The following is a 55267-nucleotide window of genomic DNA, read 5'->3' as shown; positions in this document are numbered from 1 at the left end:
GACGACGATCTCGATGCCGTGGTCGGCGGCGGCCGCGAGCGGGCTGCCGGGGTTGCAGGCCAGGCCGACGGTCAGCGCGCCCAGCCGGCGGGCGTGCCGCACGGCGGCGACGGCGTACGGGGTGCGGCCGGAGGCGGAGACGCCGACGACGGTGTCGGCGGGGGTGAGCGCGAGGCCGTCCAGGTCGTCCCGGGCGAGCCGCGCGGAGTCCTCCGCGCCCTCGACGGAGGTGACCATGGCCTCCGGGCCGCCCGCGATCAGGCCGACGACCTGTCCCGGGGCGGTGTCGAAGGTCGGCGGGCACTCGGAGGCGTCCAGCACGCCCAGCCGCCCGGCGGTCCCGGCACCGGCGTAGACCAGGCGGCCGCCGCGTCCCATGCGCTCGGCGACGGCGTCGATGGCGGCGGCGATCTGCGGCAGCCGCTCGGCCACGGCGGCCGGGACGGTGGCGTCCTCGGCGTTCATGAGCCGCGCGATGTCGAGGGTGGGGAGCCGGTCGATCTCGGCGAGGTCGGGGCGGAACGCCTCGGTGGTCAGGGTCTCCAGCTCGGCGCGGAGGGCACGGGGATCGGACGTGGAGGTCATGGCGGGCGGCTCTTTCGTGGGGGGTACGGCTGCTCGGCTGCTCGACTGGTCGGCTGCTTGGGTGCTCGGGTGCCTGGGTGCTCGGGTGCTCGGTGAGGAGAACGCGCGGGAGCTATCGCCGGTGCCGGTGGGCCAGCGCCTCGTACGACGCCGACAGCGCCGGCGCCGCCGTCTCGTACGTCCGCTGCGCCACCCCCACGAACAGGCAGTCCACCACCAGCAGCTGACTGGTCCGGGACGACATGGCGGCCGGGCGCAGTTCGCTCTCCCGGGCGGTGGACGTGGTCAGCACGTGGTCGGCGTACTGGGTGACGGGGCCGTCGGGGCGTCCGGTGATCGCCACGGTCGTCGCCCCGCGTTCGAAGGCGACCCGCAGCGGCTCGATGACGTCGCCGGTCGACCCGGAGTGCGTGATGGCGATGGCGACGTCACCGCCGCGCAGCTGCACGGCGTTGGTGACGGCGAGGTGCGGGTCGCTGTGCGCGTGGGCGATCAGCCCTATCCGCAGCAGCTTCTGCACCAGGTCCTGGGCGACCAGCCCGGACGCGCCGACGCCGTACACGTCGATGCGCCGCGCGGCCGCCGCCGCGGTGACCGCGGCCCCCAGCTGCACCGTGTCCAGACCGGCCGCGGTGTCGGCGAGGGTCTGCTGCTCGTCGTAGGCCAGCTTGGCCACGACGTCGGCGATCGGGTCGTCGACCGCTATGTCGGTGGTGATGGCGGGGGCGCGGCCGGACTGCTGCTGGGCGGCCAGCCCGGCGAGCGCGAGGCGCAGGTCCCGGTAGCCGGGGTAGCCGAGCAGCCGGGCCGTGCGGACGACCGTCGCCTCGCTGGTGCCGGTGAGCTCCGCGAGACCGGTGACCGTGAGGGCCGCGCAGCCGGCCGGGTCGCCGGCGACGGCCTCGGCGACGCGCTGCATGGAGCGGGTCATGGACGGCGCGAGCGTGCGCACCTTGGCCGCGAGGGCGGCGGGCGCGGGAGGTGCGGGGTGCGCGGGCGGCGCGGAGTGCGCCGGATGCGCGGCGGTCGCGGGTTGCGCCGAGGGTGCGGGGCGTGCCGGTCGGGCCGGGCGCGCGGGGTGCGTCGGGGGTGCCGGCGCCCCGCCCGGTGCGGCTGTCGCGAAAATTTCCTTCGCGTCCTGGGTCACACCATGAAAGATATTTTCGGCTCGGTGTCGTGGTCAAGACCGCGCACAATGGGAGACATGGACCCCACGATCAGCCCCCTGGAACAGGCGTTGCACGCGGCACGCGCCCTGGTGCTCGCCGACCTGGTCGCGGGCGGGGTCGCCGAGGCCGACGTGGTGTCCCTCGTCGAGGACTCCGTCGTCCAGCGGCGCTGGTGGGTCGAGCAGTGGCCGGACGGCGCGGAGTTCGTCGCCGGGCTGGTCGCCCAGGACGTCCAGGACGCCCTGCTCGAACGCCACGGCCGCTGGCCGCTGTGCCCGGTCTGCGGCTCCGGCGACCCGCACGCCCTCGACGTCGAGCCGGAACTCGGGGCCGACCCGCACTGGGTGTGCCACCAGGCGGGCGTACGGGTGGCGGCGGTGGGCTCCCTCGGACCGGTCGCGGGCGGGACGCCGCCCCGGTGACCGTCTACATCGATCCGCCCGCCTGGCCCGGCCACGGACGCATGTGGTCCCACCTGATCAGCGACGTCTCCTACGAGGAACTGCGCGCCTTCGCCGACGGCCTCGCCCTGCCCCGCCGCGCCTTCGAACGCGACCACTACGACGTCCCCTCGCACCGGTACGCGGACGCGGTGGCCGCCGGGGCGGTGCAGGTCAGCAGCCGCGAGGTGGTACGGCTCCTCACGGCGGCGGGCCTGCGGCGGCGCAAGCGGCGGGCGGCTCAGCGCTCCGGCACGGAGGCCAGCTCGTAGGCGAGAGGGCCCGTGTCCCCGCCGGCCCCGCCGGCCCCGCTGTTCTCGCCGCTCCCGCTGTTCTCGCCGTCGTCGCTCACCTTGCGGAAGCCCGCGCGGGTGACCACCGCCTGGGAGCGCAGGTTGTCCCGGTCGACGACCGCGAGCAGCGCGCGCACGTCGTCGCGGGCCAGCGCCCAGGAGGCCAGCGCGCGCAGGGCCTCGGTGGCGTAGCCGTGGCCGCGGGCGGCCTCGACCAGGTCGTAGCCGATCTCCACGCGGCCCTCCTCGTCCGGGACGCCGTGGAAGCCCATGCCGCCGATCGCGCGGCCGTCCTCGCGGCGCACCAGGACGAACACGCCGAACTCCGGCCGGTGCACACCCGTTTGATACGCCTTGAGCATCATCCCGGCCGCGTTCCGGGTGCCCTCGTACGGGCCGTCCGTGAGCCACCGGAAGCCGCCGTCGCCGCCCGCGGCCAGGTCGGCGGCGGCTGCCGGGGTGACGCCCTGGAGGACGACCCGGCCGGCGGGCAGGACCAGGTCGTTCTGCCAGCGCCACTCGGTGACCGGGGCGCGGCCGGGCAGTTCGCCGCGGCCGGTGGCCCACAGCAGGGTGCGCCAGTGGTCGGGGCCGGGACGCACCTGCGGGAAGATCCGGGTGAGCACGAACTCCGCCAGTCCGGGGGCGGGTTCGTACGGCAGGCTCAGGCCGAGCGCGATGTCGTGCGTGTGCAGCAGCACCTCGGCGACGCCCATCGCCGCGAAGCCCTCGCGGCCGGCGCTGCGGAACGGGTACGGGTGGAAGGCGCGCACCTCGCGCGGGGTGGTGCGGATCGTGGCGGCGAACAGGGCGCCGGTCGTCTCGATCACGTCCAGGGCGCCCGCGTTGTCGGTGCCCTCGTCGAGCACGATCTCGAAGGGGACGTAGGTCTCCTGCGCGCGCCCCGCCAACTGCCCCGCGTAGGCGAGGAGATCATCGGCGATGTGCTCCGCGGTGCGGCGGCAGCTCCACTCCAGCGTGCCCGCCCGCACCCCGTCCCAGTCGCGGTCCGCGGCCGTCCGCAGCAGCGCCACCGCGCCGGCCACGGCCTGCTTCACCCGTTCCCCGCCCATGTCGTCCATGGGGGCACGGTATTGCGGACGCGTCCGGCGCGCACGCGCATTTGTCCCTGGCCCTCCCGTCGGTACAACGGAGCGGTAACACCGGCAACCGGCAAGGGAGTTGCCGGTATCTAGACCGCCATGAAGATTTCTTTCCTCATTCACAACGCCTACGGGATCGGAGGCACGATCGCCACCACCTTCAACCTGGCCCGGGCGCTGGCCGAGCGGCACGAGGTGGAGATCGTCTCGGTGCTGCGGCACCGGGAGCAGCCGCAGCTCGTCCTGGACCCGAAGGTGTCCCTGCGGGCGCTGGTGGATCTGCGGCACGAGAAGGAACATCCGCTGCATCTGAGACCGGCGCGGGTGTTCCCCGCCGCCGAGTACCGTTACCGGCAGTACAGCGAGCTGACCGACGAGCGGATCGGCCGGTACCTCGAGTCCGTCGACGCCGACGCCGTCGTCGGGACCCGGCCGGGGCTCAACGTCCATCTCGCGCTGCAGGCCCCGCGACGGGTCGTCCGGGTCGGGCAGGAACACCTCGCCCTCGACAACCACTCGCCCCGGCTGCGCATCGCGCTGCGCCGGGCCTACCGCGGGCTCGACGTGCTCACCACGGTCACGGAGGCGGACGCGGCCGCCTACCGGCGCAAGGTGTGGCTGCCCGGGGTCCGGGTGCAGGCCGTGCCCAACAGCGTCCCCGATCCGGTGCTGCCGGTCTCCGACGGCACCGCGAAGGTGGTGGTCGCGGCCGGCCGCCTGGTCCCGGGGAAGCGCTACGACCTGCTCATCGAGGCGTTCGCCCTGGTCGCCGCCGAGCGCCCCGACTGGCGGCTGCGCATCTACGGCATCGGCGTGGAACACGGCCGGCTGCGGCGGCTCATCGAGAGCCTCGGCCTGTACGACAACGTTTTTCTGATGGGCGCGGCGGCCCCCCTGGAGGCGGAGTGGGTCAAGGGCTCGATCGGCGCGGCCGCGTCCGACTTCGAGTCGTTCGGCATGACCATCGTCGAGGCGATGCGCTGCGGGCTGCCGGTGGTGAGCACCGACTGCCCGCACGGCCCCGGCGAGATCATCACGGACGGGGCCGACGGCCGGCTGGTGCCGGTCGGGGACCGCGACGCGCTCGGAGCCGCGCTGCTGGAACTCGTCCGCGACGACGATCTACGCCGCCGAATGGGGCGTACCGCCATGGAGAACGCGCGGCGGTTCGCGCCGACCGCCGTCGTGCGGCAGGCCGAGGACCTGATCGAGGAGGCGCTGTCGGCGAAGGACAGCGGACGGAGGCCGGCCGCACGGGACCGGGCCCGCATCCGCCGCGCCCTGACCGGCCGCGGCTTCGCCGCCCAGGACGCCGCCCGCGTACTGGGCAGCAGCGCGCTGAGCACACTGAGGAGGTCCCGCCGATGACGGAGCACCCCGGAACCGCACCCGGTCCGCAGCCTCGCGCGGACTGCACGGCCGACGCGGACGGCCGCATCACCTTCCGGCTCCAGCCGGGTACAACCGCCGGCTCCCCGACGCCGCATCTGCTGCTGCGCCTGCGCCCCAAGAAGGCACAGCCGGGGAAGGGACGGCCCGAGAAGACGCAGCCCGAGGTGATCCTGCGGCTCCTCGATCCGGAACCGGGGGACGGCGGCCGCCGGTGCGCCGTCCTGGAGCCGCGGCCCGCCCTCGCCGAGGGACGGTGGGACGTGTATCTCGTTCCCGGGCCGGGGGCGTCGCCGCAGCGGGTGCGCCCCGGCCTGCGTGACCTGCGGGCCCTGGTCGGCGGACCCCTCCGCGAGGTGCCGGCGCCGGTGGCCGCGCGGATTCCGTACGCCACCACGGGCGGCTGTCTCGCCGTACGGACCTGGCTGCGCGCCGCTCATGCGGAGGTGGAGGGCATCGAGGTCACGGACCGGCAGATGACGGTCAGGGCCCGGCTGCACGGCGCGGGCCCGCTGCCCGGGACAGCCACCGTACGACTGCGCCGGCGGGGCGGGGACGGCGTCGTACGGACCGTGGAACCCCGGGCCGAGAGCGACGGCCGGGGCTTCTCCTTCACCGTGGACTACGGGGAGTTGGCGGTCGGCGGCACCGGCAGCCAGGTCTGGGACCTCTCCGTCGAGGTCCGCTCCGCCGACGGGATCCCGCCCGTCCGGATCGGCCGGTTGCTGGACGACCTGGCCGACCGGAAGGAGATCTTCGTCTATCCCGCGGCAACCGTCGGGGACGTGGTGGTGCGCCCCTACTACACGGTCGACAACGACCTCTCCGTCGAGGTGAAACCAGCCGGTTGAGCCGGGGAGTCAGAGCGACAGCATCTCCAGCTCGGCGGTGAGGTTGTAGCGCGCCGTCGCCTCCCACGCGCGCTCCCCGTGCGGGGTGTGGAACAGGCGTGGCAGAGCCAGCAGTTGGCGCAGGATCGCCGAACGGCCTTCCCTGAAGGCGTCGTTCGGCACGAAGTGGTACTCCTCGCGGACGGCGGCGGTGTACGCGGCGTACGCGGAGGGAGGGGCGGCGAGGACCGCCAGGTCGGCGTCGCACAGGACCGCTCCGTTCGCGTCGCCGGGCTCGGGGGCGTGCGTGACGGTGAGCCGGACCAGCCGGGCCACCTCGGCGGTCCTGTCCTGCGCCACCCCGGCCTCGGGCAGGGCGCGTTCGGCGAGACGGGCGGAGCGCTCCTCGTTCTCGGAGCGGTCGGGCAGGTAGACGGCGTCATGGAACCACGCGGCGAGGCGGACGACATCCGCGTCGGCGGCGTACTCCGCCAGCGTGTCGACGTGGTCCAGGACCGCGGTGAGGTGGGTCAGCGTGTGGTAGTGGCGCTGTGGTTCCTGCCAGCGGGCGAGGAGGTTGGCGGCGTACGGCGACGGGTCGGGGCCGCCGGCCCCCGCCCGGGCGCCCTCCAGGGCGCGGGCGAAACGGGCACGCAGGACGTCGAGATCGGCCATGCGGCCATTCTGCCTCCGGCACGTGCCTCCTCCCGGCCCCGCCGCCGCGGCGCACCGGCCGGCCGGTGCACTCGCACCCCCGCGGCCGGACGAGCCGTCGCTCCGCCCGGGGGACCCCGCTCCACCTCGCTCCGCCCTGGGGATCCACCGGCAACGCGGGGAACGTGACCGGCTGCGAGCTGTCCTCCCAGTGCAGCTTCCAGCAGCTGAAGACCAAGCTCAACGACGGCGGCGAGCAGCCGACGATCGACACCGCCGGAGTGAGCAAGGGCCGTCATGTGGATCGGCGCCGTCGACGGCCTGCGGATCAACCATTCGGTCTACGACTTCGAACCCACCGGAGTCAGGACGCTCATCGCCCTCTGACTCGACGCGATCGGGGCCGAACTCCGTCCGGAGGCTTGGAAACACGCACGGGACAGCCCCTAGCGTGACCCCATGACGACTCCTGCGGATGTTTTCGACGTACGAGACCCCGAACTGCCCGGACGGCTGCTGGCCGCCGAGCGTGACGCACTGATCCCGCTGCTGCGGGCCCGGCCGGACGCGGACTTCACGCGTCCGGCCGTCGCGTGTCCCGGCTGGAGCGTGCGGGACGTGCTGGCGCACTGTTCCTCCGCGCTGATGCGGGTGGTGGAGAGCCGGTACGAGAAGGGCGTGTTCTCGCCCGCGGCCAACGACCGTGACATCGCCGAGCGGGCCGACTGGACGCACCAGCAGGTCGTCGACGAGCTGGAGCGCGGGATGACCGAGGCCGGCGCGGTGATCGCCGCGTCCGGCGGGGTGCTCGACAAGATCGCGCTGGGCGAGTGGGTGCACGGCGGCGACGTGCGTGAGGCGCTGGGGGAGCCGGGGGCATACGGCGGGCGGCCGCTGCCGGACGCGCTGGCGCTGCTGGCCTACGTCACCCGGAAGGAGGGGCGGCCGCCGCTGCACGCCGACCTCGACGACCTGGACGAGCCGCTGCGGCTGGGCGACGTGACCGGGGAGCGTCCGCCCGCCCGCTTCATCGGCGCCGCCCCCACCCTCGTACGGCTGTACGCGGGGCGCTCGGCGGCCGGGGCGTCGTACGAGCTGGCCGGGGCCGCGGAGGGGGAGCTGAACATCTTCGGGTGAGCGGCGGGGCGGGGCCGGGCGGTGCGACGGGACGGGAACGGGGCGTAGTCTTCACTCGGCAATTGGACTAGACCTATAGCCGATCGATGAACGCCGACGAATGGGGTCCCATGGGCATGCGTGCAGTCCTGGAGGTGATCGCCCTCGACGCCGAGGACGCCGTCGCCGCCCAGGCCGGAGGCGCGGACCGTCTGGAACTGGTCACCGACATGGCGGCGGACGGGCTCACCCCGTCGACCACGACCGTCGCCGCCGTCCGCGCCGCCGTCGACATCCCGGTGCGCGTGATGCTGCGGCTCTGCGACGGCTTCGCCGCCGGGGACGTCGAACGGCTCGTCGAGACGGCCGGGCGGCTGCGGGACGCCGGGGCCGACGAGTTCGTCCTCGGCTTCCTCGACGCCGCCGGGGAGGCCGACCTGGCGGCCCTGGAACGGGTCGTCGCCGGGCTGGACGGCTGCGCGTGGACCTTCCACCGGGCGATCGACCGCGCCGCCGACCGGGACGCCCTGCGCCGGCGGCTGGACGGCCTGCCCGGGCTGGACGCCTACCTGACGGCCGGGTCGGCGGCGGGCGTCGACGACGGGCTCCCCACCCTGCTCGCCGAGGCGGAACGGGGCGGGGAACCCGGGTACGAGCAGCGGATCCTCGTCGGCGGCGGGCTCCGCCTGGACCACGTGCCCCGCCTGCGCTCCGCCGGGATCGACGCCTTCCACATCGGCAGCGCCGCCCGCCCCGGCGGCTGGACCGCACCGGTGTCGGCGACGGCCGTGGCCGACTGGCGCACGGCCCTGGACGCCACCTGAGCGGGCGGACGCCGGCCCCCGGTGTCAGCGCCGGTCTGTGGCTCGCGGGTGCCCCGTACCCGCGAAGGGGGGCCTGCTGGGCGAGACACTCCCAGCCCTTGGCCGAGGCGGCATCGGCGAAGCGGACTTCCCAGTGGCCGTCCGGTGCCGGGGGCGCGGCGCGGTCACCGCGGCCCGCGCTCATGCGACGTCCCGCGGGTCCGGTACCAAGTCGTAGTCCTCACCGTGGTCCCTGGTCAGCGCGGCCAGCAGTTCGGGGTCGGAGTAGACCTCGGCGGTGTGCTGCCAGGCGATGAGCATCTGGGCGACGGAGGCGCTGTTGCCGATCGAGTCCGCGGCGCGCATGGTGTCGACCAGTTCGACGGCGAATGCGTGCAGATCGGGCTCGGGCAGGAAACGGACCCACGGGAAGGCGTCCGGCAGTATGTCGAGTACCAACTCCATGCTGCCGGGCTCCCGGCGAGCCATCGCCGCCAGCATCCGGGTGGCCGCCGACACCACCGTCTGCACCTGCTCGGCCCGCGCCGCGGTGGTGAGGACCAGGTCCTCGCCGTCTCTGCGGTGCAGGAGCAATCGCGGGGATTCCCGCAGCCGGGCAAGCGTCTGCTTGTTCTTGTTCACCAGCTCGGAGAAGTTCACGGCTGCGTTCTCGGCACTCATGACTTTGAAAGTACTTCGAAACTTTTGCCCGCGCCATCACTCGAAAGAGGGGCACATCACCCGTCGCGCGCCCGCGGGCCGACGCGCCCGTCCGTGGTCACGTCAGCTGGGGCGGGAGCGGGGCCGTGTGGGTCACGGTCAGGCCGGAGACGGCTCGGGTCAGGGCCACGTACAGGCGGCGCAGGCCGGTGCGTTCGTCCGGTTCGCCGTCGACCACGGCCTGCGGCTCGTCGAGGACGACGTAGTCGTACTCCAGGCCCTTGGCGAGCGAGGCCGGGACCAGGGTCAGGCGGGTCTCGGCGGTCGTCTCCTCGCCGGGGGCCAGGTGGGCGATGCCCGCCTCCGCCAGCGCCTGGGCCAGCGCCGGGACGCGGGCGTCGGCGGCGATCAGGCCGGTCGAACCCTCGTTGCGCAGCGACTCCTCGCACGCCGCGACCACTTCGGCGGTGTCCGTGACCCGGCGCACCTCGAAGAAGCCCGGGTTCTCACGGACCGACGCCACCGGCGTCAGGCCGGGCGCGATGTGCGGCAGGAGCCGGGAGGCGTACGTGATGACGTCCGTCGGGACGCGGAAACCGGCCGTCAGCTCCTCGATCACGCCGTCCGTCTTGCCGAGGTGGGCCAGCGCCTCGTCCCAGCTCCGCGTCGCCCACGGCGTGGTGCCCTGGGCGAGGTCGCCGAGGACGGTCGCCGAACCGGTGCTGCAGCGCCGCCCGACCGCCCGGTACTGCATGGGGGACAGGTCCTGCGCCTCGTCCAGGACGACATGGCCGAGGGAGGGCGTGCGCTCCACGATGTCCCGCGCCTCGTCGATCAGCACCGCGTCGGCCGGTGACCACCTGGCCGACTTCACCGACCGTACCGGCTTCGCCCACAGGATCGTCTTCCGCTCGTCCTCGCTCAGCAGGCCCTCGGCGTGCTCCGCGAGGAAGTCCGCGTCCGTGAGCAGCCGCAGCACGAGTTTCGCCGGGTCCACCGGCGGCCAGACCGCCTTCACGGCCGCCTTCACCGCACTGTTGCGGGCCACCGCGTCCTGCACCCGGTCGTCCGGGGCCTCCCCGGAGCGCTCCATCTGCACCAGCACGGCGTGCGCGACGCGCTGCGGCAGGGCCTCGCGGGCGGCGCCGTACCGGATGTCGCGCGCGAGCAACTCGCGGACGATGTTCTCCAGTTCGTAGGCCGGCACCCGCCAGCGGCGCGAGCCGCGCACCACGACGACCGGCTCCGTCGGCATGGTCACGTGCGCGTACACGGCCCGCCGCAGCACCTGGGCCATCCGCGCGTCGCCCTTGACGACCGCGGCCGCCGCGTCGTCCGTGCCGCGCACCTCCACCTCCCGCGCGACCAGGTCGTCGACCGTGGCCTGCCGGACGGTCAGCTCGCCCAGCGCCGGCAGCACCTGCTCGATGTAGTGCAGGAAGGACCGGTTCGGCCCGATGACCAGGGTGCCGGTGCGGGCCAGCCGCTCGCGGTGGGCGTAGAGCAGGTAGGCGACCCGGTGCAGGCCGACGGCCGTCTTCCCGGTGCCCGGGCCGCCCTGCACGCACACGGTCCCGCCCAGCCCGCTGCGGACGATCTCGTCCTGCTCGGGCTGGATCGTCGCCACGATGTCGCGCATCGGGCCGACGCGCGGGCGCTCGATCTCCCGCTGGAGCAGCTTGCTGGTGCGGGCCGCCTCGGCCGGGTCGGACAGGTGCTCGTCCTCGTACGCGGTGAGGTCGCCGCCGGTGTAGCCGAAGCGGCGGCGCAGTGCGACGTCCATCGGGTCCTTCTTCGACGCCCGGTAGAACGGCTGCGAGACCGGGGCGCGCCAGTCGATCACCATCGGGTCCCCGTCGGCGTCGTGCACGTGCCGCCGCCCGATGTAGAAGCGCTCCCCTTCGGCGCCCTCGGCCCGATCGGCGCCGGGGGCGTGCAGGTAGTCGAGGCGGCCGAAGAACAGCGGGGTGTCGCTGAGGTCGGCCAGCGCCTTGATGCGTTCGTCGATCTGACGGGCCAGCACCTCGGCGTTGACCCAGTTCGCGGTGACGTCGCTGATGTCGAGCGACTCGACGTCCTCGCGCATGGCCCGCAGGGCGGCCCGGGAGGCGGCGAGGTGGGAGCGCTCACGGGAGAGGGGATCGTCGACGGGCGTGGACAAGGGGGTGCCTCCGAAGGCCTGCGGCGTGACCGGTGTGACTGGCTGCGTGATGCCGGCCGGTTTCCGTCCGGACGGCGGCGCTCCGTGTTCGGGAGGCGGGCAAGAGCGGAGATTCTAGGTCAGGCCCGCGGGCGGCCGCCAACCGATTTACCGGCCTCCGGTCCCCAGGTGCCCGGCCCCGGGTCCCCAGGTCCCCGGCCCCGGTCCCTTAGGGGACGCGGCGGTCCCGGGGAGGGGGGCGGGTCCGACCGCGGTACTACGCGGGATCGTAGGCGGTTCGCCCCTTGGACCGATGCGGTCCTTATGTCCGGAAAGCCACCATGGAGACATGAGTGCAGCGACCTTCCACCCAGCTCCCTCGCACAGCCACCACCCACGCCTCCACCGCATCGCCGAAATCCTGCACGCGATAAAGGTCTTCGTCGGCGCCGCCTTCAGCGTCGCCGTGCTCGGCGAGTACGGCGAGGACCCGGGCGTCCTCCGCAAGTGATCCCCGCGAAGTGATCCTCGCGCACAACCGGGTACGGCACCACCCGCGGGACGAGCAGGGGTACCGGCGACCCTTGCGAACAGGCCTGCTTTACTGCGCGCATGACAACACAGCACAACCCGGCACAACCCATGCCCAGACCGGACGCGGACGCGGATGCGCGGGACCGCCGGGCTTGGGTGGCGCCGCTCATCGCCACGGTCCTGTTCGTGTTCCTCGGCCCGGCCGCGCTGCTCATCGGCGGCATGTCCGCCATGGCGACCGACGGCTGCGGCAACGACGACTGCTCGGCACTCGTGTCCCAACTCGACGTGGTCTACGGCATCCTCACCTACGGAGGACCGCTGGCCGTCCTCGCCTGCATCGCCGCGTGGGTGATGCCCTGGAAGCGCCGCTGGTCGACCGCCCGCGTGATCGCGGCCGTCGTCACCGTGCTCCCGCCGCTGTTCGTCCTGGTGCTGGTGTTCACGCTCCCGGCGCCGTGAAAGGCCCGGACCGCTCCGTAGGTTCCGGGCGGCCGGACCGCGCCGACGCTCCGGGCGGCCGGACCGCCCAGACGTTCCGGGCGGCCACCGCTCGGACCGCTCAGCTCTCCGCGAGGATCTCGTCCGCGTCCACGATCCGGTAGGCGTACCCCTGCTCGGCCAGGAAGCGCTGCCGGTGGGCGGCGAAGTCCTGGTCGATCGTGTCGCGGGCGACCACGGAGTAGAAGTGGGCCTGGTGGCCGTCGGCCTTGGGCCGCAGCACCCGTCCCAGCCGCTGTGCCTCCTCCTGCCGCGACCCGAAGGTCCCCGACACCTGGATCGCGACCGTCGCCTCCGGCAGGTCGATGGAGAAGTTCGCGACCTTGGACACCACCAGCACGCTGATCTCGCCCTCCCGGAAGGCGTCGAACAGCTTCTCCCGCTGCGCGTTGGACGTCTCGCCCTTGATGACGGGCGCGTCCAGGTGCTCGCCCAGCTCGTCGAGCTGGTCGATGTACTGCCCGATGACCAGGATCTGCTGCCCGGCGAACCGCCGCACCAGAGCCTCCGTCACCTTCCGCTTGGTCGCGGTGGTCGCGCAGAAGCGGTACTTCTCCTCCGTCTCGGCCGTGGCGTACGCGAGCCGCTCGGAGTCCGTGAGGTTGACCCGGACCTCCACGCAGTCGGCGGGCGCGATGTAGCCCTGCGCCTCGATCTCCTTCCACGGGGCGTCGAACCGCTTCGGGCCGATCAGCGAGAACACGTCCGACTCGCGGCCGTCCTCCCGCACCAGGGTCGCGGTCAGCCCCAGCCGCCGCCGCGCCTGGAGGTCGGCGGTGAACTTGAACACGGGCGCGGGCAGCAGGTGCACCTCGTCGTAGACGATCAGGCCCCAGTCGCGGGAGTCGAACAGCTCCAGGTGCGGGTAGACGCCCTTCCGCCGCGTCGTCAGCACCTGGTAGGTGGCGATGGTGACGGGCCGGATCTCCTTCCGCGTCCCGCTGTACTCGCCGATCTCGTCCTCGGTCAGCGAGGTGCGCTTCACCAGCTCGTGCTTCCACTGCCGGGCGGAGACGGTGTTCGTGACCAGGATCAGGGTGGTCGACTTGGCCTGCGCCATCGACCCCGCGCCGACCAGCGTCTTGCCCGCACCGCAGGGCAGCACGACGACGCCGGAGCCGCCGTGCCAGAAGTTCTCCACGGCCTGCTTCTGGTACGCCCTGAGTGCCCAGCCGTCCTCGTTCAGCTCGATCGGGTGCGCCTCGCCGTCCACGTAACCGGCGAGGTCCTCGGCCGGCCAGCCCAGCTTGAGCAGCGTCTGCTTGATCTGCCCGCGCTCGGAGGGGTGCACGGCGACGGTGTCCGGGTCGATGCGCGTCCCGACCAGCGGCGCGATCCGCTTCGAGCGCAGCACCTCCTCCAGCACCGGCCGGTCGGTGGTGGTCAGCACCAGTCCGTGCGCCGGGTGCTTGCTGAGGGTCAGCCGGCCGTAACGGTCCATCGTCTCGGCGACGTCCACCAGCAGCGCGTGCGGCACCGGGTAACGGCTGTACTGCACGAGCGCGTTCACGACCTGCTCGGCGTCGTGCCCGGCCGCGCGCGCGTTCCACAGGCCGAGCGGCGTCACCCGGTAGGTGTGGATGTGCTCCGGCGCGCGCTCCAGTTCCGCGAACGGCGCGATGGCCCGACGGCACGCGTCGGCCTGCTCGTGGTCGACCTCGAGCAGCAGCGTCTTGTCGGACTGGACGATGAGTGGACCGTTCACCTGCGAGACCCCTTCCGAGCGGCCAAACGTCCAGTGTGCCTCATCGGCCGGTGATCACCGCTGGTCGTCCGTCACCGTCAGTCGATCCGCGTCAGTCGTCCGCGAGTTCGGCGACCCCCGTGATCCGGTGCAGCGGGTAGGTGCGGACCTCGTCCGCCGTGTGGTCGTACGCCGTCACGAAACCGCCCTCGACGCGGATCGGGGCGATGACGCGCTGACTCGCGGCGCCCTCGGCGTTCACGTACCCGATCCACAGCGCCTCGCCGGTCAGGACGGCCGCCTGCACGGTGGCCAGGGTCTCCGCCGAACCGGTGCGGGGCAGTTCGCCGTCGGCCGCGGGGGCCTGCTTGCGCGGGGCGGTGGACGCCAGGTCGCCGGCCCGGACGGCGCGGACCGCGGCCGCCAGCAGCGTGGCGTCCGGCGTCGGCGGGCCCTCCGGGACCGGTTCCGGCGCGGTGCGCGGCGGAGTGCGGTGGGCGTCGGCGCGGGTGATCACCACGTCGCCCTCGGCCGACTCGGCGGCCGGCGCGAAGCCCATCGCCCGCAGCCCCTCCAGCAGGGTCGCCGGGTCGGCCTGGGCGGCCAGCACGGTCGGCGCGAGGCGGCGCAGGCGCAGGGCGGCCGCGCGCCGGTCGGCGAGGATCTCGTTCAGCAGCGCGTCGTCGTCGCAGCGCACGTACGCCGAGGCCGCGCCGACGCGCAGGTGGCCGTGCCTGCGGGCCACGTCGTCGATCAGGTACGTCAGCGGCTGCGGCACCGGCGTGCGGGAGCGCGCGGCGAGGAAGGCGTGCAGGTCGGAGGCGGTCTGGCCGGCGTCCAGGGCGCGCCGTACCGAGGCCGGGGTGAAGCGGTAGACCGTCGCCCCGCCCTTGGACTCGATGTCCGCGAGCACGCCGAGCAGGTCGGCGAGCGGCCGCTGGAGCGGGCCGGGCGCCACCGCCGTCAGGTCGGCCTGCAACAGCACGTGGTCCAGCGGCTCCGGCAGCAGCGGGGCGAGCAGCCGGGCGGCGGCCGCCGATGCGGTGGCCTGCTCGGCGGGGGAGAGGGGCTCGACGGGGGCCGGCGGGTGGGGGACGTGGTGCACGGGCAGCTTGTCGCCGGGGCCCGCCGGCTCCGGCTCGGGCCCGGGTTTTCTCGGCGCGGGCGCGCCCAGCAGTGCCCGCCCGTGCGCGGAGAGGGCGCCCCGACCGGTGACGCCCAGCGTCTCCGCCTCCGACAGCGCCCAGCGGGCCAGCCGGGCGCGCAGGTCGTCGTCCCGGCGCTGGGGGCGCTCCCAGCGCAGGCGGGCCAGCACCGAATCGGCCGACGGCGAGGTGCCCTCCGGCAGCCCGGCCAGCAGGGTCAGCACCCGGTGCCGCACCTCGGGCGCCGCGGACCGGTCCAGCCCCGGCCCGAGCGCCGACAGCGTGCGGTCCTTCGCGTCCCGCCCGCCGACCAGCCCCGGCGTCCGGGTAGCCGTCAGCCACGCCTGGGCGAGGTGCGCCCAGCGCTCGGCGGGCGGGCGCCGCAGCCACTCGTCGTAGGCGGGGGTCGCCGCGTACCGCTCGTCGGCCTCCCCGTCGGAGGCGACCAGGCCCGCCGCATAGGCGAGTTCGAGCCAGAAGGCGGCGACCGGCTCGGGCACGTCCAGGGCGACCGCGGTGCGCTTGAGGTCGCGCACGCTCAGCCCGCCCGCCCGCAGCACCGCGGGCCCGCCCTCGTCCCACTCCTTCAGCAGCTCCTCCACCGTCGCCAGCGCCGTGTACGCCTGCCCGGCCGCCGTCGCGTCCACCACCTGCGGAGGGTGCGCGGCGGTGGGCTCCAGCGCGGGCGGCAGCGGCTCGACGGCGCGGTGCGCCCGGCCGCCGCGCAGGCGCAGGGCCACCTCGCGGGGCAGTACGACCGTGCCGGGCGCCGTCGGCAGCAGCAGGCCCCGGTCGAGCAGCCAGCGCAGGTGGGCCGCCGGGTCCGCGGTGACCTGGCCGTACGGCGGCCCCCAGACCAGGCGGTCCAGCACCTCCAGCGCCGGGGGCGGGGCCGCGTCGAGCAGCGCCGCCATCCGGGTGCGGTCGGTGAACAGCCCGGTCAGCGAGGCCACGGCGGAGACGGAGTCGTGCGTCGAGGCCAGCCCGGCCGCCGTCACGATCTCCTGGACGCGCCCCGGCGACATCCCGGACGTCGCCTCCCGCACGGTGGGGCCGAGCCCCGTCGGGGACGGGTGCTGCGGCGACGGCGAGAGCAGCTCGCGGGCCGTGCGCACCAGCCGCAGCCGGTCGTCGCCGCCCCACACCAGCGCCTGTTCGCGCAGCGTGCCGAGGGCGCGGGGCAGCGCGGCGGTGACCGCCGGGTCGCCCGCGTCGCCGGCCATCAGCCCGAGCAGCTCCTGGTACGTCGCCGGGTCGGCGGCCACCGCCAGCGCCTGCGCCGTCTGCTGGGCGAAGCGGTCCAGCCGCTCCAGGGCCCGGACCACGGAGGCCCGGGTGCCGGCCCGGGTGGCGAGCTGGGTGAGGTCGGTGGGGACGGGGGTGACGAGGTCGGGGCGGGCGCGCAGGAGCGCGGCCAGGGAGGCGTCGTCCCTGACACGGAGGGCCTCTGCGAGTGAACGCGGGGCGGCCGGGGTGCTCATCCGACCCACGGTAGCGGGTGCCGGGCGCGCTGACCCGGGCCCCCGGGCCCACGCCGACCGGCCCGGACGTGCCCGCGCCGGCCGCGGCGCGGAGCCGCGCGGGGCCCGTCGCGGGGCCGGTCTGTGCCGATCTGCGCTAACTTCGTGCCCACGTGGTATCCAACACGCCTGCCCCGGAGGGGACTTCGTTGGGGATCGAGAGCGACCAGGTCGTCTACGAGTATCTGAGCCGCGTCGGCGACGTGGCTCAGCAGCAGCAGTTGCCGTCCGCCACGCGCATGCGGCTGGTGTCCGAACTGCGCAACGAGATCGACCGGCGCCGGGCCAAGGCCACCGCCGACTCCCCGGCCGCCGTCCGCCGCATCATCGACCGGATCGGCAGCCCCGACGAGGTGGTCGCCGCCGCGGGCGGCGCCGCCGGGCCGGAGCGGGCCCCGGCCGCGACGCCGGCGCAGGTGCCCGTGCAGCGGGACGGCGAGACCGCCGGGGAGGCGGGGGACTCGGGGAACGGCGGCCGGCGCAAGGGGCTGCGGCGCGTCGTGCCCCGCCCGCGGCCCGAGCCGCCCGCCGCCCCCGACGCGCAGCCCCGGGCGAGCGCGCGGGCACCCGGCGACGGGGCGGCGCCGCCCGACTGGTGGCGGGTGGAGGGCAGGCCGTTCGTGGAGAGCGAGGTGCCGGGGTTCACCGGAGGCATCGAGATCCCGGAGCTGCTCAGGCCCCTGAGGCCGAGGGAACCGGAGGGCGAGCCGGGCCCGGCCGCCGAGAAGGACGCCTCCGCTAAGACCGATCCCGCGAAGACCGATCCCCCGAAGGCCGGCCCCGCCGGGGAAGCCGCCACCGATGCCACCGACGCCCCGGCCGCCCGCCGCCGCCTCGCCCTGCCGCTGGCCGGCCGGCGCAACCCGCTGCTGCTGGTCGCCGCCGGGCTGCTCGTCGTCGGCGCGGTCCTCGGCAACTGGGTCGCCCTGCTGCTCGGCTGGGCCATCGCCTACGCCTCCCGCCGCCTGACCCAGAACGAGTCCAAGATGGCCGTCATGGGCATGCCGGGCCTGGCCCTGGCGGCCGGCGCCGGGTGGCTGTGGGGCCGGGCGAACGGCCGCTGGGGCGCCCCGATCACCGAAGGCCACCTCAATGACGCGATAGCCCAGACCTGGCCCTGGGTGGTACGGGCCGCGGCACTCCTGTCGGCCCTGTACCTGACCTGGCGCTCCCAACGCGAGTCGTAGGCCGCGGCCCGCACGAAAGGCGCGGCCCGCGGCCAGGGGCGGGCACGCCTGTCCGGACGGGTGGGTGGGCACAATGGGCGGTATGGCCTTCGCGACCTCTTCCGCCTCTTCCGCGCTCACCGTCGGCTTCGACCTGGACATGACCCTGATCGACTCACGCCCCGGCATCCGTGCCTGCTACCAGGCGCTGTCGGAGCGGACGGGCACGTACATCGACGCCGATCTCGCGGTCACGCGGCTCGGGCCGCCGCTCGCCGACGAACTCGTCCACTGGTTCCCCGAGGACGAGATAGCGGCCATGGGCGAGCTGTACCGGTCGATGTACCCGACGATCGCGGTGGCCGCCACGCACGCGCTGCCCGGCGCGCGGGAGGCGATCGACGCGGTGCGGGCCGCCGGCGGGCGGGCGATCGTCGTCACCGCCAAGTACGAGCCGAACGCCAAGCTGCACCTGGAGCACCTCGGCATGGAGCCCGACGCGGTCATCGGCGACCTGTGGGCCGAGCAGAAGGCGCTGGCGCTGCGCGAGCACGGCGCCGCCGTCTACGTCGGCGACCACACGGGCGACGTGCGGGGCGCGCGCACGGCCGCCGCCGTGTCCGTCGCCGTGGCGACCGGGCCGTGCAGCGCCGAGGAGCTGACGACGGCCGGTGCGGACGTCGTGCTCGGGGACCTCACGGAGTTCCCCGGGTGGCTGGCGGACTACCGCCCCGCCCGCGCCTGACGGCGCGCCACGGCGATCGACCGGAGCACCCCGGCGGCGGCGATGAGGAAGCCGACGCCCATGAGCATGCTCAGGCCGAACATGAACGGCGGAAAAGGCTTCGCGTGGAGGAACAGCGGAGCAACTGTGACGAGTGTGGCCACGGCACCGGCGAAGAACACGATGGCACCGGCACGGATCAGTCGGTCACCGGGCGCGGCGGAATTCGTTTGGGTTTTGTCACGCACCCCACCAGGGTAGTTCCCAGCGCCAAGGAACAACCAGGAGGCGTCTTCACCAGATGATGTGCCTATCGGCAAAGTCAAGCCGGTCATCTGGGCACACAGGGAGCGCTACGCTCCCCTCATGACTCCTGGTCTGCGCTACCTGTCCTGTCTCCGTCTGTCTGCCGACTCGGACGGCTCCACGTCCATCGAGTGGCAGCGTGGCGTGATCCGACACCACGTCAGTTCCCCTCACCTGTCCGGCATCCTGGTGGGCGAGGCTGAGGACACCGACGTCTCAGGCTCCATGTCCCCCTTCAAACGGCCCAAGCTGGGGAAGTGGCTCACGAACCGAGCCGATGAGTTCGATGTGATCATTGCAGCGAAGATGGACAGGCTCACCCGTCGCTCGATGCACTTCAACGAACTACTTGAGTGGGCACAGGAACACGGCAAGTTCATCGTCTGCGTGGAAGAGGGGTTCGACCTCTCGACTCCTCAAGGCAAGATGATGGCTCGCATGACTGCCGTCTTTGCTGAGGCTGAGTGGGACACCATCCAGGCACGCATCTTGAACGGCGTACAGAGCCGCCTGGAGAACCGTTCATGGCTCACGGGCGCTCCGCCTACCGGTTACAGCATCAAAGCCGTTGAGGGAGGCAGGAGGAAGGTTCTGGAGATTGACCAGGAATTCCACCCCATCGTGGAAGAGATCTTCCGTCGTATCAGTGAGGGGCAGTCCACACACCGGATTGCACGGGACTTCAACGGCCGTGGCGTACTCACGTGGGGAGACCATCTCCGGAAGCTCAAGGGGCAGGAAACGAAGGGGACTCAGTGGCAGTCCACCATCATCAACAAATTCATTCGCTCCTCTTGGGTTCCCGGCATCTACACGTACAAGGGTGAGGCTGTCTTGGATGACCAGGGAGAGCCGGTAATTCTCCCTGAAAAGCCACTGGCATCAATGGAGCAGTGGGAATACCTGGTGGACCGGATCAAACCCGCTCCAAAGGCTGAGGGAACGGAAAGCCGTACGGGGGCTAAGAGTCTGCTTTCCGGTATTGCTCGCTGCGGTCACTGTGGCGCTCCCTTCTCTTCTCTCCTGAACTCAGGGCACACGAGGAAAGACGGTACGAGGATTCCAGGACACAGGTATTACCGCTGCTCCAATAAGTTCAAGGGTGGCTCATGCGAGAGCGGTCCTTACGTCCGTGCTGACGTGCTGGACACGTGGGTTGACCAGGCAATCCAGAGCACCATCGGGCAGTGGGACATGTATGAGCGTGCCGGTACGGGACCGAGCCAGGCAAGGGAACTCCAGTCGGCAAAGGCACGTCTGGAAAAGCTGGAAGCTGACTTCCTGGCAGGTGAGTACGACGGAGAGGGGCAGGAGGAGTCGTACAAGCGGATGCACAAGAGTCTGTCCGTAAAGGTGGCTTTCCTGGAAAAGCAAGAGACGGAACGGATGAGATCCGCCCTCTGGGCTACGGGTAAGAAGTACGGGGAAGTCTGGGTGGCCAAGGACCAGGAAGACCGTAGGGAATTCCTTCGCGCTTATCAGGTCAAAGTCTGGGCCTGGAATGACGCGATTCCGAATGCGGGATTGGGTATCGTCATGAGCCTTGGGGACATTCAGGCGATGGTGCAAGAACTGAAGCTGAATAAAGAAGAGGGGTCAGAGCGACTTTTGACCGGCCATAACGTTCCGGCGCACTGGACTAACCCTGCATCTAGGGAATTCGGTGCGGACGATGTGCCCGCATTCCTGAAGGGGCTTGAAAAGTTGGTAAAAATTCAGGGCCAGCCCGGCCTTTCGAGTGCGTAGGGATTTCCGGGGGTTAGGCGGTAGCCGTCCGCCAAAAGCCCCGTACGGCTCTCTACGGCTTGGAGGCGAATGACCCCTGCCCGAGCACCGTACAGAGCCGCCCCTGCTCCCTGGGAGCCGCTACGGTTTTCTGAAGGGTGGAGGGAGACACGTCCAGTTCAGTAGCAAGCTCCACCACGGCGGGGAACCTCTCGCCGGGCGGGTACCGGTCGGCGTCCAGCCGTCGGCTGCAGTGGCCTATCTGGCTGTTCAATGAAGGAATTCATGCACCCCGACCGGCTGGGGTCTATTGAATTCAGGGAATTTTTATACACCGCTTTGAGGTGCGGCGGGGCTCAACATCTGCTCACCGGCCCGGGCTCGTAAGGCCAAGGGTGAGAGTATCACTGCCATTGCCAAGGCACTTGGAGTCTCCCGAGCCGCCCTGTACCGGCACATCGGGTAGCCGCTCACGCTTCCCCCATCACTTTGAGCCTCTGTCGACACGGGCAGGGGCTCAGCCTCGTTTCCGGCGTGGTTAAGGGCGTGTTTGGTTGGGGTAGGCCCCGGTAGGCTGGACCAACGGCAGATCAACAAGGTGAAACCGGCGTCTGGAAGCGTCCGGGACCGATCGAGGGAGCGTGTGCTTTGCCGACTGGCAAGGTCAAGTGGTTCAACAGCGAGAAAGGCTTCGGCTTTCTCTCCCGCGACGACGGCGGTGACGTCTTCGTGCATTCCTCGGTCCTCCCCGCCGGAGTCGAGACGCTCAAGCCGGGCCAGCGCGTGGAGTTCGGCGTCGTCGCCGGGCAGCGTGGCGACCAGGCCCTTTCGGTGGTCGTCCTCGATCCCACCCCGTCGGTCGCGGCCGCCACGCGCAAGAAGCCGGACGAACTGGCCTCCATCGTCCAGGACCTGACGACCCTCCTCGAGAACATCACCCCGATGCTCGAGAAGGGCCGCTACCCCGACAAGGCGTCCGGGAAGAAGATCGCCGGCCTGCTCCGCGCGGTCGCCGACCAGCTCGACGTCTGACCCGCCCACCACGGCGGCCCGTCCGCCGCGGGGAGCCCGTCCGGGTCCCCGCCGCGGGCGGTCCGTCCGCTACGGGAACGCCAGCGCGTCAGCGCCGAGGGGCGGCACCAGCCCCTCGGCCGCCGCGCGGGTGAGCAGGCCGCGGACGGCCGCGTAGCCGTCGTCGCCCAGGTCGGCCGTGAAGTCGTTGACGTACAGGCCGATGTGCTGGTCGGCGACGGACGGGTCCATCTCCTGCGCGTGTTCCATGACGTACGGGCGGGAGGCCGCCGGGTCGGCCCAGGCCGCGCGGACGGACGCGCGGACGGAGTCGGCGAGCAGCGCCAGCGCCTTGGCGCCCAGGGACCGCTTGGCGACGATCGCGCCCAGCGGGATGGGCAGGCCGGTGGTCCGCTCCCAGTGCTCGCCCATGTCCGCGAGCTTGTGCAGGCCGTACTGGTGGTACGTGAAGCGCGCCTCGTGGATGACGAGCCCGGCGTCGACCTTCCCGTCCCGCACGGCCGGCATGATCTCGTGGAACGGCATCACCACGATCTCACCGACCTTCCCCGGGACGGTGTCCGCGGCCCACAGCCGGAACAGCAGGTACGCCGTCGACTTCTCGCTGGGCACGGCGACCGTACGGCCCGTCAGGTCGACGCCGTGGTCCCGGGTGAGCACCAGCGGCCCGCAGCCCCGGCCCAGCGCGCCCCCGCACGGCAGCAGCGCGTACTCGCCGAGGACGTACGGCAGGACGGCGTACGACACCTTCAGCACGTCGAACTCGCCGCGCTCGGCCATGCCGTTGGTGATGTCGATGTCCGCGAACGTCACGTCCAGCGCGGGCGCGCCGGGGATGCGGCCGTGGGCCAGGGCGTCGAAGACGAAGGTGTCGTTGGGGCAGGGCGAGTAGGCGATCCGCAGGGGCTGCTGCTCAGTGGTCATGCCGGTTCCAACTCTCCAGTGCGGGCACGAGCTTCCCGAATCCGTCGGTCAGTGCGGCGAGGGCGTCGGCGATGCGCCAGGCGGCCCGGTCGCGCGGGCCCACCGGGTTGGACACCGCGCGGATCTCCACGACCGGCACGCCGTGCGCCGCGGCCGCCTCGGCGACCCCGAAGCCCTCCATCGCCTCGGCGAGGGCACGTGGGTGGCGGGCGCGCAGCCGCTCGGCGCGCTCGGCGGTGCCGGTCACCGTGGAGACGGTGAGTACCTCTCCGGTGCGGGCTCCGGTCACGCGCGCGAGGTCTCGTACGAGTGAATCGGGTGGACGGTGGGTGACGGTCCCGAAGCCCAGCTCGGTGACCGGCAGGAACCCCTGCGCGGTCTCGGCGCCCAGGTCGGCCGCGGTGATCTCGTCGGCGACGACGAGCGAGCCGACGGGCGCGGCGGGCTGGAAGCCGCCGGCGATCCCGGCGGAGACGACCAGGTCGTAGGGGGCGCCGTCGAGGGCCGCGGCGGTCAGGGCGGCGGCGGTGCGGGCCCCCGCGACGGCCGGACCCACGCCGACCGCCGTCAGATCGACCGCCGTCATGCCGGCCGTCGGCTCACCGGCCGCGACGCCGTCAGCCGCCGGCTCACCGGCCGCCGGGGCCACCGGCTCACCGGCCGCCGTCGGATCGACTGCCGGCTCACCGGCCGTCGGTGACAGCCGGTGCAGGACCGCGCCCGGGAGCCGCAGCTCCCGGAAGGGCCCCGCGAACGCCCGCGCCACCGCGTCCCGCTCGGCGGGGACTGCGGTGGCCACCAGCACGCGGAGCCCGGCGGCAGCGGCAGCGATCAGGCGTCCTTCTTCAGCTTGAACGACCACAGCCCGGTGACCTTGTTGCTGCCCTTCTTGCCGTCGCCCGCCTTGATGGAGACCAGGGTCGAGTTGCCCTGGGCGCCGTACTGGGCGTTGAAGAAGACGCTGCCGGGGATGGTGCGGTAGGTCTTGGTGCTGTCCTCGGTGAGCGGCTGGCCGTTCATCAGGATCGTCCACCGCTTGTCGGCGATGTCGGGGTCGACGCCGAAGCGGACGGTCTCGTCGGGGTCGACCTTGATGGACTTGATGTCCTTGTCCTTCAGGCACTTCGTCAGGTCCGCGACGCTCAGGCCCTCGCCCTCGCCACCGCACGTGGCCTCCTCGCTGACCGAGGAGGAGCCGACCGTGATCGTGGACAGCGGCGTCGGCTTGTCACAGGCCGACAGGACGAGCAGTCCGGCACAAACGGCGCCGGCGGCGGCGACGGCGCGGCGGCGTCGCACAGCGGATTGCATCGAGGTCATGGCCGAAGGCTATCGGGCGGCCCCGGCGCCACGACCACGCGGGGTACGACGTGCCCGCCCGTTACGCCACGCGGGGCCGTGCGGAGCCGCCGCGCCGGGCCGACCCGATCAGCCCGCGGAAGGTGGTGACCCACCCCAGGGCGAGGACCGCGGCGGCCACGCACAGGCCCGCCGTGCCGTTCAGCGGCATCACTATGCCTATCGCGCCGCCCAGCACCCACGACACCTGCATCAGCGTCTCCGAGCGGGCGAACGCCGAGGTGCGCACCAGCTCGGGCACGTCCCGCTGGATCAGCGCGTCCAGCGACAGCTTCGCCAGCGCCTGCGAGAACCCGGCGACCGCGGCCAGGCACGCCACCAGGAACGCGCTGAAGAACACCGCCGCCGTGATCGCCGCACCCAGCACGACCGCCAGCACCGTCACGATGATGATCTCCGGCGCCCGGGCGCGCAGCCACGCCCCGACCGCCGTGCCGAGCGCGTTGCCCGCGCCCGCCGCGACGGCCACCATGCCCAGCGACACGGCCGCGCTGGAGCCGGTCAGCGGGTGCTCGCGCAGCAGAAAGGCGAGGAAGAACGTCAGGAAGCCCGACAGCCAGCGCAGGGCGGCGTTCGCGCCGAGCGCGTGGGTGACCGCGAGACCGACCGTCCTGAGGCCAGGGCGCTTGACCGGCTTGAGGTGCGGCCCGTGCAGATGCGCCTCGTCCGCGGCGAGCAGCGCCACGTCCTCGCCCTTGGCGGAGTCGACCTTCGGCGGCAGCGAGAAGGACAGGAACGTGCCCGCGACGAAGATCACGAAGGCGCCGTAGAGCGGCCAGCGCGGACCGATGGCGTGCAGCCCGGCGCCGATGGGGGCGGCCACCGCGGTGGCCAGCAGCCCGCCGAGGGTGACCCGCGAGTTCGCCTTCACCAGCGAGAACTTCGGCGGCAGCAGACGCGGCACCACGGCGCTCCTGACGACGCCGTACGCCTTCGAGGCGACCAGCACGCCCAGCGCCGCCGGATACAGCTGGAGGCTGCCGGTGGCGACGGCGCCGGCGATGATCAGCGCGAGCAGCGCCCGGGCCAGCATCGCGCCCGCCATCGCGGCGCGGCGGCCGTGCGGCAGACGGTCGAGCAGCGGCCCGATCACCGGCGCGAGGACGGTGAAGGGCGCCATGGTTATGGCCAGGTAGAGCGCGACCCGTCCGCGCGCCTCGTCGGTCGGCACGGAGAAGAAGACGGTGGAGGCCAGGGCGATCGTGATCATCACGTCGCCGGCGCCGTTCACGCCGTGCAGTTCGATCAGCTTGCCCAGGCCGGACTCGCCCGCGCCGTGCGCGTGGGTGGCCTTCCTGATCCCGCGCACGGTCCCGGTGAACGGGAAGTGCAGGGCACGGCCGACCGCGCGGACGGACCCGCCGAACCGGCCCGAACCGCCACTCCGGCCCTTCCCCCTGACCCCGCCCGCACCGGCGGTCCCCTGGGGCGTCCTTGCGGCTGCCACGACGCAATAGTGCCCCGACAACGGTGTGCGTAGTGCGGTTACCGCGCGTATGGAGCCGACCGGTCTCGTGGAGAGGGACCTTTTCCGACCCGTCGGTGTAGGCCGCGCGCACGCGAGAAGGTAGCGTGCCTATCTCAGCCATCCCGCAGAATGGATGGCAGAGGTGCGCCCGAGCGCGATCGGGCGCGGACGTCGACGCGGTCCCCGGGTCCGCTCCGTCCGCCCCGCCGCCGCCAGGCAGCCGCACCTGTGAGACGGCGTAGGAGAGAAGCGATACCTGTGAGCGCAGCGACCACGCGAAGCCGCACCCCCGACCGCCTGTGCGCCGAGGCAGTCGACCTCGCCCGCGCCACAGCCGAGGAGGCCGCCGCGCCGGGGATCGTCGGCGAGCACGAGGGGCTCGTGTCCGAGGGCGACCGCGTCGTCACGCACTTCTTCGCCTGCAAGGAACTCGGCTACCGCGGCTGGCGCTGGGCGGTGACCGTGGCCCGCGCCTCCCGCGCCAAGGTCGTCACGGTCGACGAGGTGGTGCTGCTGCCCGGCCCGGACGCCGTGCTCGCGCCGGAGTGGGTGCCGTGGAGCGAGCGGCTGCGCCCCGGCGACATGGGGCCCGGCGACCTGCTGCCCACCGACGCCGAGGACCTGCGCCTGGAGCCCGGCTTCACCGGCGAGGACGAGCCGGCGCCGAACGCCGCCGTCTCCGAGGACATGGCCGAGCTGGCCGAGGCGGAGGACGCGGAGGTCACGGCGGGCGCCCCGGCCACCCTGCCCGTCGTCCCGTCCCGCGGCTCCATCGCGGCCGTCGCCGAGGAACTGGGCATGCGCCGCGCCCGCGTCCTGTCCCGGTACGGCCTGCACACCGCCGCGGACCGCTGGGAGGACGCCTACGGCTCCAAGACCCCGATGGCCCAGGCGGCACCGGCGTCCTGCGTCAGCTGCGGCTTCCTGGTCCGCATCGGCGGCTCCCTCGGGCAGGCCTTCGGCGTGTGCGCCAACGAGTTCTCCCCGGCCGACGGCCGCGTGGTCTCCCTGGCCTACGGCTGCGGCGGCCACTCCGAGGCCGCGGTCATGCCGAAGACGCCCCAGCCGGCCCCGCCGGTGATCGACGAGACCAAGGTCGACGTCTTCCCCCTCCGCCCGGCCCCGGACTCCGGCTCGGTCCCGTCCGTCACGGACGAGGCCGCGGCGGAACTGGGCCACTCGTAGCCCCCGGGCGGCCCGCCGGGACCCGGCGGGCCCGCGCACACCCGGGCCCGGGCACGGCTCACCGCTCCGTGAAGATCTCCTCGGCGGTGGGGGCGGTCACGGCGCGTCGGTGCCAGCGGCTCAGGGTCTCGAGGTCGTCACCCCCGATGACCCGCTCGCGAACGGCTTCGGGGACCTCGATGCCCCGCACCTCCAGCACCTCCAGGACGTCCCAGGCGGCCCGCTGAGCCTGCCCCTCGACGCGGCCTTCCTCCCGGATTTCTTGGGATAGGGGCAATTTGTGGAAGGAGAGGTCCACGGCCACCAGCTTCCTCCAGATATCTGCGGCGGGGTTTTTGCCAAGCCCTTGTGCAACGAGTCCGACGATCGGGTTGGCGAGCGCCGCAGGCTCGTCCCGCAGAGCTGCGGTCATCGCTTTGAGCATGGTCTCGATGGCCGGATTCGCGGCGTGGGTGATGGCGGACAGCGCGGCGAGTGCGAGGTCCTCGCGGATCTCGGCCGGGTCGGTGAGCACCGGCATGCTGCGTGGTCCCGTGACCAGCGGATGCAGGGTGAGCAGGGGCGACTGGGGAGGACCGATGACCACCGGGCGCGCCGCCCATGCCACGATGGCGGGATCCTGGCAGAGGACCAGCAGCATCGGCTGCAACCGGTACTTCATGAGCAGGTAGGACGCGTAGTGCGCCCAGCTCGCGGGCTTGTCCGGGTCCTTCGAGCCCTGGGCCTCGACCGCCAGGAGCAGCGGCTCGTCGTGCTCCGTCTCCAGCCTGAGCAGAATGTCGGCCCGGCCTTCCAACGGGTGGGCCGCCTCGGTGACGTCGGTGGGCAGGATGGTGACCGATGTGGGTGGGGTGAAGTCGATGCCCAGCACGTCGGACACCCGGGAGAACAGCCGCGGGTGGTCCTGGAAGATGCGGTGCATCGCCTCGTGGGACGAGCCGACCATGGGGTCTCCTCAGATTCAGAAGGTGGGTTCCGGCGCCGGGAGGCGTACCTCGGCCCAGACGGTCTTGCGCGGGACGCAGCCCTCGGATACGCCCCAGCGGTCGGCGAGCGCCTCGACCAGCAACAGGCCCCGGCCGGATTCGGCGTCGGTGCCGGCGGAGGCGGGGCGGGGCCGGGGCAGTTCGTCGCCCCGGGTGTCGGTGACCTCGATGCGGAGCGTGTCGGCCACGACGTGGAGCGTGAGCCGGAAGTCCCGTCCCGGTACGCGGCCGTGGGTCGCCGCGTTGACGGCCAGCTCCGCGATGATCTGGCGGGCGGGGTCCAGCGGCAGGCCCCAAGAACGGAGTTGTTCCACCCCGAGCAGCCGGGCGAGGCGGGCGCCGCGTGGCGTCGGGGAGAGCTGCAGGCTGAAGTTGCGCATGGGGGCGGCGGGTTCGGCGGTTTGCTGATTCACGTCACTCAGCGTGGCGGTGTCTGCTTATCGTGGATAGTGACTCAATGAGTACGTACGGTCACTGTCCGGAGCTTGTCCGGTGCTGTCGGGGCTTTGCCGACGGTTGGTACGGGTAGGGCGCCGGGTGCGCGTCACGGACGGTTCCGAGGGAGAGGTGCGGCATGACGGCAGTCGAGGCGGAGGCGGGGCGGCTCAAGGACGAGGCGGACGAGCCGGGCTGGGAGGTCGACCCGGACGACGAGTGGGGCGTCGCGGTCATCACCACGGTGGGGCGGCAGGTGAAGCTGCGGCGCGAGGCGGTGGGGATGAGGGCCGCCGAGTTCGGGAGGGCGGTCGGCTACGGCGAGGACATGGTCTACAAGATCGAGGGCGGCAAGCGGATCCCCCGGCAGGAGTTCCTGGACAAGGCGGACGAGGTCCTGGAGGCGGGCGGGCTGATCGCGGCGACGTGGGAGGACGTGAAAAAGGTCCGGTACCCGAAGAAGGTGCGGGCACTGGGCAAGTTGGAAGCGCAAGCGGTTGAGATTGGCCTGTACGAGTGCAACATCATCCCGGGTCTGTTGCAGACCCCGGAGCATGTGCGGGCTCTGATCACGGCAGCACAGCCGCCGTACTCGCCCGATGACGTGGAACGCATGGTGGCCGCGCGATTGGCCCGGCGATCGGTCTTCGAACGCGATCCCGCTCCCTCCATCCACTTCGTGGTGGAAGAGGCGCCCCTGCGACGACAGATTGCGGGCACAATGGCGTGGCGGCAGCAACTCGAACATCTGCTGGAGGTGGGGCGGTTGAACCACGTCACGCTTCAGGTCATGCCGACGAACACCGAAGCCCACCCGGGCTTGGACGGCAGGATCGAGCTGCTGAAGTTCCCGGATGGCACGGCTGTGGGGCGTGCCGACGGCCTGTTCAACAGTCGCCCAGTCTCCGACCCCAGGCAGCTCCGTATCTTGGAGCTGCAATATGGCACCATCCGGGCACAAGCCCTCCCGCCGAGGGAGTCGTTCGCCTTCATCGAGAAACTGCTGGGAGAGACATGATGCGCAAGGCCTCCGCCGGGGGAACCTCCGAACTGGCCTGGTTCAAGAGCAGCTACAGCGGTGGTACCAACGGCGAGTCCTGTGTCGAGATCGCCACTGTTCCCGGCACCGTCCACGTTCGCGACTCCAAGAACGTCGCGGGTCCCCGGCTCGCCTTCGCCCCGGACGCGTGGGAGAAATTCGTCCCGTACGCGTCCGGAGCCTGACCACACCGCTCGGTTCGCCTGCTACTCCACCAGCAGGCGAACCAATTGATCCTCGGCCCGGTGTGCCGGGCGTTCCCGGGAAGCCGCTGGAGGACGGGGGCGGGGAAGCGGGGAGACCGCCTCACCTGTGTCCGGGGGCGCTGTCGAGCGGTACGAGGGCCGTCGGGACGGCGGTGGCGCCTGCGGCCGATGCCAGCGCCCGGCGGTGACGGCGGAGCACCGCGGACTCGCCCAGCAGCAGGGAGCGCGGCTGGTAGGCGGGGCCGTGCAGGGAGCGCTCCAGCGCGGGGAGGTAGTTCCAGCGCACCGCCGGGTGCGCGGAGTGCGCGAAGTGGTACAAGTCGCCGTACGGCAGCCAGGTGCCGCGGGCCAGCAGGGCGAGGAGCGCGTTGCGCGGGTACAGCCGCAGGCAGCGGCCCGCCTCCACGGCGACGGGCGGTCCGGTCACCGGCTCCGGGTCGAACCAGCGGTGCTCGACGAGCAGGGACATCCACGCGAGCTGCGGGTACAGCAGCAGCCGGGGCAGCACCAGGGCGAACACGGCCGCCTCCCAGCCGAAGGCGAGGACCGCAGCCGCCGTCACCGCCACCGGCCCGGCCGCTCGCAGACGTCCGGCGCCGGGCTCCCGCCGGAGGGCGGCCAGGCCGCGCAGGGTGCCGTAGGCGCCGGACGGGGTGAGCGGGTGGACTATGCCGAGCAGGCACCGCGCCGTCGTGACCCCGGGCCGCAGGCCGGCCGCGTGGAGTTCGGCCAGGTTGGGATCGGCTCCGGCGACTGTCGCGTTCGGATGGTGCTCGCGTACGTGCCGACGCCGGCGTACGGACACGGGGACGTAGCCCAGAGGGATGTGGACGGCCGTCTCGGCGAGCAGCGTGTTCAGCCGGCCGCTCCGTGCCAGTACGCCGTGCACCGCGAAGTGGCTGACCTCTTGCAGGTGACGGAATTTCACCGCACCCGCGAGCGCGGCGGCCGCGCAGCCCCAGGGGCCACCGCGCGCGGCCACCCCGCACCATCCGGCGAGCTCCAGCCAGTGCCCCAGCAGCAGAAGTACGGGCGTGACGTCGTTCAGCCGCTCACGCTGGAGCCGCATCACCGAACGGAGCGAGTCGGGTGTGTGCCGTCCCCGCGCCGGGCTGAACCACCACCGGTCCGCCTGCCGCAGAGCGATCCCCACCGTGACAGCCAACAGACCGGCCGACAGCGCCCCCAACGTCGTCCCCTTCCCCTCGTCCCTCACTGGGAGCGGCACGGGGGCGGGGACTGCCGTCGGGACAGTGCCCGGCCGGCGGTCAGACCTCGGTCGGGTGGATGCCCGCCTCGTGCAGCACCTTCAGGTTTTCCCGGCTCAGCTCCGCGAACGCGCTGATTTCCGCCATGTGTGCGGCACCCGCGTACTCCACCGGGCCGTCACCCAGCAGCACCGCGGGGTCGAGTTCCGCCTCGTACACGACGGTGGCGTTGCCCTCCAGTACCGGCTGCCACACGCCCCCGGTCGTCTGGAGGAAGCTCCGGGCGACACCTCCGGGGTTGCGCACGGTCACCGGCAGCTCCGGATCGACCAGCCCGAGCCGGGACAGGGTGGCACGGGAGGCCGCGATGCCCGAGCCGCACGACGGCGTCAGCCCGGCCCCCCGCTCGTAGGTGTGGATGAACACCTCGTCGTCCGCCAGCGGCAGCACGAAGGAGAGATTGGCACCGATCGGGAACACCTCCGGTGATCCGGCGACGCGCCGCCCGGTCTCGATCAGCTCGGCCTCGTCGTACGCGTCGATCACCGTGATCAGGTGCGAGTTCGGCACCGCGACCGCTGTCACGTGGCGCGACGGGTGGAAGGCCGGAAGCAGCCGGTCCACGTACTCGCCGTGCGGTCCCGCCTCCGCCACGATCGGCTCGCCCGGAGCGAAATCGACGGCGGGCAGCTCCACCGACACCTGCCGCACGCCGTGGGACGTACGCCCCCGGTCGCGCACCGTGAAGGAGTACGGCCCCTGCTCCACGACGACGGAATCCGCCTGGTGCCGGTCCAGCAGTATCCGGCCCGCGCACCGCATCCCGTTGCCGCACAGCAGCGCCTCGGACCCGTCCGGGTTGTAGAACCAGGCCCTCGCCGTACCGTCGCCGTGATCGGCGACGAAGTACACGCCGTCACCGCCCAGCCCTCGCCTGCGGTCGCACAGCAGCCCTACGGCCCGGGTCAGCTCGTCCGCCGAGAAGTGGTCGAGCGGGGCACCGTCCACCACGAAGATGTCGTTCCGGGAACCGTGGGCCTTGGTGAGCGAGAGAGTGGACATCACGTACTTTCCGTCGCGCTGTGACTTCGCGCCGTCCCGCGAGGTCCGGACCGGCCGTGGTCCCATGCTAGCGAAAACCGTTCGATGTCACGGAACGTGACGGACGGGGGAGGTGTGCGACGAGCCGAGCGGATCTCAGAGACGGGCCGCCGTTCCACGGACGGCAGCGGCGTCCCACGTCCCGGCGTCCAGCATGGGCCGGACGGTCGACTCGTAGGACTGGAGGGCGAACGGTGCCGAGTCCGGGCCATGCCCCCAGACGGACTCGAAACGGCCCGCCCAGCGCTCGACGTGCTTGAAGTACACGGAGCTGCGGCCCCGCCGGTAGTCGGCGTCTCCCTGCTCCTCCTCCAGGAGGACCGCCGCCTTCGACACCACGACGAAGTCCACGGCCTGGTCGGCCCGCAACCGGTCCCGCACGGCAAGCGCACACTGCACGCCCAATGAGCGGTGGTGATCGACGAGCTGGAGGAAGGAGCGGGCGAAGTCCTCCCTGGTGAGGTCGTCCTGCCGACAGATGAACAGGCGTTGGACGGTCCCTCCCGCCTCGATCAGCCGCCGGTTGGCGGCCAGATACTCCCGCCGCTGCGTCAGCAAGTCGGGGCTGGTGGTGAGGTCTGCCGCCAGGACCCGCTTGGGTTCGGTCCGGGAGTCGATGAGGGCCTGGAAGAGCAGTACGGACAGCCGGGGCACCTCGGACGCGTACACCTGGAGATGTCCGTCGGCGATCTCACCGAACCCCGCGATGAGTTCCCGTTCCAGCTGTTCACGGACCAGCGCGAAGTACCGGGCGTCCGCCATGTGCCGGTCGTTGGCCCGGCGGAGCTGGATGTAGATGCGGCGCAACCACATGTGGTTGGCGACCATGAGCAGCAGCAGTACGGTCTCCGCCGCCAGCAGGAGGTCCTTGAGCATGCTCTTCTCGGCGACCCAGGCCGCGACGGGAATAGCGATACCGGCGAGGCCCACCAGTGCGTTCAGCACCTGGGACGACAATGCCTCCGCCACACGCGCACTGAGGTCCCGGCGTGGCTGTGTGGTGGTTGTCATGCGCTTCATCCCCCTGGCGAGTGCACAGTCGCCCTACATCTTCGGTGCTCTGGTTACGGACAGGCAAGGGCTCTTTGCAGCCAGTGACGGCGTCCCGGTTGCTCGGTACCCCTGGCCAGTGACTCCGGCAGGGAGCGAGCCCCGGGCGGCGACTGCCGGTTCCGGTGAGTCCAGGGGCTGATTCGGCCCCGTCCGCCCGCGCTTCGGGCGGGCGGCGCGTCCGCGCTCCGTGGGCGGTACCTTCGTGGTCACGCCGACGATGGAGAATGAACGTGAGCAAGTTCGTGCGGCCGGCGGCCGAGGGGGCCGATCCGTTCGGTACGGCCCGTCTGCGCCGCGGTGTACTCGACGCCTGGGCCACCAGTCCCGCCCGGTTCCGTGAGGACGCCAACGCCGAGGAGGAGCTCGTCCTCGGCGGCTACCGGGACCGGCTCGTGGTCGAGCTGGCCCAGAACGCCGCCGACGCCGCCGCCCGGGCCGGCGTGCCCGGCCGGCTGCGCCTCACCCTCCGCGACGGCGTCCTCGCCGCCGCCAACACCGGCGCCCCCCTCGACGCGGCCGGCGTCGAGTCGCTGGCCACCCTGCGCGCCTCCGCCAAGCGGGACACCCCGTCGGTCGGCCGGTTCGGCGTCGGCTTCGCGGCCGTCCTCGCCGTCACCGACGAGCCCGCGGTCCTCGGCCGCCACGGCGGGGTGCGCTGGTCCCTCGCCGAGGCCCGCGACCTGGCCCAGGACGTCGCGCGGCACAGCCCCGGGCTCGGCGACGAGATCCGGCGCCGGGACGGCCACGTTCCGCTGCTGCGGCTGCCGTTCGCCGCCGAGGGCAGCGCACCCGGCCCGTACGACACCGTCGTCGTCCTGCCGCTGCGCGACGCGGCCGCCGCCGCCCTCGCCGAGCGCCTGCTGGAGGCCGTGGACGACGCCCTGCTGCTCGCCCTGCCCGGTCTGGCGGAGGTCGTCGTCGAGACGGACGACACCGTGCGCACCCTGAGCCGGACCGACGACGGCCCCTTCACGGTCGTCGAGGACTCCGTGCACGGCACGACCCGCTGGCGTACCGCCGTGGCGCACGGCCCGCTCACCCCCGACCTGCTCGTCGACCGCCCCGTCGAGGAGCGCCTGCGCCCGCACTGGTCGGTCACCTGGGCCGTCCCGGCGGAGCCCGACGGCGGCCCGGCCCGCCCGCGCACCGCGCCAGTGGTGCACGCGCCCACCCCCAGCGACGAGCCGCTCGGCGTCCCGGCCCTGCTCATCGCCTCCTTCCCGCTGGACAGCACCCGCCGGCACGCGGCCCCCGGCCCGCTGACCGACTTCCTGGTGCAGCGCGCGGCGGACGCCTACGCCGGGCTGCTCGCCGAGTGGCGCCCGGTCGGCGAGGGCGTCATCGGGCTGGTGCCCGGCCCGCTGGGCAAGGGGGAGCTGGACGGGTCGCTGCGCGCGGCGATCCTCGAACGCCTCCCGCGCACCGCCTTCCTGCCGCCCGCCCACCCGGCGGCCCCGCCCGCCGAGGACCACGAACCCGAGCTTCCCGAGGCGCTGCGCCCGCGGGACGCCGAGGTCGTCGAGGGCGCCGGCGGCGACACCGTGCGGGTGCTCGCCGAGGTGCTGCCGATGCTGCTGCCCGCCGGCCTTGAGCGGCGCGTGGAGCTCCGCACGCTGGGCGTGGCGAGGGTGCCCCTGACCGACGCCGTCGACCGGCTGGCGGGCCTGGAGAAGGAGCCCGGCTGGTGGTGGCGGCTGTACGACAGCCTGGCCGGCGTCGACCCGGACCGGCTCTCCGGCCTGCCCGTGCCGCTCGCCGACGGGCGGACCACCATCGGGCCCCGGCAGGTCCTGCTGCCCGTCCCGGACGCCGCCGGCATCGACCCGGAGGTGCTGGCCCGGCTCGGCCTGAAGGTCGCCCACCCGGATGCCGCGCACCCCCTGCTGGAGAAGCTCGGCGCGCTGCCCGCGACGCCGCGCGCCGTCCTCACCACCCCGCAGGTGCGGGCCGCCGTCGCCGCCTCCCTCGACGACGAGGGCGCGCTGGACTGGGAGCGGGACGCGCCGGACGCGGAGGAGCTGGCCGACCTGGTCCTGGCGCTCGTCCGGGACGCCGGCCTGCTCCCCGGCGACGAGCCCTGGCTCGGCGCCCTCGCGCTGCCCGACGAGGACGGCGAACTCGCCCCCGCCGGCGAACTAGTGCTCCCCGGCAGCCCCTTCGCCCAGGTCGTCCGCGAGGGCGAACTCGCCGCCGTCGACGCCGAACTGGCCCGCAAGTGGGGCGAACAGCCGCTCGCCGCCTGCGGGGTGCTCGCCGACTTCGCGCTGGTCCGCGCGACGGACGTGGTCCTCGACCCGGACGAGCTGGAGCCCCGCGAAGGGGACTTCGCCGAACCCGACGACGCCGGGCTGCTGGACGCCGTCGACGTGTGGTGCGAGGACGTCCTCGACCGCTTCCCCGACTCGCCGGTGCCGCCGGTCGCCACGGAACTGGTCGCCGTGCGCGACCTGGACCTGGTGGACGACGACCGGTGGCCGCAGGCGCTCGCCCTGCTGTCCCGGCCGCCGCTGCGCGACGCGATCGTCCAGCCGGTGCGCGTCCTGCTGCCGGACGGCACGCACGAGGTGGTACGGCCGTACACGGCCTGGTGGCTGCGCGGGCATCCGGTGATCGACGGGCGGCGGCCCGCCGGCCTCCTCGCGGCCGGCGGCGACCCGCTGCTGCGCGGGCTGTACGACGAGGCCGACGCGACCGGCTTCGACGACGAGCAGGTGCTGCGGGCGCTCGGCGTACGGACCTCGGTGGCCGCGCTGCTGGCCGAGCCGGGCGGCGCCGCCGAACTGCTCGACCGGCTCGCCGACCCCGACCGCGAGGTCACCGGCGCCCAACTGCACGCCCTCTACGGTGAGCTGGCCGAGCTCGATCCGGAACAGGTCACCCTGCCGGACGAGGTGCGGGCCGTCGTCGACGGGCGGGTCGAGGTGGTGGACGCCGCCGACGCCGTGGTCTGCGACTCGCCCGACCTGCTGCCCTTCACCCAGGGCGTCCCGCTGCTGCCGGTACGGCCGGCCCGGGCGGCCGAACTGGCCGAGCTGTTCCAGGTGCGGCGGCTGAGCGAGTCGGTCACCGGCGAGGTCGACTCCGAGGGCGCCGAGCACGACGTACCGGAGCCGGTGCGGGTGCTGCTCGGGGCGCGGACCCCCGAGACGTACGTCGAGCACGACGAACTCGTCGTGGACGGAGTGGAGTTGGACTGGCGGCTGACGAACGACGGCGTCCTGCACGCCGCGACGCTGGAGGGCGTCGCCGCCGGACTCGCCTGGGCCGCCGGACAGTGGCCGCGCCGCTTCGAGGTCGCGGCCCTGCTGGAGGACCCGTCACGCACTCAGGAACTGGCCCGGGACCGGTGGTTCGACTGACCGCGGGGAGCCATGACGTGACCGTCTCCAAACTTTCTGAGTAATTTCTACTCTTGCCGTACAACCTTTCTCCTCGATCCCCGGTCTGATCGTGTGAGCCAACAGGCTCGACGATCGCTTGGGCCCCGGCGGGACGACGCGCCGTGGGGGACGACCACCGTCGGGGCCCTTTTCTTCACCAACGGGGATCTCATGCGCATTCGAGCCATCGGAGCCGGCGCCTTGGGCGCCCTTGCCCGCTCCGCCGACGCCGCGCCCGCCGCGCACACCGACGGCGGGTCCGGCGACACCACGGTCACCGAGGTCGTCGTGGACGGCGGCGGCCGCTCCGACGTGCGATAGCAGCGGCGGTCACTCCCCTTTTCCCTTCGCCGGACGCCCCGCACGCGCAGGGTCCCGGCGTCCCACTTTCCCACCCGAGGAAATACATGCGTATTCGCGCCACCGTGGCCGCCGTATCCGGCGCCCTGGCCCTGTCCGCCCTCGCCGCGCCGGCCGCCCTGGCCGCCGACGCCCCGACGGTTCCCGCGGGCGTCGCGGGCGCCGCCAAGGCCGCCCACTCCACCTCCGGCAAGAGCGCCTTCAGCACCGCCGCGACCGGCACCCCGTACGTCCTCGACGCGTCCTTCTCGAACGTCAAGGTCAACAAGGGCAAAAACATCGCCGTCGGCACCACCAACGTCGTCAAGGCGCCGGTGTCCTTCACCCTGACCCACGCCGTGGACGTCGACATCCACGCCGACGACTTCGTCTCCGCCATCGAGCTGTACCGGGGCACGTCCTTCGAGGACGAGATCTGGTGGTTCGACAGCGACGTGGCGAACTGCACGGACACCTCCACCACCGTCGCCTCCTGCACCGCCACGGTCGAGATCGACCCGGCGGAGCTGCTGAACGAGGACGCCGGCTCCTGGAAGGCGGCCGGCTTCGCCGTCGCGTTCAACGGCGAGGACCCGAACAACCCGAACCTGGACAACGTCGGCGTCGCCGTCACCGACCAGGTCGCGGCCTTCAAGCTGCAGCGCTTCTCCAAGCTGACGGTCAACGCCGCCCCGGAGCCGGTGAAGAAGGGCAAGACCGTCACCGTCACCGGCAACCTGACCCGTGCCAGCTGGGACGACGGCAAGTACCACGGCTACGCCAACCAGTCGGTGAAGCTGCAGTTCCGCAAGAAGAGCTCCAGCACCTACACCACGCTGAAGACCATCAAGTCCAGCTCCACGGGCACCCTGAAGACGACGACCACGGCGACGGTCGACGGCTACTACCGCTACAGCTTCGCGGGCACCACGACCACCCCGGCGGTCAGCGCCGCGGGTGACTACGTCGACGTGCAGTAAGCACGCGCCGGCATGACGAGCGGCGGCCGCACCCGGCTGGGGACCCCGGGGGCGGCCGCCGTTTTTCGCGTTTCGCAACGACTTCGCAAGGTCACGGCAAGTGCGGGGCGCGAGCTTGACCATCCGCGCCCCAAATCCGTCCGGGCGCTACTGCCGCATCAGGCGATGTTCGCCATGTCGGTGACGGCGCGTAGGCGCCGGTCGCCGGCATGGCGGTTTCGCCAGATGATGTAGCGGCGGATCATGCTGCCCTGCTCCTTGTGGTCGGCGTGGTCGGTGCCGTCGAGGGTGAAGTAGCGCAGGGCGGTCAACTGGGCCTCGATGCGGTTGAGCCAGGAGCTGTTGGTCGGGGTGTAGGCGATCTCGACATTGTTCGCCGCGGCCCAGGTGCCGACCCGCCGGCACTTCTCCGTGGTCAGGTGCGGGGAGTAGTTGTCACAGATGATCGCGATGCGGACTTCGGGCGGGTAGAGGCTGCGCAGGTAGCGGCAGAACTCCACAAACTGGGTGCGCCTCTTGACCGGCTTGATGTGGCCGTAGAGCTTGTCCTTGGCCAGGTCCAGGGCGGCGAACAGGTGCCGTACTCCGCCGTAGCGGTTGTAGGTCGCCCGCCGCCTGCGGCGTGGTTCACGGCCGGGGTCCTTGTGCTTGCCGCCGCGCTCGGCCCATTGCCGGCCTGGGTGGGGCATCAGGTTGAGCGGTCCGAACTCGTCCATGCAGAAGACCACTTCGGGCTCGCCGTCCTCGGGTACGACCTCGCCGTCAGCGATTGCGTAGAGGTGTTCGACACGGGCGTTCTTGGCTGCGTAGTCGGGGTCGCGGGAGGTCATCCAGGTCTTCAGGCGTTGAAAGGAGACGCCTTCCTCGCGGAGCAGGATGCGCAGGCCCTCGTGGCTGATGTCGTCGACCATCCGACCGAGCACGACCTGCCGTTCTCCACCTGGAGTCTGACCAAGCTGGCGGACTCAACTGAAGGAACGCGGCTATGAGGGCGGCACCACCGTGGTCCGTCACTACGTCAGCCGGCTTCGCGAAGCCTTCCCCCCGGCCGGCCCACCCCGTCGTTATCCCACGGTCCGGGACGTCACCAGTTGGCTCACCCGCCACCCCGACAGCCTTGACGAGGATGAGTCGACGCAGGTGAAGGAACTGCTGGCCCGCTGCCCGGCCCTCGCCCGCACCGCCGAGCACGTTCGCGCTTTCGCCGAACTCATGAACAACCGGCAGGGCCGACTCCTCCACCGGGCGATCGCCGATGTCCGAAGCGACGACCTCCCTGACCTGCACACTTTCGTCAACGGCCTCGGCCAGGACCTCGACGCTGTCACCGCTGGGCTCACGCTGCCTTACAGCTCGGGAGTCGTTGAGGGGCACAACAACAAGATCAAGATGCTCAAGCGACAGATGTTCGGCCGCGCCAACTTCGACCTCCTCCGCAAACGAGTCCTCCTCGAAGCGGTGGTCGGCCGTTCATGATCGTGGTTTCGGTGACCGTCCGTGGTGCCGGCACGGAAAGTGAGCCAGAACCACGATTCACCCGTCGCCGACAAGATCCGCAGGGCTGCTTGGGCGGGCCTGGGCGGGGGCACGACCCGCACCAGCCGGTTTCCTCGCGCAGACAGCCGGGCTTGTCGCAGCGAGGGCAGGGCTGCTGGGCGGCGAGTTGCTCGGCATTGCGGCGACAGTCCCGGCAGAGCCGGTTGCTGGCCGAGCGGACCGATTCGCCGCACTGGTCGCAGACGTTGCCGCACAAGCACCTGTCGGCGGCAGGTACAGAGCGCGGCCAATAGGGCGCGGAGGGCTGCGGACACTGCGGTGGCCGTCGTGGCGGACGTAGTGCGGGCACGCGTGGAGGGGCAGGCCCTGCCCCGCAGGTCATCTGTCAGCTGTCGGTCGGCTGCAGCGCCCCCACCTCGATGGCACACGCATGCTCTATCGCGACGACCGAAGCCTGGCGGGCGGTGACGTCCGGCGCGCCGGCGCCCGTTTCGGCGTCGAGGGAGTGCGCGTACGTCCGCAGGGCGGAGGCATCCGCCGGCTTCGAGGCCATCGCGGCGAGGTCGGTGAGGACGGACGCCAGCTCGTCGGGCGTGTAACGGCTGTCCTCGGACACCGCGAGCGGCGAGGCCACCGAGCAGAAGAACTACGCGGGCTCCCTCGCCTGCGCGGGTCGTGTGGCTTCGGGATCGGGTTTCGCGCTGCGCAGGACCTGCTCGACCTCGGCGGCAGTCTTCCCGGCGGTCCGCAGGGCCACGGGATCCTCCTCACCGGACACGCGCTGCCGCTCAAGCGCCGAACGGTAGGCGTCGACCGTGATGTCGCCGCCCTCGAACTCGCCCTCGCCGACGCGCCCCTGGTCGTACGGCAGGGCAGCGCCCGATCCCAGCGGCGCCCACACGCCGTCCGCGTAACGGGCGAACGTGATCACGTAAGTGTGGCCGACCTCCAATCGCGACGCGTCCTGTGAGGCCACGCGGACCCGGGCGCCGTCCTTGAGCTGCCATCCGTCGACGGTGACCGAAAGGGCGCCGGGAAGAGTCGGAGCTGCGGGCCGGCCCCACACTCGGTCGGTGACGCGCAGGTCGACCGTCCGCGGCATGTATGTCTCGCCGCCGGCGTCCTCGTCGTCCGTCACGGGGTCGGGCTGCTCGCGTTCCGCCAACACGCGCACGACGGCGACCTGGTCGCCGTACGACACCCAGTCGGTCGCGGAGCGGGAGGGGACACCCTCCTTCGTCTCGGTGAAGCGGACCTGCCCGGTGGTGCGCTCCGCATCGGCGGCCCCGTCGGCGCCGGTCCGGTCGTCGTCGTGCGACGACACCAGGGCGACGGATCCGGCGAGGGCCGCGGCCAGCACAGCCCCCGTGATCTTCGTACGCGTGGTCAGGGCCACGAGACCCCTCCTTGTTCGGTTAAACGGTCGCGGTGGCGCCCTCGTTTCGGGCCGCCGCGACTGTGACGCTGCGGGAGTCCCGTTCGTTCATGCGGCTGCGGTGGGTCCGAGCACTCGGACCCACCGCAGCCTTTTCGTCGTGCTCACCTCGCGGCGATCAGCGTGTTCTCACCGCGTGCCGCTCACTCCGCTTCTTCGACGTCGTTGGGCAGGAGATCGACGTCAATGGAGCAGGCACGTTCGATGCTGAGCACGGTGGCCAGGCGATCTCGACATTGTTCGCCGCGGCCCAGGTGCCGACCCGCCGACACTTCTTCGATGACCCACGGGGCGTACTACGACCCTTCGTCGGACGACTTCGCCAGCGTCCCGATGATCTACAAGGGCAACAGATCCGCAGTTCGCAAGGGGCGCGCAAGGGCCCGGCAACGGCTTCGTCATGCTCACCCCAAATCCGCGTGCGGGCTACAACCCGCCCCGTGCGCCGCGAATCTGATCATGCGAGTCAAGAGACTCCAGATCACATCTCCCACTTGGGGAACGCAATGCGCATACGTGCCACCGTGGCCGCCGTCTCCGGCGCCCTGGCCCTCACCGCCTTCGCCGCGCCGGCCTCGCACGCCGCCGACTCCGTCAGCTACCGGACGGAAGCCGCGAAGATCTTCGCCGCGCACTCCGGCAACACCGCGTTCAGCACCGCCGCCGGCAGCACCGCCACGGACCTGGGTGTCACCTTCTCCAACCTGAAGATCGCCAAGTCGGTCAAGGTCGGCGCCGCCAACCACGTCTCCACCACGGTCACCTACACGATGACCCACGGCGCGAACTACGACCTCTCGTCGGCCGACTTCGACAACGGCCCGATGATCTACAGGGGCTCGGTCGACGCCCCCGACATCATGCTCGGCGGCGACGCGCCCGCCACCTGCACGCCCGTCACCGCCACCACCGCCAACTGCTCGGGCAAGATCGACATCTACCCGTCCGACGGCACCCTGCTGAACTCCGACGCGGGCACCTGGTCGGCCGGTGCGATCGCCCTCCAGTACAGCACCCATGACACCTCCAGGCAGGGCGGCCTCGGCACCACCCTCGTCCGACGCGCGGCCACGTTGACCGTGAACGCCGGCCCGGAGCCCGTCGCCAAGGGCAAGACGGTGACCTCCACGGGCAAGCTGTCCCGGGCCAACTGGGAGGACAACAAGTACCACGGCTACACCAAGCAGCCGGTGAAGCTCCAGTTCCGCCGGGCCGGCACGACCACGTACACCACGCTCAAGACGGTCTACTCGGACTCGTACGGCAACGTGAAGGCCACCGCCACCGCGCAGTACGACGGCTACTGGCGCTTCAGTTTCGCGGGCACCACCACGACGTCGGCCGTCTCGGCCACCGCCGACTACGTCGACGTGAAGTAGCGTCCGGCTCCCTCAGGCGGGGAAGCGGCGGCCGGCCCATTTCCACAGTGCCTCCAGGGCGGCCGCCGCCACCACCGAGATGGCGACCGCGATCCACGGCAGCTGCATGCCGACCAGTTTCAGCGCGAAGAAGTCCTGCAACGACGGCACCGCCAGCACCAGCAGGAACGCGGCGGCCATCGAGACCACCAGGGTCAGCCGCCACCAGGTCCAGGGGCGGGCGACGATCGCCAGCACCCACATGGAGATCAGGAACAGGGTGAGGGTCGCGACGCTGGTCTCGGCCTCCAGCGAGCCCGGACCCGTGTAGTGGTGCCGGGCGATCAGGTACGTCGCGAAGGTCGCCGCCGCGGCCACCACCCCGCCGGGGATCGCGTACCGCATGACCCGGCGCACGAAGCGGGGGCGGGCCCGTTCCCGGTTGGGGGCCAGGGCGAGGAAGAACGCCGGGATCCCGATGGTCAGCGTGGACAGCAGGGTCAGGTGCCGGGGCAGGAAGGGGTACTCGACCTGCCAGCACACCACCAGCAGGGCCAGCAGCACCGAGTAGACCGTCTTCACCAGGAACAGCGTGGCGACCCGGGTGATGTTGCCGATGACCCGCCGGCCCTCGGCGACCACCGACGGCAGGGCCGCGAAGCTGTTGTCGAGCAGCACGATCTGCGCCACCGCCCGGCTGGCCTCCGACCCGGAGCCCATGGCGACGCCGATGTCGGCGTCCTTCAGCGCCAGTACGTCGTTGACGCCGTCGCCGGTCATCGCCACCGTGTGCCCGCGGGACTGCAGGGCGCCCACCATGTCCCGCTTCTGCCGCGGGGTGACCCGCCCGAACACCGTGGCCTCGTCCAGGACCCGCGCCATCGCCTCCCGCTCGGCGGGCAGCCTGCGCGCGTCCACGGCGGTGCCGGTCAGGCCCAGCTTCGCGGCCACCGCGCCCACCGACACCGCGTTGTCGCCGGAGATGACCTTGGCGCGCACGTCCTCCTCGGCGAAGTAGCGCAGGGTGTCCGCCGCGTCCGGCCGCAGCCGCTGCTCCAGGACGACCAGGGCGGTGGGGCGGGCGCCCCGCACGGACCCGGGATCCTCCAGGTCGCCGTCGGTGCGGGCGAGCAGCAGCACCCGCAGCCCCTGCTCGTTGAGCCGCCCGGTCTCGGCGAGGGCGGGGTCGTCGTCGTCGTCCAGCAGCACGTCCGGCGCGCCGAGGAGCCAGGTGCTGCTCTGTCCGTCCCCCTCGCTGAAGGCGGCGCCGCTGTACTTGCGGGCGGAGGAGAAGGGGAGGGCCTGGGTGCAGCGCCAGTCCTCCACGTCGGGGAAGGCGTCGATGATCGCCTGGAGGGACGCGTTCGGGCGCGGGTCGGCCTCCCCGAGCGCGCCGAGCACCTTGCGTACGTACGTCTCGTCGGCGCCCTGCAACGGCCGGACCTCGGTGAGGTCCATGCCGCCCTCGGTGAGGGTGCCGGTCTTGTCGAGGCAGACGGTGTCGACGCGGGCCAGGCCCTCGATGGCGGGCAGTTCCTGCACCAGGCACTGTCTGCGGCCGAGCCGGATCACGCCGATCGCGAAGGCTATCGAGGTCAGCAGCACCAGCCCCTCCGGGACCATGGGCACGATGCCGCCGACCGTCCGCGCGACCGAGTCCTTGAAGCCGTGCTGCTTCACGACGAGCTGGCTGACGACCAGGCCGACCGCGGTCGGGATCATCATCCAGGTCACGTACTTGAGGATCGTGGAGATGCCGGAGCGCAGCTCGGAGTGGACCAGGGTGAAGCGGGAGGCCTCCTCGGCGAGCTGGACGGCGTAGGCCTCGCGGCCCACCTTGGTCGCCTGGAAGGCGCCGCCGCCGGCGACCACGAAACTGCCGGACATGACCCGGTCGCCGGGTTTCTTCGGCACCGGGTCGGCCTCGCCGGTGAGCAGCGACTCGTCGATCTCCAGCCCGTCGGCCTCCACGCACACCCCGTCGACGACGGCCTTGTCGCCGGGCCCGATCTCGATCACGTCGTCCAGCACGATCTCCGAGGTGGCGATCTCGGCGGCGGCGCCGTCCCGCCGTACCGTGGGCCGGGCCTCCCCGATCACGGCGAGCGAGTCCAGCGTCTTCTTCGCCCGCCACTCCTGCACGATGCCGATGCCGGTGTTGGCGAGGATGACGTATCCGAAGAGGCTGTCCTGGAACGGCGCGACGAACAGCATGACCAGCCACAGCAGGCCGATGATCGCGTTGAACCGGGTGAAGACGTTGGCCCGGACGATCTCCCCCGGCGACCGGCTGCTGCGCACCGGGACGTCGTTGACCTGCCCCCGCGCGACCCGTTCGGCGACCTCCGCCGCGCTCAGTCCGCGGACCGCCGGCGGGCCGGCCGCGGGGGGACGGGCCGGGCCGAACCCGGCGCCCGCGTCGAGGTGCGTCATGTATCCGACGGTACGTGCGCGAGTACGGCTTCACCCGCCGAGCGAGGGGAAGTTCCGACCTGGGGAGGACCGGGGAGCACCGGGCGTAGTGCCCTGGTTGTAGGGCGCCGGCCGGTCGGCCCACGCCCGGGCGAATCCGACGACAGGGCCTGCGCCGTCGTCCGTGCCTGTGCCGTCGTCCGTGCCTGCGCCGGGGGTGCCCGGTCGGCAGGGCCTACGCCGTCGTCGTGCCCTCGTCGGCCGCGGCCCGCCCGGACGTGTCCTGCCCGGAGGCGTCCCGCTCGGCCGCGGCCCGCTTGATCGCGGCGTCCCGCTTGCGGACGTACCAGATGCCGATCAGGCCCAGGCCGCCGCCGGCCAGGCAGGTCCACAGCCACCAGGTGTGGCCGTGGTCGGCGAACCAGCCGTAGAAGGGGAGCTGGACCAGGAAGAGGACGAACCAGACGATCGTGCCGCCGGTGACGGTGGCGACCACGGGGCCCTCCAGGGGCTCCGGCGCCTCGTGCTGGAAGGTTCCCGAGAAAAGTCCGGCCATGGGGACAGCTTACGGGCGCTTGCGGACGGCCTCCGGGCGGCTTCGGAAACGATCAGGTCTACGCGCGGAGATGGCGTTCACAGAAATCATATGTTCATACTGAAACGGTTTACGCTTGTCCACTTCTGCTCGTAGGAACATCCAATGTCCACCTCGGCACCCGCCAAGGTCCCCAGCCCCGGACAGCCGGGGCAGTCGCCCGCACCCGGAGCGCTCGACCGCTACTTCAAGATCACCGAGCGTGGCAGCACGCTCGCCCGTGAGGTCCGCGGCGGCTTCGCCACGTTCTTCGCGATGGCGTACATCATCGTGCTGAACCCGATCATCCTCAGCAGCGCGAAGGACATGTACGGGCACCACCTGGACAACGGCCAGCTGGTCACCGCGACCGCCGTGACGGCGGCGTTCACCACCCTGCTCATGGGTGTGATCGGCAACGTCCCGATCGCGCTGGCCGCCGGCCTCGGCGTGAACTCCGTCGTCGCACTCCAGCTCGCTCCGCGGATGTCGTGGCCGGACGCGATGGGCATGGTCGTGCTGGCGGGCTTCGTGGTGATGCTGCTGGTCGCCACCGGCCTGCGGGAGCGCGTGATGAACGCGGTGCCCTACGGGCTGCGCAAGGCGATCTCCATCGGCATCGGTCTGTTCATCATGCTGATCGGCCTGGTCGACTCCGGCTTCGTGTCCCGCATCCCGGACGCCGCCCAGACCACCGTCCCCGTGCAGCTCGGCGCCGACGGCCACCTCAACGGCTGGCCGGTGCTGATCTTCATCCTGGGCGCGCTGCTCACCCTGGCGCTCATCGTCCGCCGGGTCTCCGGCGCGATCCTGATCTCGATCGTCACGATGACCGTCCTGGCGATGGTCGTCGACGCCGTCGCCACCGTGCCCAGCTGGGGCCTGACCACGCCGAAGTGGCCGGGCAACCCGGTCGCCACGCCCGACTTCGGTCTGATCGGCCAGGTCAGCCTGTTCGGCGGCTTCGGCAAGGTCGGCGTGCTGACCGGTGTGCTGTTCGTCTTCACCGTGCTGCTGTCGTGCTTCTTCGACGCGATGGGCACGATCATGGGCGTCGGCGACGAGGCGAAGCTGACCAACGCCCAGGGCGAGATGCCCGGCATCAACAGGGTCCTGTTCGTCGACGGCCTCGCGGTCGCCGCGGGCGGCGCCAGCTCCTCCTCCGCCACCACCGCCTTCGTCGAGTCCACGGCCGGCGTCGGCGAGGGCGCGCGCACCGGCTTCGCGAACGTCGTCACGGGCGCCCTGTTCGGCGTGGCGCTCTTCCTCACCCCGGTCGCCACGATGGTGCCGTCCCAGGCGGCCACCCCGGCCCTGCTCGCGGTCGGCTTCCTGATCCTGGCGGGCTCGGTCCGGGAGATCGACTGGGCCGACCACACCATCGCCATCCCGGCCTTCGTGACCATGGTGATGATGCCGTTCACCTACTCGATCACCAACGGCATCGGCATGGGCTTCATCACCTTCGTGCTGCTGCGCCTGGTGGCCGGGCGGGGCCGTGAGGTGCCGGCGCCGATGTACGTCGTCGCGGCGGTGTTCGGCTTCTACTACCTGATGCCCGCCCTCGGCCTCACCTGAGCCGCGCTCAGCTGACGTCGTAGAACTTCTCCGTCTCCTCGACGGCGGTCTGGAACCGCTCGTCGAAGTCGTCGCGAATGAGCGTCCGGACCACGTAGTCCTGGACGCTCATTCCTCTTCTGGCGGCATGCTGCCGGAGCCGCTCGAGCAGCTCTGCGTCGATGCGCAGGCTGAGCACGCTGGTCTCCATGCACAGATGATCGCGGCAGGGACCGGCGCCATGTGCCGCGTTCGGCGTCCCGCCACCCGAACGAGTGGCGTTCGCGTCAACAGCGGCAGCCAACAGCGGCAGCCAACAGTGGCGACAGTGGCCGGAATCACGGTCACTCCTCCGCCCCCAGTGGTCCTTAGCCAGAGTAATGAGTTAGGCTAAAGAACATGCCGGACCTCAACCATGGCGACGACGCTGCCGCCGTGAACTCCCTCCGCTCAGCCGTCATGCGGCTGTCCCGTCGGCTCAAGCACCAGCGCGTCGACGAGTCGCTGAGCCCCACCGAGATGTCGGTGCTGGGCACCCTGTCCACCTGCGGCAGCGCCACGCCGGGCGAGCTCGCCCGCAAGGAGCACGTGCAGCCGCCGTCGATGACCCGCATCGTCGCGCTGCTCGAGGCCAAGGGGCTGGTCAGCCTGGAGCCGCACCCCGAGGACCGGCGCCAGAAGGTCGTGACGAAGACCGAGCAGGCCGAGGCGATGCTCGAGGAGAGCCGCCGCAAGCGCAACGCGTTCCTGGCCGACCTGGTCGAGGGTCTCGACGAGGACGAGTGGGCCGCACTGCGCGCCGCCGCGCCCGTGCTGGAGAAGCTCGCGCACCTGTAAGCAGCAGTCCTGAGGAGGCGAACCCTTTTGAGTACGGGACCCGGAGCAGATTCCGTCCCCGCACCGACCACCCCCGAGACCCCGCCCGCCCCCGAGCGCCGCTCCACGATGTTCAGCTCCCTGAAGATCCGGAACTACCGCCTGTTCTTCATCGGACAGGTCGTCTCGAACATCGGCACCTGGATGCAGCGCATCGCCCAGGACTGGCTGGTCCTCAGCCTCACCGGCTCCGCGACCGCCGTCGGCGTCACCACGGCCCTGCAGTTCCTGCCGATGCTGCTGTTCGGTCTGTACGGCGGCGTCCTCGTCGACCGGCTGCCCAAGCGCCGCGCCCTGCTCGTCACGCAGTCCGCGATGGCCGTCACCGGCGTCGTGCTGGCGCTGCTGACCCTGACCGGTCAGGTCCAGGTGTGGCACGTGTACGTGGCCGCCTTCGCCGTCGGCCTCGCCACGGTCGTCGACAACCCGGCCCGCCAGTCCTTCGTCTCCGAGATGGTCGGCCCGGACCAGCTGCAGAACGCGGTCAGCCTCAACTCCGCGAACTTCCAGTCCGCCCGCCTCGTCGGCCCCGCCGTCGCCGGACTGATGATCACCGGCGTGGGCACCGGCTGGGCGTTCCTGTTCAACGGCCTGTCCTTCGTGGCCCCCATCGCCGGCCTGCTGCTGATGCGCGCGCGTGAGCTGCACGTCGTCGAGCGCGCCCCGCGCGGCAAGGGCCAGCTGCGGGAGGGCCTGCACTACGTCGCCGGCCGCCCCGACCTGATCTGGACCATCGTCCTGGTCGGGTTCGTCGGCACCTTCGGCTTCAACTTCCCCGTCTACCTCTCCGCCTTCGCCGGCGACGTCTTCCACGCCGGCGCGGGCTCCTACAGCCTGTTCAACACGCTGATGGCGGTCGGCTCGCTGGCCGGCGCCCTGCTCGCGGCCCGCCGGGGCACCGTCCGGATGCGGGTGCTGATCGCGGCGGCGGTGGCCTTCGGCACGATGGAGCTGGTCGCCGCGACGGCGCCGTCGCTGTGGCTGTTCGCCCTGCTCATGGCCCCGATCGGAATGTTCGGCATGACGGTCAATGTCACCGCCAACTCCAGCATCCAGCTCGCCACCGACCCGGCCATGCGCGGCCGCGTCATGGCGCTGTACATGATGGTCTTCCTGGGCGGCACGCCGGTGGGCGCGCCGATCGCCGGCTGGATCACCGACACGTACGGCGTCCGGGCGGGCCTCGCCACCGGCGGCGTGATCGCCGCGGCCGCGGCGGCCGCGATCGGCCTGGTGCTGGCCCGCGTCGGCAACCTGCGGCTGTCCATGGGCTGGAACCACGGCCACCCGCGCCTGGGCCTGGTGCCCCGCGAGCGGCACGAGGAGCTGGCGCGGGCCGCGTGAGGAACCGGCACTGACCGTGCGAGGAGCCGGCCCGAGCCCTGCGAGGAGTCGGCGCGGGCCGCCGCGTGAGGAACCGGCACTGGCCGCGCGAGATCCTTCGAGGCGGTGCCGGGCCGGGGACATGGGGCAACGCCGGGCGCGGTGTCAGGCTGGAAGGCATGAGACTTTTCACCGCCGTAGTGCCCCCGGACGACATCGCCGGTGAACTCGCCTCGCAGGTCGCCGCCCTGCGGGACCTGCCCGGCGCGGACGCCCTGCGCTGGACCGGCCGGCCCGCCTGGCACTTCACCCTCGCGTTCTACGGGGAGGTCGGCGAGGACCTCGTCCCCGTCCTGTCGGCGCGCCTGGAGCGTGCCGCCCACCACACCGGCCCGTTCCCGCTGGCGCTGCACGGCGGCGGCCAGTTCGGGCGCGGGCGCGCCCTGTGGACCGGCGCCGCGGGCGACCTGGACACGCTGCGCGTGCTGGCCGGCCGCACCCAGGCCGCGGCCCGCAAGGCGGGCCTGCCGATGGAGGAGCACCGCCACTACAAAGCCCACCTGACCGTGGCCCGCGGCCGGGAGACGGTCGACGTACGGCCGTACGTGGCGGCCCTGCGCGGGTTCACCAGCCGCACCTGGACGGTGGCGGAGCTGGCGCTGGTGCGCAGCAACCTGCCCCGGTCCGGCGTGCCGGGCGAGCAGCCGCGGTACGAGGCGGTCGCCTGCTGGCCGCTCGCCGGGGCCGGTTAGGCTCGACGCGTGGACCCGAAGACCCGGAACCGGATCATGGCCGGTGCGCTCGTTCTCCTGCTCGTCGTGGTGGCCGTCGCGGCGGCCGTCAGGTAGCCGCGGGGAGCCCTGCGGCTCCCCGCGGCCCTCCCTCACGCCTTGGTGACCGCCGGCGGGTTCCATGTCCCGTCGAGCACTTCGGGCTTCGGCGCGTAGAGGCGCATGGTGATTCCCAGCGGGCCGGCCGGGGCGGGCAGCCAGTTGGCCTCCCGGTCCGGGCCGGGGTTGTGCTGCGATATGTAGATGGTGAGCGAGCCGTCCTGCTCGTCGTAGACCATCTGGTCGCGGTCGCCCAGGGCGAAGCGGTCGATCTCGTTCGCGACCTGGAAGCCCTCGGCGTCGTACATGGTGACCGACCAGAAGGCGTCGGCGGGCGGCATCGCGTCGGCCTCGAACCGCAGGACGTAGTCGTGGACGCCGTCGACCGGCTCGTTGTCGGCATCCGCGGTCAGGACGGGGTAGACGGCGTCCTCGGGCGGATTGGCGCCGAGCCCGCCCGCGGCGACCACGGCACGCTTGAAGTAGCTGTTTCCGTAGACGCCCATGGTGTCGAGGGAGGTACGCCAGCCGTTGGCCTCGGCTCCGAAGCCCGTGTTCGACCCCATGATCTCCGTGCGGGCATCCTGCACGCCGGCCTCGATCTCGGCGAGTTCGGCGTCGGTGAACCGGCTGGGATCGAACTTCTGGCCCGGCACGATGCCCACGTGCGCCATCCGGGCCAGCGCGGAGAAGTCCGCGGCGTGCGGCGGGTTCACCGCCAGTGCCTCGGCGGCCTTGGTGAAGAAGTCGACCGCGCCGTACCCGTTCACCAGGTCGAGCGCGTCGGCGTCGACGTCGATCTTGTCGTCGAGCTCGTAGTCGCGCGGAGGCACCGCGTTCAGGGTGTAGCCGTCCTGGACCTGCCAGACGGCTTCGTAGTCGGCCGGGCCGTTGGTCTGCGTCCGGCCGATGACCCACACGTAGGGCGTGGGTGCCCGCAGCACCGTCAGCCCGGCCTGGGGGGTGTCGTCGTAGTCCGGTCCGACGATGAGGTAGTCCTGGTCTCCGGTCCCGGTGGTGCGCTTGCCGATGGTGGCGAACACGTCGCTCCACATGTCCATCAGCGGGAGCATGAAGTACCGGTCGGCGGTGTCGGTCACGTGCAGTTCCACCGGGCCGCCGGTCAGGTCCAGCCAGGCGTTGGAGTACAGCGTGTCGAAGTTCGGCCGCACCACCGCGCGGAAGTCGGCCGAAGGGAACTCGCGCATGTGCTGGAACTCGTTCGGCGGGCCGTAGCCCGGCCTCTGCGCGGCCAGCGGCGAGGTGCCCTGGCGGCGCGTGACGTCCATCATGACCAGCGGATAGAGGTAGGTGTACGCCTCACGGGCCAAGGTCCGCGGATCAGCCGACAGCATGCTCATGTCTCTTCCCCTCATAGAGTGATGACGTGCTCACGGCGAGTCAGCGCGCAGTCTGTCGTCCGGCGATCGACCGCGCCAGGGCGCCTCTGCGAAACCGGCCACCTCCGTGCGGACGCGCGGAGGCGCGCGCGGCCGCCGTCCCCCGCGACAGGACGAGGCGCGGTCATGCTTGCCTTGAGCGGACTCGAAGGCGTTGGCTGGGGTCCCATGAAGTACACGCAGCTTGGACGCACCGGACTCAAGGTCAGCCGACTGGTCCTCGGCACCATGAACTTCGGTCCCCAGACGGACGAGGTCACCAGCCACGCGATCATGGACGCGGCGCTCGACGCGGGGCTGAATTTCGTGGACACGGCGAATGTGTACGGCTGGGGGGAGAACAAGGGCCGCACGGAATCGATCATCGGGAACTGGTTCGCCAAGGGCGGGGAACGGCGCGACAAGGTCGTGCTCGCCACCAAGGTGTACGGGAACATGGGCCCGGACGGCGAGGCCTGGCCCAACCACGACAAGCTCTCCGCCGTCAACATCCGCCGGGCGGTCGACGCCAGCCTCAAGCGGCTGCGGACCGACTACATCGACCTGTACCAGTTCCACCACATCGACCGCAGCACTCCCTTCGAGGAGATCTGGCAGGCCATGGACGTGCTGGTGCAGCAGGGGAAGATCCTCTACGTGGGGTCCAGCAACTTCCCCGGATACAAGATCGCCCAGGCCAACGAGACCGCCGCGCGGCGCGGCTCCTACGGGCTCGTCAGCGAGCAGTGCCTCTACAACCTCTTCGAGCGCCGCGCCGAGATGGAGGTCATCCCGGCCGCGCAGGACTACGGGCTCGGCGTCATCCCGTGGTCGCCGCTGCACGGCGGGCTGCTCGGCGGCGTCATCAGGAAGCAGGTCGAGGGCGGGCGCCGCGGCTCCGGGCGGGCCCCCGACACCCTCGCCGACCCCGCCGTACGCACCCAGATCCAGGCGTACGAGGAGCTGCTCGACAAGCACGGTCTCGAACCCGGTGAGGTCGCCCTCGCCTGGCTGCTCACCCGGCCGGGCGTGACCGGCCCTATCGTCGGCCCGCGCACCGCCGAGCAGCTCGACTCCGCGCTGCGCGCGGTCGAACTGGAGCTGCCGGAGGAGCTGCTGGCGGCTCTCGATGAGATCTTTCCCGGCCCGGGGCCCTCCCCGGAGGCATTCGCCTGGTGATCAACCGGGCCACCGCGCCCGGGACCGCCGCCCCTTCACAGGGCGGCGGTCACCGCCTGGCAGCGTGTGCTCCATGCTCCGAGCCGGCCGCTTGGAGTGCGCCCTGTGCGGGCCACCGGTCAGTCGCGGGGGAAGCCGTCGGTCCTGAGGACGAGGCCGAGGTGGGTGGTGGTCATGTCTACGTCCGTGCCGAAGGCGATGGACAGCTCGCTGACGTACTCGCCTTCCTTCGGCTGGGTGTAGAGGCGGCATTTGCCCTGGTAGGGATCGACGATGAGGTAGACGGGGACCTCGGCGACCGCGTAGGTGAGCTTCTTGGGGCCGTAGTCGTTCGCCGCCGCGTCCTCGGAGATGACCTCGGCCACGAACTCGACGTCCTGGTAGCGCCAGCGGCCGTTGTCGTCCTTCACGGAACGCTCGGCCAGGGCGGCCACGTCACACGCGAAACCGTTCAGGCGCCCCGGGAAGTCGATCCGGACGTCGGAGGCGAGCCGCTTGATCGGATACCTGGCGCGCAGCTGTTCCAGAATGCTGAAACGGAGCCGGACACCGACCCGACGGCGCCGACGTCCAAGCCCAGCGCGACACCCGACGCACAAGGCTGTGAGCAGGGTTGGTACTACCACGCTTCCAGCAAGGACAAGGACTACCACAAGGGGGTCGGCGCCGAGCAGGCCAATCATAACGGCACCTCACGCACTGCCAAGAGCACATTCACCTCAGAGGTCTCCGGTACCGTCGGCATCGCTTACAGCGGCGAGCTGAAGGTCAGCGGCTCTCTCGTGGTCGCCGAGATCGAGGAGAAGTTCGGTGTGAATGTCTCGACCTCCCTCACCGCGAAGATCGGTAACAGCATCACTGTGGACACACCGGCGCACACGACCACCTTCGGTCGGTACGGCGTGTACCGGCTCAAGTCCTACGGATACAACCAGTACGTGTACGTCAACTGCAGCAAGGGCAGCAAGAAGAACGTCACGACCTACACGCCTCACCGCGTCGGCTGGGCCATCTGGGAAAAGGAGGACTGACCATGTCCGGCCTGATCCGAACGGGATCGAGTGTCGCGTGTGCTGCACTGCTCCTGTCGCTAACCGCTTGCTCATCGAGCGATGAGGGTGCCCAGCAGGCGAAGCAACCCACCACGACTTCCTCCGAACACGGTTCCAGTACGGTGACCGCGTCCTCCGAAGCCTCCCAGCCCTCGGTGCGAACGCCCCCGGAGCTGGACGATGACGAGACGCTTGCGGGGCGCCAGAACGCGACCACAGGAAACGCCAGCATCGAGTTCGAAGCGGGGAAGAAGGGCGATGCGCTGATCGTCGCAGTGCGCTGTCAGGGCAAGGGGAAAATCAACGTTGCCCTGAAGCCCGTGCATGTCTCATTCCCGCTGGAGTGCCTCGCCGGTGAAGTCAGCACCACCTACAACCAGGTGGCAGTGAGAGGAGTGGACCGCAGCGGAACTGTCTCCGTCGAGGCCCCCTCAACTGTTCGTTGGTCGCTGACCGTCGGCCGAGGCGCGCCCGCGCAAGAGGAATCGCCCGCCGGCTCAAGCCAGTCTGAGTAGACGCGTTTCAGGCAATTACAGGGCGAGCGCCTCCGATATCACTGATGGAGGCGCTCGCCTATGCGTGAAGTGTTGGCCTGGCCCATGATTTGTGTCGCGGTACGGGAATCATCGGGGTCGCGACCCTCATGGTGGCCTCAGTCGCCGTAGGGGCGGCCCAGGCCCCAGGCCTGGTGCATGGCGTTCGCGAAGGCCGCCGCGATCTTGTGTTCGCCGCTCGCGTTGGGGTGCGTGCCGTCGTAGGTGTCGCGGTCGATGTCGTACGAGGGCGGGGGCGAGGCCAGCAGGAGGGGGGAGCGGGGCTCGTCCAGGTCGGCCACGGCCTTGGCGAGCAGTTCGTTGAAGAGCGCGACTTGCGCGCCGAAGGGGGCGTCGGACCGGGCGCGGACGTTGGGTATGACGGGCAGCACGGCCATGCGGACGCGCGGGTTCGCGGTGCGGGCCTCGGCGACGAACCGGCGCACGTTGTCCGCCGTCTGGTCCGCGTTGGTGTAGAAGCCCAGGTCTATCAGGCCCAGGGCGACCAGCAGGACGTCGGCCCGGTGCGCGCGGACCGCCTCGCCGACCAGGGGCGCCATGTGCAGCCAGCCCTCGCCCCAGCCGGCCAGGTGGGCGCGCGGGAAGTCGGGTTCGGCGTAGGCGTACGACACGGGCGCGTCCGCCGCCTTGTCGTACAGCGTCTCGCGCGGTCCGACGAGCGCGAACGGGCCCCCGTACGTCTCGCACAGGTGCCGCCACATCCGGTAACGCCACGTGTGTTCGCCGGCGCTTCCGATCGTCTGGGAGTCGCCGACGGGCATGAGCCTGAGCATCCGCTCATGATGGACGATCAGCGGGGCGGGTGGGATGTGAAGCCGGACACGCCTGCCTGAACGGGCCGTGAGGATGGCAGTCTTGGGCCATGCGCCGATCGTTCGCTCTCCTCGCCGGGATCCTGCTCACGGGTGCCTGCGCGCTGCCCGCCGCCGCCGCGGACGGCGGCGGGTCGTTCACCATCAAGGACCCGCGTATCACGGAGTCCAGCGGCCTCGCCGCCTCCCGCCTGCACCCCGGGATCTACTGGACCCACAACGACAGCGACGACGGCCCCTACCTGTACGCGGTGGACAGTGCCACCGGCCGGACCGTCGCCCGGGTCACCCTGGCCGGCATCGGCTCGCCGCGCGACGTCGAGGCGATCTCCATCGGACCCGGCAACCAGATCTACGTCGGCGACATCGGCGACAACCTCGGCGGCAAGTGGCCGTACGTGTGGATCTACCGGCTGCCCGAGCCGAAGAAGCTGACCGACCAGACCGTGCGGGCCACGCAGTACGTCGTGAAGTACTCCGACGGCGCCCGCGACGCCGAGTCGCTGGTGGTCGACCCGAAGACCGGCCGCGCGTACATCATCGACAAGAACGAGGACGGCGGGCGCCTCTACCAGGGCCCGGCCACCCTGTCGCCGTCCGGCACCAACGTCTTCCGCCCGGTCGCCACCGTCGACCTGTGGGCCACCGACGCCGCGCTCTCCCCGGACGGCAAACGTCTCGCCGTGCGCGGCTACTTCGGCGGGATCTGGTACGACTTCGACGCCGGCCGGATCAAGCGGGAGGGCCGCCTCGACGTGCCCCTGCAGGGCCAGGGCGAGTCCGTCACCTACTCCGTCGACGGTTCGAAGCTGCTGTACGGCAGCGAGGGCGCCGGCAGTTCCGTGCAGGCGGAGGACGCGCCCGGCGCCGACGGGGCCAAGTCGCCCTCGGGCAGCGCCGGTTCGGGTGCGGCGGGGGACGGCGGCGGCGGTCTCGGCTCCACCTTCAAGACCGGCACCCTGGCCGTGCTGATCGCGGCGGCGGCCCTGTTCGGCCTGCGCCGGCTGGTGCGGCGCCGCTGAAGTCCGCTGAAGTCCGCGGAGCTTCGCGGAAGTCCGCGCCCGAGCGCTGCGCGATGTCTTGACGTGGGCATGGTGTGTCAGTTTCCTGGGGGGTGCGTGGTGTGGTGGGGGGGGGCGCCCCCCCCCCCCCCCCCCTCCCCTCCCCCCCCCCCCCACCCACACCCCGCCCCCCCCCCCACACGAAACCCAAAAAACAAACACCCTCACCCCAACCCCCCCCCCTCC

At 71.8% G+C, this 55267-nt stretch carries 55 protein-coding genes and 1 pseudogene (1 of these 56 cut by a window edge); 29 read left to right on the top strand and 27 right to left on the bottom strand.

Annotation, left to right across the window (positions count from 1 at the left end; all coding sequences use genetic code 11):
• On the bottom strand, positions 1-585 hold the 5' portion of the coding sequence (gene murQ / locus ACZ5GT_RS32015; protein WP_469033229.1) for an N-acetylmuramic acid 6-phosphate etherase. The gene continues 351 nt to the left of window position 1, outside the view; only the first 585 of its 936 coding nucleotides appear in the window; the start codon lies at positions 583-585; its stop codon lies beyond the left edge, outside the window.
• Between the two features lie 112 nt (positions 586-697).
• Positions 698-1537, bottom strand: coding sequence for a MurR/RpiR family transcriptional regulator (locus ACZ5GT_RS32010; protein WP_469033245.1), 840 nt, complete (start codon positions 1535-1537; stop codon positions 698-700).
• Between the two features lie 252 nt (positions 1538-1789).
• Here ACZ5GT_RS32010 and ACZ5GT_RS32005 point away from each other — a divergent pair, with 252 nt between their 5' ends.
• A complete protein-coding gene (locus ACZ5GT_RS32005; RefSeq protein WP_469033227.1) occupies positions 1790-2176 on the top strand; it encodes a hypothetical protein in 387 nt (128 codons plus the stop codon).
• On the top strand, positions 2173-2466 hold the full coding sequence (locus ACZ5GT_RS32000) for a DUF4031 domain-containing protein (RefSeq protein ID WP_469033225.1): 294 nt from the start codon (positions 2173-2175) through the stop codon (positions 2464-2466). Before ACZ5GT_RS32005 ends, ACZ5GT_RS32000 begins: the two co-directional genes overlap by 4 nt.
• On the opposite strand, the gene ACZ5GT_RS31995 is transcribed toward ACZ5GT_RS32000, so the two are convergent.
• A complete protein-coding gene (locus ACZ5GT_RS31995) occupies positions 2436-3569 on the bottom strand; it encodes a GNAT family N-acetyltransferase (protein WP_469033223.1) in 1134 nt (377 codons plus the stop codon). The genes ACZ5GT_RS32000 and ACZ5GT_RS31995 overlap by 31 nt on opposite strands.
• 120 nt (positions 3570-3689) lie before the next feature.
• Between ACZ5GT_RS31995 and ACZ5GT_RS31990 the strand changes: the two genes are divergently transcribed.
• Positions 3690-4958: a glycosyltransferase family 4 protein gene (locus tag ACZ5GT_RS31990; RefSeq protein WP_469033219.1), complete on the top strand. Its 1269-nt coding sequence runs from the start codon at positions 3690-3692 to the stop codon at positions 4956-4958.
• Positions 4955-5830 carry a transferase gene (locus ACZ5GT_RS31985; RefSeq protein WP_469033217.1) on the top strand — a complete coding sequence of 292 codons (876 nt, stop codon included), beginning with the start codon at positions 4955-4957 and terminating at the stop codon, positions 5828-5830. The genes ACZ5GT_RS31990 and ACZ5GT_RS31985 overlap by 4 nt, the downstream gene beginning before the upstream one ends.
• 9 nt (positions 5831-5839) lie before the next feature.
• On the opposite strand, the gene ACZ5GT_RS31980 is transcribed toward ACZ5GT_RS31985, so the two are convergent.
• On the bottom strand, positions 5840-6484 hold the full coding sequence (locus ACZ5GT_RS31980) for an HD domain-containing protein (protein ID WP_469033214.1): 645 nt from the start codon (positions 6482-6484) through the stop codon (positions 5840-5842).
• A gap of 438 nt (positions 6485-6922) precedes the next feature.
• Here ACZ5GT_RS31980 and ACZ5GT_RS31975 point away from each other — a divergent pair, with 438 nt between their 5' ends.
• Both ACZ5GT_RS31975 and ACZ5GT_RS31970 read left to right on the top strand, forming a co-directional pair.
• A complete protein-coding gene (locus tag ACZ5GT_RS31975) occupies positions 6923-7600 on the top strand; it encodes a maleylpyruvate isomerase family mycothiol-dependent enzyme (RefSeq protein ID WP_469033211.1) in 678 nt (225 codons plus the stop codon).
• Positions 7601-7710: 110 nt separating this feature from the next.
• Positions 7711-8403, top strand: coding sequence for a copper homeostasis protein CutC (locus tag ACZ5GT_RS31970; RefSeq protein ID WP_469033241.1), 693 nt, complete (start codon positions 7711-7713; stop codon positions 8401-8403).
• 180 nt (positions 8404-8583) lie between these two features.
• On the opposite strand, the gene ACZ5GT_RS31965 is transcribed toward ACZ5GT_RS31970, so the two are convergent.
• On the bottom strand, positions 8584-9063 hold the full coding sequence (locus ACZ5GT_RS31965; RefSeq protein ID WP_469033209.1) for a hypothetical protein: 480 nt from the start codon (positions 9061-9063) through the stop codon (positions 8584-8586).
• A gap of 97 nt (positions 9064-9160) precedes the next feature.
• Complete coding sequence (locus tag ACZ5GT_RS31960) at positions 9161-11203, bottom strand: HelD family protein (RefSeq protein WP_469033205.1); 2043 nt, start codon at positions 11201-11203, stop codon at positions 9161-9163.
• A gap of 328 nt (positions 11204-11531) precedes the next feature.
• Here ACZ5GT_RS31960 and ACZ5GT_RS31955 point away from each other — a divergent pair, with 328 nt between their 5' ends.
• Both ACZ5GT_RS31955 and ACZ5GT_RS31950 read left to right on the top strand, forming a co-directional pair.
• Entirely contained in the window at positions 11532-11693 is a 162-nt protein-coding gene (locus ACZ5GT_RS31955) for a hypothetical protein (protein WP_469033203.1), read from the top strand.
• 101 nt (positions 11694-11794) lie between these two features.
• Entirely contained in the window at positions 11795-12178 is a 384-nt protein-coding gene (locus ACZ5GT_RS31950; protein ID WP_469033201.1) for a hypothetical protein, read from the top strand.
• 100 nt (positions 12179-12278) lie between these two features.
• On the opposite strand, the gene ACZ5GT_RS31945 is transcribed toward ACZ5GT_RS31950, so the two are convergent.
• Positions 12279-13922 carry a DNA repair helicase XPB gene (locus tag ACZ5GT_RS31945; RefSeq protein ID WP_469033199.1) on the bottom strand — a complete coding sequence of 548 codons (1644 nt, stop codon included), beginning with the start codon at positions 13920-13922 and terminating at the stop codon, positions 12279-12281.
• Positions 13923-14013: 91 nt separating this feature from the next.
• The gene (locus ACZ5GT_RS31940) at positions 14014-16527 is read right to left on the bottom strand and encodes a helicase-associated domain-containing protein (RefSeq protein WP_469033197.1); all 2514 of its coding nucleotides are present in this window, start codon (positions 16525-16527) and stop codon (positions 14014-14016) included.
• A gap of 188 nt (positions 16528-16715) precedes the next feature.
• Between ACZ5GT_RS31940 and ACZ5GT_RS31935 the strand changes: the two genes are divergently transcribed.
• A complete protein-coding gene (locus tag ACZ5GT_RS31935) occupies positions 16716-17753 on the top strand; it encodes a hypothetical protein (RefSeq protein ID WP_469033195.1) in 1038 nt (345 codons plus the stop codon).
• Positions 17754-17835: 82 nt separating this feature from the next.
• Positions 17836-18477 carry an HAD family hydrolase gene (locus ACZ5GT_RS31930; RefSeq protein ID WP_469033192.1) on the top strand — a complete coding sequence of 214 codons (642 nt, stop codon included), beginning with the start codon at positions 17836-17838 and terminating at the stop codon, positions 18475-18477.
• Here the strand turns inward: ACZ5GT_RS31930 and ACZ5GT_RS31925 are convergent.
• Positions 18456-18704 (bottom strand): hypothetical protein, encoded by a 249-nt coding sequence (locus ACZ5GT_RS31925; protein WP_469033188.1) that lies wholly within the window; start codon positions 18702-18704, stop codon positions 18456-18458. The genes ACZ5GT_RS31930 and ACZ5GT_RS31925 overlap by 22 nt on opposite strands.
• Positions 18705-18822: 118 nt before the next feature.
• Here ACZ5GT_RS31925 and ACZ5GT_RS31920 point away from each other — a divergent pair, with 118 nt between their 5' ends.
• From ACZ5GT_RS31920 to ACZ5GT_RS31910, 3 genes are all read left to right on the top strand, one after another.
• Positions 18823-20508: a recombinase family protein gene (locus ACZ5GT_RS31920; protein ID WP_469033186.1), complete on the top strand. Its 1686-nt coding sequence runs from the start codon at positions 18823-18825 to the stop codon at positions 20506-20508.
• Positions 20509-20848: 340 nt separating this feature from the next.
• Positions 20849-20953: a helix-turn-helix domain-containing protein gene (locus ACZ5GT_RS31915; RefSeq protein WP_469033239.1), complete on the top strand. Its 105-nt coding sequence runs from the start codon at positions 20849-20851 to the stop codon at positions 20951-20953.
• A 182-nt stretch (positions 20954-21135) separates the two neighbouring features.
• Positions 21136-21519, top strand: a complete 384-nt coding sequence (locus ACZ5GT_RS31910; RefSeq protein WP_469033184.1) for a cold-shock protein — start codon at positions 21136-21138, stop codon at positions 21517-21519.
• 69 nt (positions 21520-21588) lie between these two features.
• On the opposite strand, the gene ACZ5GT_RS31905 is transcribed toward ACZ5GT_RS31910, so the two are convergent.
• From ACZ5GT_RS31905 to ACZ5GT_RS31890, 4 genes are all read right to left on the bottom strand, one after another.
• Positions 21589-22443, bottom strand: a complete 855-nt coding sequence (locus ACZ5GT_RS31905) for a 1,4-dihydroxy-6-naphthoate synthase (protein ID WP_469033182.1) — start codon at positions 22441-22443, stop codon at positions 21589-21591.
• Positions 22433-23242: a futalosine hydrolase gene (locus ACZ5GT_RS31900; RefSeq protein WP_469033237.1), complete on the bottom strand. Its 810-nt coding sequence runs from the start codon at positions 23240-23242 to the stop codon at positions 22433-22435. Before ACZ5GT_RS31900 ends, ACZ5GT_RS31905 begins: the two co-directional genes overlap by 11 nt.
• A 32-nt stretch (positions 23243-23274) precedes the next feature.
• Positions 23275-23763, bottom strand: coding sequence for a DUF2771 domain-containing protein (locus ACZ5GT_RS31895; RefSeq protein ID WP_469033179.1), 489 nt, complete (start codon positions 23761-23763; stop codon positions 23275-23277).
• A gap of 61 nt (positions 23764-23824) precedes the next feature.
• Positions 23825-25249, bottom strand: coding sequence for an MFS transporter (locus ACZ5GT_RS31890; RefSeq protein ID WP_469033177.1), 1425 nt, complete (start codon positions 25247-25249; stop codon positions 23825-23827).
• 279 nt (positions 25250-25528) lie between these two features.
• Between ACZ5GT_RS31890 and ACZ5GT_RS31885 the strand changes: the two genes are divergently transcribed.
• Positions 25529-26455, top strand: a complete 927-nt coding sequence (locus ACZ5GT_RS31885; protein ID WP_469033174.1) for a DUF3027 domain-containing protein — start codon at positions 25529-25531, stop codon at positions 26453-26455.
• A 58-nt stretch (positions 26456-26513) separates the two neighbouring features.
• On the opposite strand, the gene ACZ5GT_RS31880 is transcribed toward ACZ5GT_RS31885, so the two are convergent.
• Entirely contained in the window at positions 26514-27401 is an 888-nt protein-coding gene (locus tag ACZ5GT_RS31880; protein ID WP_469033172.1) for a hypothetical protein, read from the bottom strand.
• Positions 27402-27416: 15 nt separating this feature from the next.
• Entirely contained in the window at positions 27417-27821 is a 405-nt protein-coding gene (locus tag ACZ5GT_RS31875) for an ATP-binding protein (RefSeq protein WP_469033235.1), read from the bottom strand.
• A 194-nt stretch (positions 27822-28015) separates the two neighbouring features.
• On the opposite strand from ACZ5GT_RS31875, the gene ACZ5GT_RS31870 reads away from it, so the two are divergent.
• Complete coding sequence (locus ACZ5GT_RS31870) at positions 28016-28894, top strand: helix-turn-helix domain-containing protein (RefSeq protein WP_360744207.1); 879 nt, start codon at positions 28016-28018, stop codon at positions 28892-28894.
• Positions 28891-29100: a DUF397 domain-containing protein gene (locus tag ACZ5GT_RS31865; protein ID WP_469033170.1), complete on the top strand. Its 210-nt coding sequence runs from the start codon at positions 28891-28893 to the stop codon at positions 29098-29100. The genes ACZ5GT_RS31870 and ACZ5GT_RS31865 overlap by 4 nt, the downstream gene beginning before the upstream one ends.
• Positions 29101-29221: 121 nt before the next feature.
• Here the strand turns inward: ACZ5GT_RS31865 and ACZ5GT_RS31860 are convergent, their stop codons facing one another.
• The 3 genes from ACZ5GT_RS31860 to ACZ5GT_RS31850 all read right to left on the bottom strand — a co-directional run bounded on the left by ACZ5GT_RS31860 (position 29222) and on the right by ACZ5GT_RS31850 (position 32441).
• Entirely contained in the window at positions 29222-30274 is a 1053-nt protein-coding gene (locus ACZ5GT_RS31860) for a fatty acid desaturase (protein ID WP_469033168.1), read from the bottom strand.
• A gap of 115 nt (positions 30275-30389) precedes the next feature.
• A complete protein-coding gene (gene dapF, locus ACZ5GT_RS31855) occupies positions 30390-31391 on the bottom strand; it encodes a diaminopimelate epimerase (RefSeq protein WP_469033166.1) in 1002 nt (333 codons plus the stop codon).
• Between the two features lie 135 nt (positions 31392-31526).
• Entirely contained in the window at positions 31527-32441 is a 915-nt protein-coding gene (locus tag ACZ5GT_RS31850) for a hypothetical protein (protein ID WP_469033163.1), read from the bottom strand.
• A 272-nt stretch (positions 32442-32713) separates the two neighbouring features.
• Here ACZ5GT_RS31850 and ACZ5GT_RS31845 point away from each other — a divergent pair, with 272 nt between their 5' ends.
• The 3 genes from ACZ5GT_RS31845 (at position 32714) to ACZ5GT_RS31835 (ending at position 37182) form a co-directional block, all read left to right on the top strand.
• Positions 32714-35842 carry a sacsin N-terminal ATP-binding-like domain-containing protein gene (locus ACZ5GT_RS31845; protein ID WP_469033160.1) on the top strand — a complete coding sequence of 1043 codons (3129 nt, stop codon included), beginning with the start codon at positions 32714-32716 and terminating at the stop codon, positions 35840-35842.
• A 192-nt stretch (positions 35843-36034) separates the two neighbouring features.
• Positions 36035-36184: a hypothetical protein gene (locus tag ACZ5GT_RS31840; protein WP_469033157.1), complete on the top strand. Its 150-nt coding sequence runs from the start codon at positions 36035-36037 to the stop codon at positions 36182-36184.
• Positions 36185-36270: 86 nt separating this feature from the next.
• Positions 36271-37182, top strand: coding sequence for a hypothetical protein (locus ACZ5GT_RS31835; protein ID WP_469033153.1), 912 nt, complete (start codon positions 36271-36273; stop codon positions 37180-37182).
• Between the two features lie 158 nt (positions 37183-37340).
• Here the strand turns inward: ACZ5GT_RS31835 and ACZ5GT_RS31830 are convergent.
• Positions 37341-38093 (bottom strand): annotated as a pseudogene (locus tag ACZ5GT_RS31830) (transposase); the annotation flags it as partial.
• 91 nt (positions 38094-38184) lie between these two features.
• Between ACZ5GT_RS31830 and ACZ5GT_RS31825 the strand changes: the two are divergent.
• The gene (locus ACZ5GT_RS31825) at positions 38185-38658 is read left to right on the top strand and encodes an ISL3 family transposase (protein WP_469033151.1); all 474 of its coding nucleotides are present in this window, start codon (positions 38185-38187) and stop codon (positions 38656-38658) included.
• A 406-nt stretch (positions 38659-39064) separates the two neighbouring features.
• Here ACZ5GT_RS31825 and ACZ5GT_RS31820 read toward each other — a convergent pair whose 3' ends face one another.
• Positions 39065-39313 carry a hypothetical protein gene (locus tag ACZ5GT_RS31820; RefSeq protein ID WP_469033149.1) on the bottom strand — a complete coding sequence of 83 codons (249 nt, stop codon included), beginning with the start codon at positions 39311-39313 and terminating at the stop codon, positions 39065-39067.
• Positions 39314-39325: 12 nt separating this feature from the next.
• The gene (locus ACZ5GT_RS31815) at positions 39326-40075 is read right to left on the bottom strand and encodes a hypothetical protein (RefSeq protein WP_469033146.1); all 750 of its coding nucleotides are present in this window, start codon (positions 40073-40075) and stop codon (positions 39326-39328) included.
• A gap of 545 nt (positions 40076-40620) precedes the next feature.
• Between ACZ5GT_RS31815 and ACZ5GT_RS31810 the strand changes: the two genes are divergently transcribed.
• Positions 40621-41493, top strand: coding sequence for a hypothetical protein (locus ACZ5GT_RS31810; RefSeq protein ID WP_469033145.1), 873 nt, complete (start codon positions 40621-40623; stop codon positions 41491-41493).
• 12 nt (positions 41494-41505) lie between these two features.
• Here ACZ5GT_RS31810 and ACZ5GT_RS31805 read toward each other — a convergent pair whose 3' ends face one another.
• Together ACZ5GT_RS31805 and ACZ5GT_RS31800 are read right to left on the bottom strand one after the other, a co-directional pair.
• Complete coding sequence (locus tag ACZ5GT_RS31805; RefSeq protein ID WP_469033143.1) at positions 41506-43905, bottom strand: HAD-IC family P-type ATPase; 2400 nt, start codon at positions 43903-43905, stop codon at positions 41506-41508.
• Between the two features lie 214 nt (positions 43906-44119).
• Positions 44120-44440 (bottom strand): DUF2530 domain-containing protein, encoded by a 321-nt coding sequence (locus ACZ5GT_RS31800; RefSeq protein WP_469033140.1) that lies wholly within the window; start codon positions 44438-44440, stop codon positions 44120-44122.
• Positions 44441-44584: 144 nt separating this feature from the next.
• On the opposite strand from ACZ5GT_RS31800, the gene ACZ5GT_RS31795 reads away from it, so the two are divergent.
• The gene (locus tag ACZ5GT_RS31795; RefSeq protein WP_469033137.1) at positions 44585-46036 is read left to right on the top strand and encodes an NCS2 family permease; all 1452 of its coding nucleotides are present in this window, start codon (positions 44585-44587) and stop codon (positions 46034-46036) included.
• 7 nt (positions 46037-46043) lie between these two features.
• Here ACZ5GT_RS31795 and ACZ5GT_RS31790 read toward each other — a convergent pair whose 3' ends face one another.
• Entirely contained in the window at positions 46044-46226 is a 183-nt protein-coding gene (locus tag ACZ5GT_RS31790) for a ribbon-helix-helix protein, CopG family (RefSeq protein WP_469033134.1), read from the bottom strand.
• Positions 46227-46414: 188 nt separating this feature from the next.
• Between ACZ5GT_RS31790 and ACZ5GT_RS31785 the strand changes: the two genes are divergently transcribed.
• From ACZ5GT_RS31785 to thpR, 3 genes are all read left to right on the top strand, one after another.
• Positions 46415-46852: a MarR family winged helix-turn-helix transcriptional regulator gene (locus tag ACZ5GT_RS31785; RefSeq protein WP_469033131.1), complete on the top strand. Its 438-nt coding sequence runs from the start codon at positions 46415-46417 to the stop codon at positions 46850-46852.
• A 27-nt stretch (positions 46853-46879) separates the two neighbouring features.
• A complete protein-coding gene (locus tag ACZ5GT_RS31780; protein WP_469033129.1) occupies positions 46880-48235 on the top strand; it encodes an MFS transporter in 1356 nt (451 codons plus the stop codon).
• Positions 48236-48393: 158 nt separating this feature from the next.
• A complete protein-coding gene (gene thpR / locus ACZ5GT_RS31775; RefSeq protein ID WP_469033127.1) occupies positions 48394-48966 on the top strand; it encodes an RNA 2',3'-cyclic phosphodiesterase in 573 nt (190 codons plus the stop codon).
• 131 nt (positions 48967-49097) lie between these two features.
• On the opposite strand, the gene ACZ5GT_RS31770 is transcribed toward thpR, so the two are convergent.
• Positions 49098-50405, bottom strand: coding sequence for a DUF1254 domain-containing protein (locus tag ACZ5GT_RS31770; protein ID WP_469033125.1), 1308 nt, complete (start codon positions 50403-50405; stop codon positions 49098-49100).
• Positions 50406-50612: 207 nt separating this feature from the next.
• Between ACZ5GT_RS31770 and ACZ5GT_RS31765 the strand changes: the two genes are divergently transcribed.
• Entirely contained in the window at positions 50613-51602 is a 990-nt protein-coding gene (locus ACZ5GT_RS31765; RefSeq protein ID WP_469033124.1) for an aldo/keto reductase, read from the top strand.
• A gap of 119 nt (positions 51603-51721) precedes the next feature.
• On the opposite strand, the gene ACZ5GT_RS31760 is transcribed toward ACZ5GT_RS31765, so the two are convergent.
• Entirely contained in the window at positions 51722-52285 is a 564-nt protein-coding gene (locus ACZ5GT_RS31760) for a Uma2 family endonuclease (protein ID WP_469033122.1), read from the bottom strand.
• A gap of 99 nt (positions 52286-52384) precedes the next feature.
• Between ACZ5GT_RS31760 and ACZ5GT_RS31755 the strand changes: the two genes are divergently transcribed.
• Positions 52385-52633, top strand: a complete 249-nt coding sequence (locus tag ACZ5GT_RS31755; protein ID WP_469033121.1) for a hypothetical protein — start codon at positions 52385-52387, stop codon at positions 52631-52633.
• Positions 52634-52635: 2 nt separating this feature from the next.
• Positions 52636-53169 (top strand): hypothetical protein, encoded by a 534-nt coding sequence (locus ACZ5GT_RS31750; protein WP_469033119.1) that lies wholly within the window; start codon positions 52636-52638, stop codon positions 53167-53169.
• A 137-nt stretch (positions 53170-53306) separates the two neighbouring features.
• On the opposite strand, the gene ACZ5GT_RS31745 is transcribed toward ACZ5GT_RS31750, so the two are convergent.
• Entirely contained in the window at positions 53307-53981 is a 675-nt protein-coding gene (locus tag ACZ5GT_RS31745) for a GDSL-type esterase/lipase family protein (protein ID WP_469033117.1), read from the bottom strand.
• 89 nt (positions 53982-54070) lie between these two features.
• On the opposite strand from ACZ5GT_RS31745, the gene ACZ5GT_RS31740 reads away from it, so the two are divergent.
• Entirely contained in the window at positions 54071-55042 is a 972-nt protein-coding gene (locus tag ACZ5GT_RS31740; RefSeq protein WP_469033115.1) for a WD40 repeat domain-containing protein, read from the top strand.
• Positions 55043-55267 lie beyond the last annotated feature (225 nt).

This window comes from Streptomyces sp. NPDC031340 (genome assembly GCF_055569945.1).
This window is presented reverse-complemented; position numbering and strand designations above follow the sequence as displayed.

Excerpts from the sequence above, each read along its gene's own strand:
- ACZ5GT_RS31795 (WP_469033137.1), top strand. The coding sequence starts at position 44,585 with ATGTCCACCTCGGCACCCGCCAAGGTCCCCAGCCCCGGACAGCCGGGG.
- ACZ5GT_RS31895 (WP_469033179.1), bottom strand. The coding sequence starts at position 23,763 with ATGACCTCGATGCAATCCGCTGTGCGACGCCGCCGCGCCGTCGCCGCC.
- ACZ5GT_RS31835 (WP_469033153.1), top strand. The coding sequence starts at position 36,271 with ATGCGTATTCGCGCCACCGTGGCCGCCGTATCCGGCGCCCTGGCCCTG.
- ACZ5GT_RS31745 (WP_469033117.1), bottom strand. The coding sequence starts at position 53,981 with ATGCTCAGGCTCATGCCCGTCGGCGACTCCCAGACGATCGGAAGCGCC.
- ACZ5GT_RS31955 (WP_469033203.1), top strand. The coding sequence starts at position 11,532 with ATGAGTGCAGCGACCTTCCACCCAGCTCCCTCGCACAGCCACCACCCA.
- ACZ5GT_RS31990 (WP_469033219.1), top strand. The coding sequence starts at position 3,690 with ATGAAGATTTCTTTCCTCATTCACAACGCCTACGGGATCGGAGGCACG.
- ACZ5GT_RS31875 (WP_469033235.1), bottom strand. The coding sequence starts at position 27,821 with ATGCGCAACTTCAGCCTGCAGCTCTCCCCGACGCCACGCGGCGCCCGC.
- ACZ5GT_RS31985 (WP_469033217.1), top strand. The coding sequence starts at position 4,955 with ATGACGGAGCACCCCGGAACCGCACCCGGTCCGCAGCCTCGCGCGGAC.
- ACZ5GT_RS31905 (WP_469033182.1), bottom strand. The coding sequence starts at position 22,443 with ATGACCACTGAGCAGCAGCCCCTGCGGATCGCCTACTCGCCCTGCCCC.
- ACZ5GT_RS31950 (WP_469033201.1), top strand. The coding sequence starts at position 11,795 with ATGACAACACAGCACAACCCGGCACAACCCATGCCCAGACCGGACGCG.
- dapF (WP_469033166.1), bottom strand. The coding sequence starts at position 31,391 with ATGTCCACTCTCTCGCTCACCAAGGCCCACGGTTCCCGGAACGACATC.
- ACZ5GT_RS31790 (WP_469033134.1), bottom strand. The coding sequence starts at position 46,226 with ATGGAGACCAGCGTGCTCAGCCTGCGCATCGACGCAGAGCTGCTCGAG.
- ACZ5GT_RS31880 (WP_469033172.1), bottom strand. The coding sequence starts at position 27,401 with ATGGTCGGCTCGTCCCACGAGGCGATGCACCGCATCTTCCAGGACCAC.
- ACZ5GT_RS31975 (WP_469033211.1), top strand. The coding sequence starts at position 6,923 with ATGACGACTCCTGCGGATGTTTTCGACGTACGAGACCCCGAACTGCCC.
- ACZ5GT_RS31870 (WP_360744207.1), top strand. The coding sequence starts at position 28,016 with ATGACGGCAGTCGAGGCGGAGGCGGGGCGGCTCAAGGACGAGGCGGAC.
- ACZ5GT_RS31740 (WP_469033115.1), top strand. The coding sequence starts at position 54,071 with ATGCGCCGATCGTTCGCTCTCCTCGCCGGGATCCTGCTCACGGGTGCC.
- ACZ5GT_RS31800 (WP_469033140.1), bottom strand. The coding sequence starts at position 44,440 with ATGGCCGGACTTTTCTCGGGAACCTTCCAGCACGAGGCGCCGGAGCCC.
- ACZ5GT_RS31965 (WP_469033209.1), bottom strand. The coding sequence starts at position 9,063 with ATGAGTGCCGAGAACGCAGCCGTGAACTTCTCCGAGCTGGTGAACAAG.
- ACZ5GT_RS31865 (WP_469033170.1), top strand. The coding sequence starts at position 28,891 with ATGATGCGCAAGGCCTCCGCCGGGGGAACCTCCGAACTGGCCTGGTTC.
- ACZ5GT_RS31930 (WP_469033192.1), top strand. The coding sequence starts at position 17,836 with ATGGCCTTCGCGACCTCTTCCGCCTCTTCCGCGCTCACCGTCGGCTTC.
- ACZ5GT_RS31940 (WP_469033197.1), bottom strand. The coding sequence starts at position 16,527 with ATGAGCACCCCGGCCGCCCCGCGTTCACTCGCAGAGGCCCTCCGTGTC.
- ACZ5GT_RS32005 (WP_469033227.1), top strand. The coding sequence starts at position 1,790 with ATGGACCCCACGATCAGCCCCCTGGAACAGGCGTTGCACGCGGCACGC.
- ACZ5GT_RS31765 (WP_469033124.1), top strand. The coding sequence starts at position 50,613 with ATGAAGTACACGCAGCTTGGACGCACCGGACTCAAGGTCAGCCGACTG.
- ACZ5GT_RS31970 (WP_469033241.1), top strand. The coding sequence starts at position 7,711 with ATGGGCATGCGTGCAGTCCTGGAGGTGATCGCCCTCGACGCCGAGGAC.
- ACZ5GT_RS31850 (WP_469033163.1), bottom strand. The coding sequence starts at position 32,441 with ATGACAACCACCACACAGCCACGCCGGGACCTCAGTGCGCGTGTGGCG.
- ACZ5GT_RS31840 (WP_469033157.1), top strand. The coding sequence starts at position 36,035 with ATGCGCATTCGAGCCATCGGAGCCGGCGCCTTGGGCGCCCTTGCCCGC.
- ACZ5GT_RS31980 (WP_469033214.1), bottom strand. The coding sequence starts at position 6,484 with ATGGCCGATCTCGACGTCCTGCGTGCCCGTTTCGCCCGCGCCCTGGAG.
- ACZ5GT_RS31920 (WP_469033186.1), top strand. The coding sequence starts at position 18,823 with ATGACTCCTGGTCTGCGCTACCTGTCCTGTCTCCGTCTGTCTGCCGAC.
- thpR (WP_469033127.1), top strand. The coding sequence starts at position 48,394 with ATGAGACTTTTCACCGCCGTAGTGCCCCCGGACGACATCGCCGGTGAA.
- ACZ5GT_RS31760 (WP_469033122.1), bottom strand. The coding sequence starts at position 52,285 with ATGATTGGCCTGCTCGGCGCCGACCCCCTTGTGGTAGTCCTTGTCCTT.
- ACZ5GT_RS31810 (WP_469033145.1), top strand. The coding sequence starts at position 40,621 with ATGCGCATACGTGCCACCGTGGCCGCCGTCTCCGGCGCCCTGGCCCTC.
- ACZ5GT_RS31995 (WP_469033223.1), bottom strand. The coding sequence starts at position 3,569 with ATGGACGACATGGGCGGGGAACGGGTGAAGCAGGCCGTGGCCGGCGCG.
- ACZ5GT_RS31770 (WP_469033125.1), bottom strand. The coding sequence starts at position 50,405 with ATGAGCATGCTGTCGGCTGATCCGCGGACCTTGGCCCGTGAGGCGTAC.
- ACZ5GT_RS31785 (WP_469033131.1), top strand. The coding sequence starts at position 46,415 with ATGCCGGACCTCAACCATGGCGACGACGCTGCCGCCGTGAACTCCCTC.
- ACZ5GT_RS31805 (WP_469033143.1), bottom strand. The coding sequence starts at position 43,905 with ATGACGCACCTCGACGCGGGCGCCGGGTTCGGCCCGGCCCGTCCCCCC.
- ACZ5GT_RS31750 (WP_469033119.1), top strand. The coding sequence starts at position 52,636 with ATGTCCGGCCTGATCCGAACGGGATCGAGTGTCGCGTGTGCTGCACTG.